Origin of the sequence: Microbulbifer harenosus (genome assembly GCF_005771435.1) — a bacterium.
Lineage (GTDB): Bacteria > Pseudomonadota > Gammaproteobacteria > Pseudomonadales > Cellvibrionaceae > Microbulbifer > Microbulbifer harenosus.
In genome coordinates this window covers 57,672-114,674 of record NZ_VANI01000004.1, presented here as the reverse complement: position 1 = coordinate 114,674, position 57,003 = coordinate 57,672, and the positions used below count along the sequence as shown (strand labels likewise).

55 protein-coding genes (2 of these 55 running past the window's edge) are annotated in these 57,003 nt (G+C 60.8%); 27 read left to right on the top strand and 28 right to left on the bottom strand.

Translation table 11 applies throughout. The annotated features are described in order from the left end of the window. From trmB to ftsY, 6 genes are all read right to left on the bottom strand, one after another. Positions 1-205, bottom strand: partial view of a tRNA (guanosine(46)-N7)-methyltransferase TrmB gene (gene trmB / locus FDY93_RS02775; protein WP_138234226.1) — the beginning only. 533 nt of this gene lie to the left of the window's left edge; the window shows 205 of its 738 coding nt (coding positions 1-205); the start codon lies at positions 203-205; its stop codon lies beyond the left edge, outside the window. A 220-nt stretch (positions 206-425) separates the two neighbouring features. Then, entirely contained in the window at positions 426-803 is a 378-nt protein-coding gene (locus FDY93_RS02770; RefSeq protein ID WP_138234225.1) for a DUF423 domain-containing protein, read from the bottom strand. 299 nt (positions 804-1,102) lie between these two features. Continuing rightward, complete coding sequence (gene rpoH, locus FDY93_RS02765; protein ID WP_138234224.1) at positions 1,103-1,957, bottom strand: RNA polymerase sigma factor RpoH; 855 nt, start codon at positions 1,955-1,957, stop codon at positions 1,103-1,105. Positions 1,958-2,344: 387 nt separating this feature from the next. Further along, the gene (gene ftsX, locus FDY93_RS02760; protein WP_246068433.1) at positions 2,345-3,355 is read right to left on the bottom strand and encodes a permease-like cell division protein FtsX; all 1,011 of its coding nucleotides are present in this window, start codon (positions 3,353-3,355) and stop codon (positions 2,345-2,347) included. Further along, positions 3,339-4,022: a cell division ATP-binding protein FtsE gene (gene ftsE / locus FDY93_RS02755; protein ID WP_138234223.1), complete on the bottom strand. Its 684-nt coding sequence runs from the start codon at positions 4,020-4,022 to the stop codon at positions 3,339-3,341. The genes ftsX and ftsE overlap by 17 nt, the downstream gene beginning before the upstream one ends. Before the next feature lie 254 nt (positions 4,023-4,276). Further along, entirely contained in the window at positions 4,277-5,521 is a 1,245-nt protein-coding gene (gene ftsY / locus FDY93_RS02750) for a signal recognition particle-docking protein FtsY (protein WP_138234222.1), read from the bottom strand. Positions 5,522-5,667: 146 nt separating this feature from the next. On the opposite strand from ftsY, the gene rsmD reads away from it, so the two are divergent. From rsmD to ggt, 3 genes are all read left to right on the top strand, one after another. Beyond that, complete coding sequence (gene rsmD, locus FDY93_RS02745; protein WP_138234221.1) at positions 5,668-6,258, top strand: 16S rRNA (guanine(966)-N(2))-methyltransferase RsmD; 591 nt, start codon at positions 5,668-5,670, stop codon at positions 6,256-6,258. Between the two features lie 86 nt (positions 6,259-6,344). After that, entirely contained in the window at positions 6,345-6,833 is a 489-nt protein-coding gene (gene coaD / locus FDY93_RS02740) for a pantetheine-phosphate adenylyltransferase (RefSeq protein ID WP_138234220.1), read from the top strand. A gap of 88 nt (positions 6,834-6,921) precedes the next feature. Continuing rightward, a complete protein-coding gene (ggt, locus tag FDY93_RS02735; RefSeq protein WP_246068432.1) occupies positions 6,922-8,658 on the top strand; it encodes a gamma-glutamyltransferase in 1,737 nt (578 codons plus the stop codon). Here ggt and mutM read toward each other — a convergent pair whose 3' ends face one another. From mutM to radC, 4 genes are all read right to left on the bottom strand, one after another. Beyond that, positions 8,659-9,474: a bifunctional DNA-formamidopyrimidine glycosylase/DNA-(apurinic or apyrimidinic site) lyase gene (mutM, locus tag FDY93_RS02730; RefSeq protein WP_138234219.1), complete on the bottom strand. Its 816-nt coding sequence runs from the start codon at positions 9,472-9,474 to the stop codon at positions 8,659-8,661. A gap of 231 nt (positions 9,475-9,705) precedes the next feature. Next, a complete protein-coding gene (gene rpmG / locus FDY93_RS02725) occupies positions 9,706-9,861 on the bottom strand; it encodes a 50S ribosomal protein L33 (RefSeq protein WP_105102496.1) in 156 nt (51 codons plus the stop codon). Between the two features lie 33 nt (positions 9,862-9,894). Beyond that, positions 9,895-10,131 (bottom strand): 50S ribosomal protein L28, encoded by a 237-nt coding sequence (gene rpmB / locus FDY93_RS02720; protein WP_105102497.1) that lies wholly within the window; start codon positions 10,129-10,131, stop codon positions 9,895-9,897. A gap of 253 nt (positions 10,132-10,384) precedes the next feature. Continuing rightward, on the bottom strand, positions 10,385-11,059 hold the full coding sequence (gene radC / locus FDY93_RS02715) for a RadC family protein (protein WP_138234218.1): 675 nt from the start codon (positions 11,057-11,059) through the stop codon (positions 10,385-10,387). 127 nt (positions 11,060-11,186) lie between these two features. Here radC and coaBC point away from each other — a divergent pair, with 127 nt between their 5' ends. The 4 genes from coaBC to slmA all read left to right on the top strand — a co-directional run bounded on the left by coaBC (position 11,187) and on the right by slmA (position 16,669). Continuing rightward, positions 11,187-12,401, top strand: coding sequence for a bifunctional phosphopantothenoylcysteine decarboxylase/phosphopantothenate--cysteine ligase CoaBC (coaBC, locus tag FDY93_RS02710; RefSeq protein WP_138234217.1), 1,215 nt, complete (start codon positions 11,187-11,189; stop codon positions 12,399-12,401). Between the two features lie 112 nt (positions 12,402-12,513). Further along, positions 12,514-14,877 carry a phosphomannomutase/phosphoglucomutase gene (locus FDY93_RS02705; RefSeq protein WP_246068431.1) on the top strand — a complete coding sequence of 788 codons (2,364 nt, stop codon included), beginning with the start codon at positions 12,514-12,516 and terminating at the stop codon, positions 14,875-14,877. 51 nt (positions 14,878-14,928) lie between these two features. After that, on the top strand, positions 14,929-15,843 hold the full coding sequence (gene argB, locus FDY93_RS02700) for an acetylglutamate kinase (RefSeq protein WP_138234216.1): 915 nt from the start codon (positions 14,929-14,931) through the stop codon (positions 15,841-15,843). A 214-nt stretch (positions 15,844-16,057) separates the two neighbouring features. Beyond that, positions 16,058-16,669 (top strand): nucleoid occlusion factor SlmA, encoded by a 612-nt coding sequence (gene slmA, locus FDY93_RS02695; protein ID WP_138234215.1) that lies wholly within the window; start codon positions 16,058-16,060, stop codon positions 16,667-16,669. 48 nt (positions 16,670-16,717) lie between these two features. Here slmA and FDY93_RS02690 read toward each other — a convergent pair whose 3' ends face one another. Both FDY93_RS02690 and pyrE read right to left on the bottom strand, forming a co-directional pair. Further along, the gene (locus FDY93_RS02690; RefSeq protein WP_138234214.1) at positions 16,718-17,314 is read right to left on the bottom strand and encodes a hypothetical protein; all 597 of its coding nucleotides are present in this window, start codon (positions 17,312-17,314) and stop codon (positions 16,718-16,720) included. Positions 17,315-17,405: 91 nt separating this feature from the next. Further along, complete coding sequence (pyrE, locus tag FDY93_RS02685) at positions 17,406-18,062, bottom strand: orotate phosphoribosyltransferase (protein WP_138234213.1); 657 nt, start codon at positions 18,060-18,062, stop codon at positions 17,406-17,408. A gap of 122 nt (positions 18,063-18,184) precedes the next feature. Here pyrE and FDY93_RS02680 point away from each other — a divergent pair, with 122 nt between their 5' ends. Next, a complete protein-coding gene (locus FDY93_RS02680) occupies positions 18,185-18,952 on the top strand; it encodes an exodeoxyribonuclease III (protein ID WP_138234212.1) in 768 nt (255 codons plus the stop codon). Positions 18,953-19,022: 70 nt separating this feature from the next. Here the strand turns inward: FDY93_RS02680 and FDY93_RS02675 are convergent, their stop codons facing one another. Continuing rightward, entirely contained in the window at positions 19,023-20,723 is a 1,701-nt protein-coding gene (locus tag FDY93_RS02675) for a tetratricopeptide repeat protein (RefSeq protein ID WP_181954056.1), read from the bottom strand. Between the two features lie 123 nt (positions 20,724-20,846). After that, a complete protein-coding gene (gene rph / locus FDY93_RS02670) occupies positions 20,847-21,566 on the bottom strand; it encodes a ribonuclease PH (RefSeq protein WP_138234211.1) in 720 nt (239 codons plus the stop codon). A 209-nt stretch (positions 21,567-21,775) separates the two neighbouring features. Between rph and FDY93_RS02665 the strand changes: the two genes are divergently transcribed. From FDY93_RS02665 to FDY93_RS02645, 5 genes are all read left to right on the top strand, one after another. After that, entirely contained in the window at positions 21,776-22,645 is an 870-nt protein-coding gene (locus FDY93_RS02665; protein ID WP_138234210.1) for a YicC/YloC family endoribonuclease, read from the top strand. 19 nt (positions 22,646-22,664) lie between these two features. Next, positions 22,665-23,888 (top strand): glycosyltransferase, encoded by a 1,224-nt coding sequence (locus tag FDY93_RS02660; RefSeq protein WP_138234209.1) that lies wholly within the window; start codon positions 22,665-22,667, stop codon positions 23,886-23,888. 146 nt (positions 23,889-24,034) lie between these two features. Continuing rightward, positions 24,035-25,366 carry a type II toxin-antitoxin system HipA family toxin gene (locus FDY93_RS02655; RefSeq protein WP_138234208.1) on the top strand — a complete coding sequence of 444 codons (1,332 nt, stop codon included), beginning with the start codon at positions 24,035-24,037 and terminating at the stop codon, positions 25,364-25,366. After that, on the top strand, positions 25,363-25,671 hold the full coding sequence (locus tag FDY93_RS02650; RefSeq protein WP_138234207.1) for a helix-turn-helix transcriptional regulator: 309 nt from the start codon (positions 25,363-25,365) through the stop codon (positions 25,669-25,671). Before FDY93_RS02655 ends, FDY93_RS02650 begins: the two co-directional genes overlap by 4 nt. 379 nt (positions 25,672-26,050) lie before the next feature. Next, positions 26,051-28,132 (top strand): S8 family peptidase, encoded by a 2,082-nt coding sequence (locus FDY93_RS02645; protein WP_138234206.1) that lies wholly within the window; start codon positions 26,051-26,053, stop codon positions 28,130-28,132. A gap of 76 nt (positions 28,133-28,208) precedes the next feature. On the opposite strand, the gene ahr is transcribed toward FDY93_RS02645, so the two are convergent. Next, positions 28,209-29,216, bottom strand: coding sequence for an NADPH-dependent aldehyde reductase Ahr (gene ahr, locus FDY93_RS02640; protein WP_138234205.1), 1,008 nt, complete (start codon positions 29,214-29,216; stop codon positions 28,209-28,211). A gap of 155 nt (positions 29,217-29,371) precedes the next feature. On the opposite strand from ahr, the gene FDY93_RS02635 reads away from it, so the two are divergent. From FDY93_RS02635 to FDY93_RS02615, 5 genes are all read left to right on the top strand, one after another. After that, positions 29,372-30,628 (top strand): sterol desaturase family protein, encoded by a 1,257-nt coding sequence (locus FDY93_RS02635; RefSeq protein WP_138234204.1) that lies wholly within the window; start codon positions 29,372-29,374, stop codon positions 30,626-30,628. A 215-nt stretch (positions 30,629-30,843) separates the two neighbouring features. After that, positions 30,844-31,464 carry a guanylate kinase gene (gene gmk, locus FDY93_RS02630; protein WP_138234203.1) on the top strand — a complete coding sequence of 207 codons (621 nt, stop codon included), beginning with the start codon at positions 30,844-30,846 and terminating at the stop codon, positions 31,462-31,464. Between the two features lie 307 nt (positions 31,465-31,771). Then, entirely contained in the window at positions 31,772-32,035 is a 264-nt protein-coding gene (rpoZ, locus tag FDY93_RS02625; protein WP_138234202.1) for a DNA-directed RNA polymerase subunit omega, read from the top strand. 58 nt (positions 32,036-32,093) lie between these two features. Beyond that, positions 32,094-34,211 carry a bifunctional GTP diphosphokinase/guanosine-3',5'-bis pyrophosphate 3'-pyrophosphohydrolase gene (gene spoT, locus FDY93_RS02620; RefSeq protein WP_138234201.1) on the top strand — a complete coding sequence of 706 codons (2,118 nt, stop codon included), beginning with the start codon at positions 32,094-32,096 and terminating at the stop codon, positions 34,209-34,211. A 557-nt stretch (positions 34,212-34,768) separates the two neighbouring features. Next, entirely contained in the window at positions 34,769-35,152 is a 384-nt protein-coding gene (locus FDY93_RS02615) for a RidA family protein (RefSeq protein WP_105102516.1), read from the top strand. Positions 35,153-35,226: 74 nt separating this feature from the next. Here FDY93_RS02615 and FDY93_RS02610 read toward each other — a convergent pair whose 3' ends face one another. Both FDY93_RS02610 and FDY93_RS02605 read right to left on the bottom strand, forming a co-directional pair. Beyond that, complete coding sequence (locus FDY93_RS02610; RefSeq protein ID WP_138234200.1) at positions 35,227-36,105, bottom strand: NAD-dependent epimerase/dehydratase family protein; 879 nt, start codon at positions 36,103-36,105, stop codon at positions 35,227-35,229. A 219-nt stretch (positions 36,106-36,324) separates the two neighbouring features. Continuing rightward, positions 36,325-36,582, bottom strand: coding sequence for a GlsB/YeaQ/YmgE family stress response membrane protein (locus tag FDY93_RS02605; protein ID WP_138234199.1), 258 nt, complete (start codon positions 36,580-36,582; stop codon positions 36,325-36,327). 233 nt (positions 36,583-36,815) lie between these two features. Here FDY93_RS02605 and FDY93_RS02600 point away from each other — a divergent pair, with 233 nt between their 5' ends. From FDY93_RS02600 to FDY93_RS02585, 4 genes are all read left to right on the top strand, one after another. Continuing rightward, positions 36,816-37,739, top strand: a complete 924-nt coding sequence (locus FDY93_RS02600; protein ID WP_138234198.1) for a hydrogen peroxide-inducible genes activator — start codon at positions 36,816-36,818, stop codon at positions 37,737-37,739. Further along, on the top strand, positions 37,736-39,874 hold the full coding sequence (gene recG / locus FDY93_RS02595; protein ID WP_138234197.1) for an ATP-dependent DNA helicase RecG: 2,139 nt from the start codon (positions 37,736-37,738) through the stop codon (positions 39,872-39,874). Before FDY93_RS02600 ends, recG begins: the two co-directional genes overlap by 4 nt. 251 nt (positions 39,875-40,125) lie before the next feature. Continuing rightward, on the top strand, positions 40,126-40,827 hold the full coding sequence (locus FDY93_RS02590) for a hypothetical protein (RefSeq protein ID WP_138234196.1): 702 nt from the start codon (positions 40,126-40,128) through the stop codon (positions 40,825-40,827). 267 nt (positions 40,828-41,094) lie between these two features. Continuing rightward, positions 41,095-41,775 carry a hypothetical protein gene (locus FDY93_RS02585; RefSeq protein ID WP_138234195.1) on the top strand — a complete coding sequence of 227 codons (681 nt, stop codon included), beginning with the start codon at positions 41,095-41,097 and terminating at the stop codon, positions 41,773-41,775. Between the two features lie 80 nt (positions 41,776-41,855). Here FDY93_RS02585 and FDY93_RS02580 read toward each other — a convergent pair whose 3' ends face one another. Then, positions 41,856-43,172: a dicarboxylate/amino acid:cation symporter gene (locus tag FDY93_RS02580; protein ID WP_138234194.1), complete on the bottom strand. Its 1,317-nt coding sequence runs from the start codon at positions 43,170-43,172 to the stop codon at positions 41,856-41,858. Between the two features lie 221 nt (positions 43,173-43,393). Between FDY93_RS02580 and FDY93_RS02575 the strand changes: the two genes are divergently transcribed. The 4 genes from FDY93_RS02575 to phoR all read left to right on the top strand — a co-directional run bounded on the left by FDY93_RS02575 (position 43,394) and on the right by phoR (position 47,270). Beyond that, positions 43,394-43,966 carry a chorismate--pyruvate lyase family protein gene (locus tag FDY93_RS02575; RefSeq protein WP_138234193.1) on the top strand — a complete coding sequence of 191 codons (573 nt, stop codon included), beginning with the start codon at positions 43,394-43,396 and terminating at the stop codon, positions 43,964-43,966. Between the two features lie 25 nt (positions 43,967-43,991). After that, the gene (gene ubiA / locus FDY93_RS02570; protein ID WP_138234192.1) at positions 43,992-44,879 is read left to right on the top strand and encodes a 4-hydroxybenzoate octaprenyltransferase; all 888 of its coding nucleotides are present in this window, start codon (positions 43,992-43,994) and stop codon (positions 44,877-44,879) included. Positions 44,880-45,010: 131 nt separating this feature from the next. After that, positions 45,011-45,715, top strand: a complete 705-nt coding sequence (phoB, locus tag FDY93_RS02565; RefSeq protein WP_138234191.1) for a phosphate regulon transcriptional regulator PhoB — start codon at positions 45,011-45,013, stop codon at positions 45,713-45,715. A gap of 241 nt (positions 45,716-45,956) precedes the next feature. After that, positions 45,957-47,270: a phosphate regulon sensor histidine kinase PhoR gene (gene phoR / locus FDY93_RS02560; protein WP_138234190.1), complete on the top strand. Its 1,314-nt coding sequence runs from the start codon at positions 45,957-45,959 to the stop codon at positions 47,268-47,270. A gap of 68 nt (positions 47,271-47,338) precedes the next feature. Here the strand turns inward: phoR and traF are convergent, their stop codons facing one another. The 5 genes from traF to FDY93_RS02535 all read right to left on the bottom strand — a co-directional run bounded on the left by traF (position 47,339) and on the right by FDY93_RS02535 (position 51,228). Further along, positions 47,339-48,499, bottom strand: coding sequence for a conjugal transfer protein TraF (gene traF / locus FDY93_RS02555; protein ID WP_138234189.1), 1,161 nt, complete (start codon positions 48,497-48,499; stop codon positions 47,339-47,341). Positions 48,500-48,769: 270 nt separating this feature from the next. Further along, positions 48,770-49,129 carry a hypothetical protein gene (locus FDY93_RS02550; RefSeq protein ID WP_138234188.1) on the bottom strand — a complete coding sequence of 120 codons (360 nt, stop codon included), beginning with the start codon at positions 49,127-49,129 and terminating at the stop codon, positions 48,770-48,772. A 110-nt stretch (positions 49,130-49,239) separates the two neighbouring features. Then, entirely contained in the window at positions 49,240-49,842 is a 603-nt protein-coding gene (locus tag FDY93_RS02545; protein ID WP_138234187.1) for a DUF938 domain-containing protein, read from the bottom strand. 2 nt (positions 49,843-49,844) lie between these two features. Further along, entirely contained in the window at positions 49,845-50,624 is a 780-nt protein-coding gene (gene yaaA / locus FDY93_RS02540) for a peroxide stress protein YaaA (protein ID WP_138234186.1), read from the bottom strand. Between the two features lie 112 nt (positions 50,625-50,736). Then, positions 50,737-51,228, bottom strand: coding sequence for a DUF4265 domain-containing protein (locus tag FDY93_RS02535; RefSeq protein ID WP_138234185.1), 492 nt, complete (start codon positions 51,226-51,228; stop codon positions 50,737-50,739). Positions 51,229-51,320: 92 nt separating this feature from the next. On the opposite strand from FDY93_RS02535, the gene FDY93_RS02530 reads away from it, so the two are divergent. Continuing rightward, positions 51,321-52,613: a M48 family metalloprotease gene (locus FDY93_RS02530; RefSeq protein ID WP_138234184.1), complete on the top strand. Its 1,293-nt coding sequence runs from the start codon at positions 51,321-51,323 to the stop codon at positions 52,611-52,613. A gap of 81 nt (positions 52,614-52,694) precedes the next feature. On the opposite strand, the gene FDY93_RS02525 is transcribed toward FDY93_RS02530, so the two are convergent. The 5 genes from FDY93_RS02525 to pstA form a co-directional block, all read right to left on the bottom strand. Then, positions 52,695-53,363, bottom strand: coding sequence for an outer membrane beta-barrel protein (locus FDY93_RS02525; RefSeq protein WP_138234183.1), 669 nt, complete (start codon positions 53,361-53,363; stop codon positions 52,695-52,697). A gap of 190 nt (positions 53,364-53,553) precedes the next feature. Next, the gene (locus tag FDY93_RS02520; protein ID WP_138234182.1) at positions 53,554-54,354 is read right to left on the bottom strand and encodes a putative porin; all 801 of its coding nucleotides are present in this window, start codon (positions 54,352-54,354) and stop codon (positions 53,554-53,556) included. Positions 54,355-54,780: 426 nt separating this feature from the next. Continuing rightward, entirely contained in the window at positions 54,781-55,476 is a 696-nt protein-coding gene (gene phoU / locus FDY93_RS02515; RefSeq protein WP_138234181.1) for a phosphate signaling complex protein PhoU, read from the bottom strand. Positions 55,477-55,500: 24 nt separating this feature from the next. After that, complete coding sequence (pstB, locus tag FDY93_RS02510; RefSeq protein ID WP_240914381.1) at positions 55,501-56,241, bottom strand: phosphate ABC transporter ATP-binding protein PstB; 741 nt, start codon at positions 56,239-56,241, stop codon at positions 55,501-55,503. 168 nt (positions 56,242-56,409) lie between these two features. After that, positions 56,410-57,003: the end of a phosphate ABC transporter permease PstA gene (gene pstA, locus FDY93_RS02505; RefSeq protein WP_371808108.1), read on the bottom strand. It continues 699 nt past the right edge of the window; 594 of the gene's 1,293 nt are visible here — the last part of the coding sequence; its start codon lies beyond the right edge, outside the window; it ends in the stop codon at positions 56,410-56,412.

Below are 57,003 nucleotides of genomic sequence, written 5' to 3'. Positions count from 1 at the left end.
GTCCGAACACTTCTTTGGGGTCGATGCTGCCGTTGAACAGCGACAGTCCATAGCTGCCCCAGTAGTTGTCGAACGCGCGACGTTGGCCTTCGGTCATGCGGCCGGCGCGGATCACGTAGCTGCGGATGGATTTCTTTTTGAATTCGGTGCGGTAAGGGAAGTCTTCTTCCTCGCCCGTTTGTTCGTTGATGGGTTCTTCTTGCATCGCTGTGTGGTTACCTCGTTGCTTCGGAGCACTGTTCATTGGGTTGGGTGCTTCGTAGCTGGTGCTGGGGCGGCCAAGCACCGGGTATGGGTTTTCGGAACCGCTGTGAACCCATCCCTGGGCGCTGCGGCGCAAACATCCTGTTTGCGACGCTTCCGAAAACCCATCCCCGGCACTTGGCCTTCAATTTGGTTTTTTTTACTTCGTTGCTTATTGGCGCTTACTTTGTGTAGCCGAGTGCGGCGATAAATAGGGCAATCCAGCCGCCGATCATCAGGGTGCCCCCCAGTGGGGTGATCGGGCCCAACCAACGCGGGCCACCAAATGTCAGCCCATAGAGGCTCCCCGAGAAAAACAGTATGCCGACAGCGAACAGTGCGCCGCTGACAATCAAGGAGGTTTTTGCACCGATCTGGTTGATCAGCAGCACAATACCGATCAGCGCCAGTGCGTGGATCATCTGGTAGTGCACTCCGGTTTTATAGGCTTCCAGCAGGTTTTCCGCGACTTTGTCGCGCAGACCGTGTGCGCCGAAAGCACCGAGGATTACACCCGTGCCGCCAAAAAATGCAGCCAACAGTAAATACAATTTAGCCATTAAAAATGTCCTTTCTCAGATGGCTCACGAAGTACAGAAATTGGAAGAGAAGGGGCGGTGCCGGGTATGGGTTTTCGGAAGCGTCGCAAACAGGGCCGCAGGCGCCGCGTTGAAGCGGCCGGACACTTTGCGCCGCAGCGCCCAGGGATGGGTTCACAGCGGTCCTGAAAACCCGCCCCCAGTGCTCACCCGCCACCGAGCCGGCTTCAGAGCACCCCACCAAAAATCACCATACCTCCAGATAAGAAAAAACCGCGCATAGAGCGCGGTTCTAGAATCCGGCTGAATCAGGAAACGAATCAGGCCTCCATCGCCACCCGGACTTTCTTCATGGCGTTCTTTTCCAGCTGGCGGATACGCTCGGCGGAAACACCGTATTTGTCGGCCAGCTCGTGCAGGGTGGCTTTGTTGTCGGTCAGCCAGCGGGCCTCGATGATATCGCGGCTGCGGTCGTCCAACTGCTCCATCGCCATCGCCAGATTGTTCACACTGGTTTCTTCCCAGTTGTCCTGCTCCAGCATCGCCGCCGGGTCGTAACGGCGGTCTTCCAGGTAATGGGCCGGCGCCTGCCATGCGGAATCGTCATCGTCGTCCACGCCGGCGTCGAACGCCGCATCGTGGGCCGCCAAGCGCCCTTCCATATCGTGCACGTGCGCCACGTCCACATTCAGCTCTTCCGCCACCCGCTTGGCTTCCTCATTCGTCAGCCACGCCAGCGACTTCTTGTGGCCGCGCAGGTTGAAGAACAGCTTGCGCTGCGCCTTGGTGGTCGCAATCTTCACAATGCGCCAGTTGCGCAGGATGAACTCGTGAATCTCCGCCTTGATCCAGTGCACCGCAAAGGACACCAGACGAACCCCCTTCTCGGGGTTGAAACGCTTCACCGCCTTCATCAGGCCAACGTTGCCCTCCTGAATCAAGTCGCCCTGGTTCAGGCCGTAACCGGAGTAGGACTTGGCAATGTGCACCACAAAGCGCAGGTGAGACATGACCAGCTGGCGGGCAGCTTCCAGGTCATTGTTGTAGTAGAGATCTTCCGCGAGCTTCTTTTCTTCCTCGGCGGACAGTACTTCAAAGCCGCTGACTGTCTGGATGTAGGCGTTCAGATTACCGCCTGGCGACAGGGTATGGATCGGCTGCAGACTGGTTCCCATTCAGGATTCTCCTCGTATCGCTCAGTTGCCCCGCTTGGCACTTGCTGCCCGGACTATTTTCATACCGGGACCAGTATTTTGCGGCGGCTTGCTCCCCCGGCCCTTGGCTGATTTAGCCTCAAAGCGGCACCGGACGTGCAAAGTTGGCCACAGTTTAGCACCCACAGACGGAAATGGAACCCCGTTTGCGGCGGCCCGGCAAACCGCGCCAGGCCTTGATTTTCGGTGGGTTAGAGGGTTATCCACAGGGGGAGTTCCGCGCGGAAAAGGGGACTTTACGAATCTTGACCGACCCTTGGGTCATACCGGCGCATGCCGGTATCCAGTGCAAGCTCGGAGCCCCGTAGAATCTAGATCCCGGCTCAATGCCGGGATGACGGGGATGTTTTAGCGCGGCTGGATCGCGGAAATATGCCGCGCCACCGCCAGCCAGGCCCCGGTCAGCCCCAGCAGCGCTGCACCGCCAGCCAGCCCGAGCAGGTAAGTGACTCCCGGGCCATCAAGCTCAAAGCCGCTGCCGTAGGAACCCGCCAGCCCACTCACCGGCCCCGCCAGCAGCCAGACGCCGACGCTCACCAGCAGCCAGGCGATCAGCCCGCCCACCAGGCCGTACACCAGTCCGGTATACAGAAAAGGCCGGCGCACAAACGCATCGGTGCCGCCCACCAGCTTCACCACCAGAATCTCCTCGCGTCGGTTCTCGATGTGCAGGCGGATACTGTTGACCACCACCAGCAGCACCCCCAGCGCCAGCAGGAACGCCAGCCCCAGGCTCATGCGCCGCCCGAGTTCTGTCAGCTGCGCCAGCCGCTGCACCCAAGCCATATCCAGCACCACCGAATCCGTCAGCGCACTCTCCCGCAACCGCTCCGCCAGCGCCTCCAGGGCCGCGCTGTCTGAACCGGATGGCCGCACCAGCAGCACGGCCGGCAGCGGATTGCTGTCCATCCCCACCAGCGCATCGCCGAGACCCGACGCCTGCTGGAACTCCGCCAGCGCCTGCTCCGGGGAAATGTAGGTCACCTCCGCCACCAGCGGGTCCGCGCGCAGCTTGTCGGTCCAGGCGGAAACCGCCTCCTGTTTGGCGCCCTTGTGCAGGAACACCGAAATCTGCGGCTGCCCGTCCCAGCCCGCCACCGCGCGCTGGAAGTTGGTGAGCCCCAGCTGCAGCGCCGCCGGCAGGGCGAGCGCGATGGCGATCACCAGCGCGGTCATACCGCTGGACATGGGCGAGGCAAAAAAGCGCACCCAGGACTCGTGCCACATCTCTCTGTGGTGGCCGAGCCAGCTGCGCAGGCGGTCGCCGCCGCTAGTGCGCGCGGTCACCGCGCCGGTGGAGCGCGGGCGCTCCGCTTGGGCCTGAGAGGCTCGTAAGGGAGAGTTAATACGCTGGTTCACGGCTCGGGTATCCGTCGTAAATCAGTTGCCCCTGCTGCAGGGTAAGGACGCGCTGCCTCATGCGCGCGATCAGTTCGAGATCGTGGCTCGCGATCAGCACCGTGGTGCCCACCGCATTGAAATCGCGGAACAGGCGCATGATCTCCTCCGACAGCTTCGGGTCCAGGTTACCGGTGGGCTCGTCCGCCACCAGTACCGCCGGCTTGTTCACCACCGCGCGCGCAATGCCGACACGCTGCTGCTCACCGCCGGAGAGCACGATGGGATTCTGGTTTTCCTTGTGCAGCAGCCCCACCTTGTCCAGCGCCGCGCGCACCCGCCGACCCACCTCGCGCTTGCTACAGCCGGAAACCGACAGCGGCAGGGCGACGTTGTCGAACACACTGCGGTCGAACAGCAACTGGTGGTTCTGGAACACGATGCCCAGATTGCGGCGGTAGTAGGGGATCTGGCTGTTGCGCAGCCGGTTGAGATTCTGCCCGCCGACAATGACATTGCCGCGGGTGGGACGCTCTATGGCGGTGAGAAGTTTCAACAGGGTACTTTTGCCGGCACCGGAGTGGCCGGTGAGGAACACCATCTCCGCGCGCTCGATCTCCAGGCTCACACGCCCCAGCGCGTCCTGCCCGGACTCGTAGCGTTTGTTGACGTTATCGAATTGGATCATGAGCGCGTTTTTGTTGTTCTTTGATTCTTCGGACTCTGATCGAAGTGATCAGCTCGACGCGAAGGCGCTGATACCGGGTTCGGCCTTGTGAGACCTTCCGCGAGAGGGGCCGGAGGCGCCGCGAATACATGCAGCGGCCGGGCCACCTCGCGGAAGAGCCCCCAGGGATGGGTTCACGGCGTGTCTCACAAGGCCGAACCCGGTAGCAGCGCCGCCACCCAACGTGTTCTGTGAAAATGTTCTGCTCGCTGCAATCAGCCTTGGGCCCGGTTAAACAGCGCGGCGACAAAATCTTTCGCCACAAACGGTTGCAGGTCTTCCGACTGCTCGCCAACGCCGATGAAGCGTACCGGAATCCCCAGCTTCTGCGCCAGCGCGAAAATCACCCCGCCCTTGGCGGTGCCATCCAGCTTGGTCAGCACCAGACCGGTGACACCGGTGGCACTCTTGAAGGTCTCGGCCTGGGAGATCGCGTTCTGGCCGGTGCCCGCGTCCAGTACCAGCAGTACCTCGTGGGGCGCAGACTCATCCAGCTTGCCCATCACCCGGCGCACCTTGGACAGCTCCTCCATCAGGTGCACCTTGTTGTGCAGGCGGCCGGCGGTATCCGCGATCACCACATCGACACCGCGGGACTTGGCGGACTGAATGGCATCGAAGATGACCGAAGCGCTATCCGCGCCGGTGTGCTGAGCCACCACCGGCACATTGTGGCGCTGCCCCCACACCTGCAGCTGCTCTACCGCCGCGGCGCGGAAGGTGTCGCCGGCGGCCAGCATCACCGACTTGCCCTCGTTCAGGTAGCGGTGGGCGAGCTTGCCGATGGTGGTGGTCTTGCCGACGCCGTTGACGCCCACCACCAGAATCACAAACGGCTGTTTGGCCATGTCTATGGCGAGCGGCGCCTCGACCTTGTCCAGCAGGCTCGCCAGTTCCTCTTGCAGCGCCTTGTACAGGGCTTCGCCATTGGATAGCTCGCGGCGGGATACGCGCTCGGTGAGGCGGTCGATGATCTCGGTGGTGGCGTCCACACCCACATCCGCCATCAGCAGCTGGGTTTCCAGCTCCTCCATCAGGTCTTCGTCGATTTCCTTCGCGCCCAGGAACAGGTTGCCCATACCCTCGGCGAACTGGCTGCTGGTACGGGACAGGCCGCGGCGGATGCGGGCAAAGAAGCCTTCCTTCTGCGGCTTTTCCTGGGTGACGGGCTGCGGCGGCGCGGTTTCTTCTTCCGCGACTGCGGGCGCCGGCGCTGCGGCCACTTCCGCCGCCGGGTCGAAGGCGGCTTCCGGCGCCTCTTCCACGGAGAGTTTTTCCTCCACTTCCGGCGCAGGCGCGGCCTCTGCGACCACCTCCGCTTCGGCGGGTGCCGCCTTCAGGTTGTCCGGAATCTCGAACGCCGGCTCTTCCACCAGCGGGTTGCTGGCTTCCACCTGGGTGGATTCGTTATCGCCGGATTCGCCCTCGGGCTTCTTCTTGCGCAGGAAATCAAAAATCATCGCGTGTGGATTCTTTGACAGGAAATCAATGACTGGCGGGTGCCGACTGGCGGCCGGCCGCGGAAAGGCGGTAATCTTAGCACCGCTGACCATTTAACACACAGTCATACCCCGCCCAATTTGCCTGCAGTCAAGATTCGAGCCCGATGCCCAGAAAGCCACCGCCCACAAAATCCCGCACCGCTGCCGGTGCCATATCGCAATTGCGCATCATCGGCGGGCGCTGGCGCGGTCGCAAAGTGGCGTTCGCGCCGATCGAAGGACTGCGCCCCACCGGCGATCGGTTGCGGGAGACGCTGTTCAACTGGCTGCAGTTCCATCTGCCCGGCGCCCGCTGCCTGGACCTGTTTGCCGGTTCCGGCGCTCTGGGGCTCGAGGCTCTGAGCCGGGGTGCGGCGGCGGTGGATTTTGTCGAGCTCGATAGGGGCGCGGCGCAGATGCTGCGCCAGCAGTTGGACCTGCTACAGGCAGAAGGGGCGCGGGTGCACAATTGCCCGGCGCAGGTCTTTCTGGAGCAGCCCGGAGAAGCCTGGGATGTGATTTTTGTCGATCCGCCGTTTGCCGGCGATCTGTGGGCCAACACCCTGCAGACTCTGGTCGCCGGTGATCGCATCCGGCCGGGCGCGTTCATTTATGTGGAATCCCCGCGCAGCACCCCCATCCCCACACCCGCGGACTGGCGGCTGGAGAAAGAAAAACACGCAGGACAGGTCTGTATGCGCCTGTTCCGCGCGTGATCGGCGCCCGTTCCGCGATTTTTTGAGGGATGCGGCTAAATTGTTTAAGATGCGCGTCCCCTCTGGCCGGCAAGGCGAAGTGACTTATGAAAAAAGTGGTTTATCCAGGTACTTTCGATCCCATCACCAACGGGCACATGGACCTGGTGGAGCGGGCCTGCCGCCTGTTCGATCACGTGGTGGTCGCCGTTGCCGCCAGCACCCGCAAGAACCCTCTGTTTACCCTTGAGGAGCGGGTGGAGCTGGCCCAGCAGGAACTGGCGCACCTCGACAATATCGAGGTGATCGGTTTCGACATTCTGCTCGCCGACCTGGTGCGGCAGCTGGATGCTTACGGCGTGGTGCGGGGCCTGCGCGCGGTGTCTGACTTCGAGTACGAATTCCAGCTCGCCAACATGAACCGCCAGCTGGCACCGCAGATGGAAAGTCTGTTCCTGACCCCGGCGGAACACCTCTCCTACATTTCCTCGTCGCTGGTGCGCGAGATCGCCTCCCTCGGCGGCGACGTCACCAAGTTTGTGCCTCCCGGTGTGCAAAAGGCCCTGCAGGAAAAGTTCAACCGCCAGGCGCCCTGATGGCGATATCCAGTATCAGACCTGAACCCCGCGGGATTCAGGTCTGATACACTCGGGCGATCCCGCGAGCGCAACACCGGATCGCCCTGTGAACAGAATTCTGCTTTCCTCCCTCTCCGCCTTACTATTCTCCGCCGCCGCCTACGCGTCACCGCCGCCTGAAGTACAGCCGGAGATCGCCACCGGGCGCACGGAAATCAAATCCGCAACGGCCAGCAAATATATGGCGGTCACCGCCAACCCGCACGCCTCCGCTGCCGCCGAGCAGATGCTAGCCAAGGGCGGCAGCGCGGTGGACGCGGCGATTGCCGCACAGCTGGTATTGGGATTGGTGGAGCCTCAGTCCTCCGGGATCGGCGGCGGCGCGTTCATGCTGAGCTACCGCGCCGATCAGAAAAAACTCTTCTCCTACGACGGTCGCGAAACGGCGCCGATGGCGGTGGATGAAAACTACTTTATCCGCGACGGTCAGCCGCGGGGTTTTCTCGACGCGGTGATCGGCGGCTACTCGGTGGGCGTGCCGGGCGTGATGCGCATGCTCGCGCTCGCGCATATGCGCGATGGCAAGCTGCCGTGGAAGGATCTGTTCCAGCCGGCCATTGCACTTGCCGAGCAGGGTTTTGAAATATCCCCGCGCCTGCACCAGTTGCTCGAACAGATGCCGAGGGTGGCGGTGCGCCCGGCGATCCGCGACTACTTTTTCGGTAAGGACGGCAAGCCGCTGCCGGTGGGCCACCGGCTGAAAAACCCGGAGTACGCCGCAACTCTGCAACTCCTGGCGGAAAAGGGTGTACAGCCGTTTTATGAGGGTGAAATCGCCGAAGCTATTGTGGATGCGGTGCGGAGCGACCCGCAAAACCCCGGGCTGATGACCCGCAAGGATTTGGCCAGCTACCGCGCCAGGGTGCGGGAGCCGGTGTGCGCGGACTTCCTCGTCTATGAAGTCTGTGGCGCAGCGGCGCCGTCTTCCGGCGGCACCACCGTCGGCGCGCTGCTGGGTATGTTGCAGCATTTTCCGTTGGAAACGGCCGATGTGGGCAGTGCCGAGCTCACGCACCTGTTTGTAGAAGCCTCCGAACTCGCTTTCGCGGATCGCAACGCCTACTCCGCCGACCCGGATTTCGTGGAAGTGCCGACGGCAGCGATGGTATCCGCGGACTATCTCGCTGCGCGCGCGAAGCTGATCGACCCGACGAAAGCCCAACCGGCGAGCGCCGGCGACCCGGCGGGCTTTGCCCGCAAGCGCCAGGTCGCCCAGTCCCCCGAGCTGCCAAACACCAGCCACCTGTCCATCGTCGACCAGTACGGCAACGGCGTGAGCATGACCACCAGTATCGAAACCGGCTTCGGGTCGCGCTTGCTGGTAAAGGGCTTCCTGCTCAACAACCAGCTTACGGACTTCTCCTTCGTGCCCACGAATGCGGACAAACGAAAAGTGGCCAACCGCATCGAACCCGGCAAGCGCCCGCGCTCGTCCATGTCGCCCACAATGGTGTTCAACCGGGACGGCAGCCTGCGACTGCTCGTGGGATCACCCGGCGGTTCGCGCATCATCGACTACACCGCGCGCACGATCCTGTATCACCTGGTCAAAGGAATGCCCATTGCCGAAGCCATCCACGCGGGCAACATCACCGCAATCGGTTACCAGGTGGAAGTGGAACCCGAAGCCCTTTCCGATACTGAACTGAAAAAGCTGGAGGAGATGGGCCACAAGGTCGTGCGCAAGGAACTGAACAGCGGCATTCACGCGATCGCGCTGATGCATGATCAACTCCACGGCGGTGCCGATACCCGTCGCGAGGGCAGCGCGGTCGGGCGTTAATCAGCGCTGGCAGCGCGGGCAGAAGAAGGTGTTGCGCTGGCCGATGATCTGTTCGCGGATGGTGCCGGGGCAGCGGGGGCAGGGCAGACCGGCGCGGCCGTAGGCATTTAATTGCTGAGCAAAGTAGCCCGGTTTCCCGTCGCCACCGACGAAGTCTTTTAGGGTGGTGCCGCCCTGTTCGATGGCCGCGGCGAGGACGGTTTTGATGGCTTCCACTAGCCGCTGGTAGCGCGGGCGGGAGATTTTGCCGGCGGGGGTCTGCGGGCGAATACCGGCCATAAACAGGGCTTCACTGGCGTAGATGTTGCCGACGCCGACGACGATGCGGCCGTCCATGATGAAGCTCTTTATCGGGGCTTTGCGGTTGCGGGAGGCGATGAACAGGTAGTCGCCGTGGAATTCTTCGCTCAGGGGCTCGGGACCGAGGTGGGCGATGAGTTCGTGACCGGTGATATCGTCGGTGGTCCACAGCAGGGCGCCGAAGCGGCGCGGGTCGTGGAAGCGCAGGCGCTGGCCGCTGTCGAGGAGCCAGTCGATATGGTCGTGTTTTTGCGGCGGCAGTTTACCGTCGACGATGCGCAGGCTGCCGGACATGCCCAGGTGCCAGATGGCGAGGCCTTTGTCGGTTTCCACCAGCAGGTATTTGGCGCGGCGATCCAGGCGCTGAATCCGGGCACCCTGAATCTTCTCGGCAAAGTCCGCATCCACCGGCCAGCGCAGGCTGTGCTGGCGGATCTCACACAGCTTTACCTTTCGGCCCTCAAGATGGGGAGCCAAGCCGCGTTTGGTGGTTTCTACTTCCGGTAGTTCGGGCATCGTTTGGGTTCCGGGTAGCCACTAGGTAGTTCAGTGGCGGCTCCGCTAGCGATGGCCCTTTGCCAGACACGCCGTAAACCCATCCATGGGGGCTCGGCTGCGGCCATCCAGGCCGCAGACGGTCTGGCAAAGGGCCATCCCTATCGAAGCCTTCGCATCGACGGTTGGGTTCTTTCAGGCACAAAAAAGCCCGGAAAACCGGGCTTTTTCGTGAACTAGCAAGGCAATCAATTACTTGATTTTGCCTTCCTTGTACACAACGTGCTTGCGAACAACGGGATCGTATTTTTTGATCTCCATTTTCTCAGGCATGTTGCGCTTGTTCTTGTCAGTGGTGTAGAAGTGGCCGGTGCCGGCGCTGGAATTCAGACGAATCTTGTCACGCATTGTTCTATCTCCAATCTGCTGTCAGAGCAGCAATTAAACTTTTTCGCCGCGCGCGCGCAGCTCGGCCAGTACGCTATCGATACCTTTCTTATCGATAATACGCATGCCTTTGGTGGATACACGCAGCTTAACGAAGCGCTTCTCTGCTTCCACCCAGAAACGGTGGGACTGTAGGTTCGGCACGAAGCGACGCTTGGTGCGGTTTTTGGCGTGAGAAACGTTGTTTCCGGTTACCGGGCGCTTACCGGTTACCTGACATACCTTGGACATCTGATTGGCCTCTTTAAAACTCTCGTGCCCTCAGCTCAAGGGCGGGGCAGGGACTAAATTCGTTATCCAGCGGACCGCGGGATCTGTACAGAATCTGGCCCGGCCGCAAAGAGCGGCGTTTTATACCAGAACACCCTATGGGGGGCAAGTTTTGATCAATGTTTTTGCTGTCTGATTGGCCACTGGGCGCCGAGATCCAATAACGGGCTAGCTTCGAAGCGCGTGACGTGACGCGAAGGTCGAGTGCCGGGGGTTAAATGAGACCTCGTTCTGCAAAGGAACAACCTCCCCCCTCACCGACAATCAGATGGTCCAGCACCCGGATATCCACCAGCGCCAAAGCATCCTTTAACCGCTGGGTAATATGAATATCCGCCTGACTGGGCTCACTCACCCCCGACGGGTGGTTGTGCGCCAGAATAACCGCCGCAGCTCCCTTGGCCAGTGCCGCCTGCACCACCTCGCGGGGATACACGCTCGCCGCATTCAACGTACCCTCAAACAACTCCTCATAGGCAATCACCCGGTGCTGGCTGTCCAGAAACAGACAGCAGAACACCTCCCGGGTGCGGTGGCGCAGCTGCGCAGCCAAATAGTCACGCACCGCCTGCGGACTCGTCAGCGCATCCGAGCGCTTCAGACGCTCTGCCAGATGGCGGCGCCCCATCTCCAGCACCGCCTGCAACTGCACAAACTTCGCATCCCCCAGACCCTTGCCGGCACAGAACGCCTTGCGATCCGCCTCCAACAAAGGTCTAAGCCCACCGAAATCCGACAACAACTGCCGCGCCAGATCCACCGCCGACACCCCCGGCAACCCCGTGCGCAGGAAAATGGCCAGTAGCTCCGCATCCGACAGCGCCTCCGCGCCTCGCGCCAGCAACTTCTCCCGCGGACGCTCCTCCGCCGGCCAATCCGTAATCGCCATAGTCCCTCCCTGGAAACAGTAAATGCCCACGTCCAATGTGAGCCCGAACGCGCACCCAATGGGCCATATGGCCCCGGACACTAAGATGGTAATCTTACGCGTTCTCAGAGTTCCGGAACCACCGAATATGCCCTCTCTGGCCGATAAACGGATACTGCTTGGCGTGACCGGCGGTATCGCCGCCTACAAAAGCGCCGACCTGGTACGCCGGCTCCAGGATCGCGGCGCCACCGTGCGCGTGGTCATGACCGCCGGTGCCCAGGAGTTCGTGCGCCCGCTCACCTTTCAGGCGCTTTCCGGCAACCCGGTGCACACCGACCTGCTGGACCCGGCCGCCGAGGCCGCCATGGGGCACATCGAACTGGCCAAGTGGGCCGATGTGATCCTGATTGCTCCGGCCAGCGCCAGCGTGATGGCGAAGCTCGCCGCCGGCATGGCCGACGACCTGCTCACCACCCTGTGCCTCGCCAGCGAAGCGCCCGTGGTGCTCGCGCCGGCGATGAATCAGGCCATGTGGCGTCATCCCGCCACCCAGGCCAATATGCAGACGCTGCAAAGCCGCGGCGTTACCCTGCTGGGACCGGATGCCGGCAGCCAGGCCTGCGGCGACGTGGGCCCCGGGCGTATGCTGGAGCCGCTGGCAATCGTCGACGGACTGATCCAGCAGCTAGCCCCGGAACAGGTCCTCGCCGGTAAAAAAGTCGCCATCACCGCCGGCCCCACCCGCGAGGCCCTGGACCCGGTGCGCTACCTCAGCAATCACAGCTCGGGCAAGATGGGTTTTGCCATCGCCGCCGCTGCCGCCCGCGCGGGCGCCGAGGTTACCCTGATAGCCGGGCCGGTGCGCCTCGCCACGCCCGCCGGGGTAAACCGCGTGGACGTCATCAGTACCGAGGAAATGCTCGCCGCCGCCGAGCGCGCGGCGGATGACTGCGACCTGTTTATCGCCGCCGCCGCAGTGGTGGACTTCCGCCCCGAAGTAGTCTCTTCACAGAAGATCAAAAAGAGCGAGGGCGACGACCACGACGTGCTGCAGTTGGTGAAAAATCCGGATATCGTCGCCACCATCGCCGCGCGCAGCGACAAGCGCCCGTTCGTGGTGGGCTTCGCCGCGGAGACGGAGAACGTCGTGGAGCACGCCGAGGGCAAACTCGCGCGCAAGAATCTCGACATGATCGTGGCCAACGATGTGAGTGACCCGGAAGGTGGATTCAACAGCGACCGCAACGAGGTGATCCTCATCGACCGCAGCGGCCGCCAGCCGCTGCCGCCGGCGCTCAAGACGGAGCTCGCCAGCCAACTGGTGACACTGATTGCAGACAGGGCCTTTGCGAAGAAATAAAAATAAATAAGAAAGAAATCAACGCTGTACAACACCACAACACACAAGATTCAGAAAATACTGGACCGGTCAGGGTACTGGCCTGGAAAGGCTGGGGAGACGTAAAACCGTCGTGGCTTCAAACAATCAATCTGCCAATCAATCCGCAAGAAAACCGCTGTGGCACAGTAGTCTGACGCTGCCCGCCCTGTTCGCCGCCGCAGTGTGGCTGGGCGGTAGCCACCTGCTGATGACCAAGGTAATCGAAGGGCGCAATACCGACAGTGTGCAGCGGGCCGCGCAACAGGTGGCCGATAACCACGCGCTGCAACTGCAGCAGTTTTTCGCCCAGCGCTTACAGCAGTTGCGCGGGCTGAAGCCGCTGCGGAAATCCAGCATTCGCTCTACGGCCGGCGAGCCCAGCCAGGCATCACTGCAGTTCTTTACCCCGGAGCAGTTGCATGTGGGCGCGGGCCAGCCGCCGCTCAACTTTGCCCTGGTGGATCTGCTGAAGCGCAGCCGCGAAGAGGGCAATCCAAAGCCGGAGTTCCTGCGCGACGGCCAGAACCAGTGGCAGCTCTACAGCGCTCGCGCCGAGGCCGATGGCGCACTGCTGGTGAGCCAGCCATTCGACGTGTTCGAGCGCGCGCTCCGCCAGTTGGACCTGAGTGCCGGTGCCATCCAGATCAATCAGCAGTTCCCCGACGGTCCGGCGCGGTCGCTGTGGAGCTCTCCAGCCGAGGGATCGGAAGTGCAGAGTGCTGCCGCCAGCGCCGCAGTGCCCGGCACCTATCTCAAAATCGTCTTTACGCCGTCGTCGGCGTTCGCCGCCAACCACAGCATTCCCGCCGGTCTGGTGTACGGCATCGCCCTGCTTGGTCTTCTGGGCAGCCTGTTCGGATTGTGGAAACTGATGCCCGCCGACGGCGGCGCGGCGCCCTGGGAGAAAGCCGCCCGCGGCAGCCGCGCTCCGACGAAAGCGGGGCTGCGCAAGGAAGACCTGCAAAAAACCCCTGCCGCGTCGGAAAACGTCAGCACCGCGGTGGCCACCGCACCGGCGCCAGCGGCGCCACAGGCAGAGGAGCCGGATCGCGGCGATTTGATGCGCACCCCGAGCACCGAAATCCCCGCCCACGTGTTCCGCGCCTACGATATCCGCGGCGTCGCCGGCGAGGAGATTAACGAGCCATTTGCCTACCAGCTGGGCCGCGCGCTGGGCAGTATCGCCAAACAGTCCGGGCAGGACGTATTGCTGGTGGGGCGCGACGGCCGCAACAGCAGCGAGCTGTTGCGCGACTGCCTGATTGAGGGGATTCTGGAAAGCGGTTGCGACACCGTGGATCTCGGCCTGGTGCCGTCGCCACTGCTGTACTTCGCCTGCGCCCGCAGCAAGAACGCGAACAGCGGCGTGATGGTCACCGCGAGTCACAACCCGGCGGAGTACAACGGCTTCAAGATTGTGATGAAGGGCCGCCCGCTAGCGGAGGAAAAACTGCAGAAACTGCGCGCCATGATGCAGACCATCCAGTTTGCCAGCGGCCAGGGCAGCCACAACTTCCAGGATGTGAGCGGCCTGTATATCGACGAGATATTCAACGACGTCGCGCTGGCGGGGCAGCCGCGCATCGTCATCGACGCCGGCAACGGCGCCACCTCGGAACTGGCGCCGGAGCTGTTTGAGCAACTGGGTTGTCAGGTGGAAACCCTCTACTGCGAAATAGACGGCAACTTCCCCAACCACGCGCCGGACCCATCGCGCCCGGAAAACCTGCAGGACCTGATCCAGAAGGTGAAGGCGGAAGGTGCCGATCTGGGGATTGCCCTCGACGGCGACGGCGACCGCGTCACCCTCATTACCGGCAGCGGCCGCATCGTGTGGGCGGACCAGCTTGTCATGCTGCTGGCGCGGGATATTCTCGCGCGCAATCCGGGCTCGGATATCGTGTTTGATGTGAAGAGCACCCGCGCACTGGCCAATCTGGTCACTCAGTACGGCGGCCGCCCCATCATGTGGAAAACCGGCCACTCGCCGATGAAAACCAAGATGCTGGAAACCGGCGCCGCGCTCGGCGGCGAACTCTCCGGGCATATTTTTATCAAGGATCGCTGGTACGGTTTCGACGACGGTATCTACGCCGCCGCGCGTATCCTGGAAATCATGGCGCTGCGCGAGCAGAGCCTGGACGAACTGCTCGACTCCCTGCCACACATGGTGAATACCCCGGAAATCCTGCTGCCGGTGCCGGAAAATGCTAAATTCGCACTCATCGACCGCCTGCGCAAAGAGGCTAAATTTGAGCATGCAGACCTCAATACCATCGATGGTCTGCGCATAGAATTCGCCGATGGCTGGGGCCTGGTGCGCGCGTCCAATACCAGTGCCGCGCTGACCCTGCGCTTTGAAGCCGACAACGAGGCCGCTCTCGCGCGCATCCGCGCGCTGGTGGCCGCACAGCTCCACAAACTCGATCCCGCCCTGGCGCTGCCTCAGGTCTGACCTGAGGTATTGCCGGGCCGGTCGTCTCGCTCATGCAGTAAGGAAAACGCTATGTCTCTGGATCAGAAATCCGCCCTGCGCGTCGCGCAGGTGCTCAACGAGGCGCTGCCCTACATCCAGCGCTTTATCGGCAAGACCGTGGTGGTCAAATTCGGCGGCAACGCCATGGTGGACGAGGAGTTGCAAAACAGTTTCGCGCGCGACGTGATCCTGATGAAGCTGGTGGGTATGAACCCGGTGGTGGTGCACGGCGGCGGCCCGCAGATCGGCGACCTGCTGAACAAGCTCAGTATCGAATCCCGCTTTGTGGACGGCATGCGCGTCACCGACAGCCAGACCATGGACGTGGTGGAAATGGTGCTCGGCGGAACCGTGAACAAGCAGATCGTCAACCTGATCAATAAAAACGGCGGCCGCGCGGTGGGTGTAACCGGTAAGGACGGCCTGCTGATCCGCGCCAGAAAGCTGCGCCGCCAGGAGGAAACCGCCGGTCTGCACGCCTCCGAAATCATTGATATCGGCCACGTGGGCGAAGTGGAGAGCGTCAACACCGACGTGATCGAGATGCTGATCAACAGCGACTTCATCCCGGTGATTGCCCCCATCGGCGTGGGTAAACAGGGCGAGTCCTACAACATCAACGCCGACCTGGTGGCGGGTAAGATCGCCGAGTACCTGAGGGCGGAGAAGCTCATGCTGCTCACCAACGTGGCAGGGCTGCAAAACAAGGACGGCAAGGTGCTCACCGGCCTGTCCACCCTGGAGGTGGACGGTCTGATCGCCGACGGCACCATCTACGGCGGCATGCTGCCAAAGATCGCCTGTGCCCTGGATGCGGTGAAGGGCGGTGTGACCTCCGCCCATATCATCGACGGTCGCGTGCCCCACGCGGTACTGCTGGAGATCTTCACCGACAGCGGCGTCGGCACCCTGATCACCAACAACAAACCTCAAGAAGAGACGTGAATCTGGTCACATTCCAGTTGTTAACGGTCACTAACAATTGATGCCGTGGCGCCGAATCGTTAGGATTCTGGCGCCGGTTAACGGGCTTTCGGCAAATTCCAGCGGGTTTCTGACGCTCCCCATCCCGGAATTGCCGCTGAGCCGACCAATGAGAACAATTCCGGCACAACAACAAAATCAGTTCCCGGCTGAATATTCCGGGTAAAGGCAGTTAATGAGCAGCGAAAAAATCAATCGGCGCCAGCAGATACTGCAGGCCCTGGCCCATATGCTGGAGGCCAGTCCCGGCGCCCGTATCACCACGGCGGCACTCGCCAAGGAAGTGGGATTCTCCGAAGCGGCGCTCTACCGCCACTTCCCCAGCAAATCCAAGATGTTTGAGGGGCTGATCGAATTTATCGAAGAGACCATCTTCAGCCGCATCAAGATCATCATGCAGGACGAGCCCACCGCGCTCGCCCGCTGCCAGAAAATCCTGCACCTGGTGCTGGCCTTCTGCGAACGCAACCCCGGTATCACCCGCCTGCTCACCGGCGACGCCCTCACCGGCGAGACCGAGCGCCTGCACAGCCGCATTCTGCAACTGTTCGACCGCCTGGAAACCCAGCTGAAGCAGATCCTGCGCGAAGCGGAGCTGCGCGAACAGCTGCGCCCCGCGATCCCACTGACCGCCGCCGCCAACCTGTTGCTGGCAAGCGCCGAGGGCCGCATCGTCCAGTATGTGCGCAGCGGCTTCAAACGCCGCCCGACGGAATTCTGGGCAGAGCAGTGGCCGGTACTGGTTGCTGGATTCTTCAGGGAGAGTGCGCTGGCTGCGCAGGGTTAAGCCAGTTCTGTTTAGGCTGCTGTGGCGGCACTGCTGCCGGCAAACCAATTATTTGCCGGCTATTTCCTGATAACGACTGGCGGCGAGGTCAAACTCGCTGTTGATCGCCTGGGCTTCTTTTTCCCGCAGAGAGAGACGCTCGCTGACCACTTCGACTTCCTTGCGCAGATTCGCGATCCGCTCCAGCAGTTCCGGTGCTACGGCACCGCCATTGCGCTGGGTGCGCGCGGCAGTGGACTCTTCGTGTTCGATCTGGCGGTTCAGGGAGGCAATGTTGGAACGCAGGATCGCCATGTCCTGCTGCACGATGGCGAGCTTGCGCTTGCGCGCGGACTCTATGTCGGCAACGCTGTTGTAGCGCTTGAGCAGTTGCAGGTCCGCCGCCTCCCGCGCCTCGCGGCGCTCCTTTTCCGCCAATTGCTCGCCGGTAAGCTCTGGCGCCACCACCTCCAGCACCCGCCCGGTTGAGGTCAAAATCTCATAACCACCGGCCACGTAACGGGGAGGTACCTGATCATCCAGCACCTGTACGCCGTGTTCGTTGGTGTAGCGGTACAGCTTCCTGCCATCCCACCCCTGAGTGGAAGCGCCGGCATCCAGTGTCAGAAGGACGCCGGCCATTGCCAGCGCAAATGCGGTTTTCACGCCTGCCTCGTCATTAATATATGCGCGCCAATTATTTTGGGGTCAGCAGAAGCCGTTTCACGCGCCTCATTCCTATGACGAGCTCTGAAGTTCAGCCCTCAGAACTTACGCCATAGCGCTGCCGATAGTCGATGATCCGCTGCAACAGCTCGTCGCTGGCGGCCTGCGACTTAAGATAGGAAATAATATCGTCCAGTTCCACAATGCCGATCACAGGAATGCCGTATTCCCTTTCTACTTGCTGGATCGCCGACAGCTCGGAATCCTCCCCAGCCTTCTCCTGACGGTTCAGGCCAATCACCACCCCGGCGGGCTCGGCTCCCTGGGAGTGGATGATCTGCATCACTTCGCGCACCGCGGTACCCGCAGTAATCACGTCGTCAATGATCAAAACCTTGCCTTTAAGCGGCGCACCCACTAAGGTTCCGCCCTCGCCGTGGTCCTTGGCCTCTTTTCGGTTGTAACAGAAGGGTTTGTCTACGCCTTTCTGCGCCAGTGCCACCGCGGTCACCGCACCCAGCGGGATGCCCTTGTAGGCCGGCCCGAAAATGACATCAAACTCCACACCTGAGGCAATAATCGCCTCCGCGTAGGCATTGCCCAGTGCGGCGAGCGCTGCGCCGCTGTGGAAACGGCCGGCGTTGAAGAAGTAGGGACTCTGGCGCCCGGATTTCAACGTAAAATCTCCGAAACAGAGCACATCGTGCTCCAGGGCCAGTTCAATAAAGTCGCGCTGGTACTGCTGCATGGCAATTTGATAACTATTGGCTAAGGTGAAGGATAACCCCCGGAAAATGGGGGCGACGATCATAGAATGTTCAGACGAATAACGACTGCAATTTTACACAGTCCGCTGGTAAGGGGCTAATAATGCGAATAGTGAGTTTGTCCGTGGATGGAGTGCACCAGGCGGCACAGCGCGGGCTCTACGACTGGCTGGCAGATCAGGACGCGGACATCATCTGTCTGCAGGATCTGCGCTCACTGGAACCGGAACTGGATCATCCCATTTTCCATCCGGACGGTTACTACAGCTATTTCTTCGATTCCGGCACTCCCCACGAGAATGGCGTCGCCATCTATACGCGCGCCCAGCCCAAGGCACTGATCTACGGCATGGGCTTTGCCAATGGCGTCGACATGTACGGCCGTTACCTACAGGCGGATTTCGAACGCCTGAGCGTCGGCTCACTGCTGGCTCCGGTGGCGACTGATGAGGCCTCGCTGGAAGTGAAAGTGCAGTTTTTCGACGATATGCAGGCACATCTGGCCAAGATCAGCCGCAAACGCCGCGACTTCATCTTCTGCGGCAACTGGGGCATGGCGCACCGCCGCGCCGATGTGGAGAACTGGCAGGACCACCAGGACACCCCCGGCTTCATGCGCCACGAGCAGCGCTGGCTCGACCAGCTGTTCAACGAGATCGGCTACGTGGACGCCTTCCGCCGCATCGTGAAAGACCCCGATGAGTTTACTTGGTGGCCGAGCGGCAAGGTGGGCGAGGGCGATGGCTGGCGCACCGACATGCAGATCGTCTCCCAGACGCTGAAAAACAAGATCGAGTACGGCGCCATTAACAAGAATGTGGCGTTCTCCAGCCACCTGCCGGTGATCATGGATTACGATCTGGAAGTCTGATGGTCGCCTGAGCCGGGCTGAATAGGGCACTAAAACGGGCGTATCGAGAACTCGATGCGCCCGTTTTTATTTACTGGATACGGGAAGCCGCAAGCTTGATATCAGCGTCGCGCCACGCGCGCTGGAAGCGGCCCTCAATCAATGCCGCCTCCTCCGTTTTTTCCTGGGCGCGCAGCGCCTGGGCAAGCCCGAACAGGCCCCAGCCATTGGCCGGGTACCGCGACAGGTTCTGCCAGTACACCGTTTCCGCCTCCGCCGGGCGCCCCGCGGCCAGCAAAATGGCCCCCAGCGCAAGCCGCGGCGGATAGTGCCACTCGTTCGGCTCGGTATACACAAGCCCCTCTTCAAGGCGCACCGCACGCTCAAGATGACCTATCGCGGTGGCGTAATCCTTTCTCGCCGCCGCCAGCTCCCCTGCCAGCACTTCCGGTGCGATGGCCAGAATCTGCTTGGCGCTGTTGGGCGAGAACATCGCGTAGTCCAGCGATGGACTGGCGGCAATGGTCTGCACCTGCTTCAGTTCCGCTTCCGCACGGTCCAGCTGCCCTTTGCCGATGAAGGCGAGACCGCGCACATAGTGCCAGGCACCGGTGAGGAACGGGTCCTGCGCCGGCTTCGGCAGCGCCAGCACCTGATCCCATTTGCCAAACCGCGCCAGCGACCAGTAGGGAATTACGCGGAAGCCCGCCAGCATCGGCATCTGCGCGAGGGATTCATCACTGACCTGCGCCGCGGTCTTTTCTGCGGCGTCGATCGCCGCGGCACTGCGCCCCTGGGCGGTGGTGGCGAACCACAGGAAGTGGAGGTTGTGCGGGTAATAGGCCATGGGGTAAAGGCCCTGGGCGCGGCACTGGCTGATGTAATCCTCGTCCGCGGCAATGGCGCGCTCATTGGCACTCGCGGAATCCGCGTAGCGGCCGACACGCTGGTAGATATGTGCCGGCATATGCACGATGTGGCCGGCGCCAGGCATCAGGCCGCGCAGGGTATCCGCGGCTTTTTCCGCGCGCTCCGGTGTGTCGGTGGGTTCGATCAGGTGGATATACAGGTGCAGGGCACCCGGGTGTTCGGGGTTCTGCGCCATCACCTTTTCCAGCAGCGCGACGATTTCCTCGGTGCCTGCATAGGGTGTGCCGTCCCGCATCCAGTAATTCCACGGCCGCAGGTCCATCATCGACTCCGCGTACAGGGTGGCGATATCCAGATCGTCGGGATACTTCTGCGCCACCTGGGCCATGGCTGCGGCATAGGCCACATCCGCCTTTTTGCGCTCCGTCGGGTCACCGGTATAGCGGTTACTCAGCGCCTCGATCAGCGCGCGCTCCCGTGCACTGGCACTGCTCGCCAGGGCCTGCGCCTTGCGTACCAGCTCGCGCGCCTGCGGCTCTGCCTCCGGATCCATCGGCGCATTGATGTTTGGCCCGAGCACCAGCGCCTGCCCCCAGTAGGCCATGGCGCAATCCGGGTCCAACCGCGCCGCTTCGCGGAACGAACGGCCGGCTTCCGCGTGGTTGAAACCGTAGGCGAGGTTCACGCCCTGATTGATGTACTGCTGCCCCTTCTCAGAGGCGCAGCTCACCGGGAAGGTGTGTTTGCCGAGATTCTGCAGGCGGGGGGCGAGGCTACCTGTGGGCGAGGGTTGATCGCCGACGTCAGGCTCGTGGTAGTGCTTGTGGCGGGCGCTCGGCTCCTCGCGGGTTTCCTGCGCAGCGATGGGCAGCGCACCGGTCACCAACGCGGCAAACACCGCAGCAAGGGACATTCTTGTCATCGGCTCTCTCGCTATTTTGGTTGAGGTTCCTGGAGCGAACCTGGAGAACAGCCTATGACAAAACGGGCGGCGGCCCGCCACTTGAAGTGGCAAAGTCCGCCTGTTTTTGAAGTGACGGCCTGACTACTCTGCCAGCGCCTTTTTCTGGATCTCGATCAGCTCGCGGATGCCCGCCTTGCCCAGCGCCAGCATTTCGGCAAACTGCTGCTCGGAGAACGGCGCGCCCTCCGCGGTGCCCTGCACCTCAATCATGCCGCCGTCTTCCGCCATCACCAGATTCATATCGGTGTCGGCGTTTGAATCTTCCGGGTAATCCAGATCCAGCACCGGTACACCGCCGTAGATGCCCACGGAAATCGCCGCCACCATATTTCTCAGCGGATCGGTGGCAATCATTTTCTCCCGCTGCATATAGCGAATGGCATCCACCAGCGCCACACAGGCGCCGGTGATGGATGCGGTGCGGGTGCCACCGTCTGCCTGGATCACATCGCAGTCGAGAGTGATCTGGTGTTCGCCCAACAGCGTCAAATCTACCGCTGCGCGCAGGGAGCGGCCGATAAGACGCTGGATCTCCACCGTGCGCCCGCCCTGCTTACCGCGCGCCGCCTCGCGCCCCATCCGGGAGCCGGTAGAGCGGGGCAGCATGCCGTACTCCGCGGTAAACCAGCCACTGCCCTTACCGCGCAAAAACCGCGGAACTTCCGCCTCAACCGACGCGTTGCAGAGCACCTTGGTATCGCCGAACTCCACCAGCACCGACCCCTCCGCGTGACGGGTGTAGTGGCGGGTGATGCGCACATCGCGCAGTTGCTCTGGTTTGCGGCCGCTCGGTCGCTGCATATAACACCTCATGTTCTATCAAATAAGATCCTTCAAGGCCGGCCATTATAGCCATCAAATCCGGCTATCACCCTGTGCTATGCTTTGCCGCTCTTTTTTCCACCCCGATTCCAGGGCACCTTTAAAAAACCGCTGCGAGCGGGCGCCGCCAGGCACATCCGCAGTAGATTTTCAGAGGTGCCTGCAAAGCTTTTCTGGAGCACGGCATTATGGCCAACGACAAAGTGCGCAGCATGACCGCCTTCGGGCGCGCGGAAGTGAACTACTCCACCGGCACCGCCGTGTGGGAAATGCGCTCCGTCAACCATCGCTACCTGGAGCCCCACTTCCGCCTGCCGGAAGCCGCCCGCGCACTGGAGCCCAAACTGCGCGAGCTGCTGCGCAAGAACCTGAACCGCGGCAAGGTAGAAATGACCCTGAACCTCAAGGCCAACAGCGGTGAAGTAACCGGCCTGCAGATCAATCAGGCGCTGGTCGAGGAACTGGTCAGGGCCGCAATGCAGGTGACCCCGGAAAGCCAGCCACTCAATCCGCTGGAAGTACTCAAGTGGCCGGGTGTCATCGCCGAGCCGGAAACCGACACCGCCGAACAGGCCCGCGCCATCCTCGACGGCTTCCAACAGGCGCTGACGCAGGTGGTGGACAACCGCGAGCGCGAGGGGGCGGAACTGGCTGGCTTTATCGAAGCGCGCATCAAGGGCATCGGCGAACAGGTCGCAAAGGTGCGCGCGCTGCTGCCGCAGATACTGCAGAACCAGCGCGAGAAGTTGAAAACCCGCCTGCAGGAGCTGCTGGAGGAAATCGACAAGGACCGCATTGAGCAGGAGATCGCCCTGCTGGCACAGAAGGCCGACGTCGACGAAGAACTCGACCGCCTGGACGCCCACATCACCGAGACCCGCCGGGTGCTTAAAAACGGTGGTCCCATCGGCCGGCGTCTGGATTTCCTGATGCAGGAGTTCAATCGCGAGGCGAATACGTTGTCGTCAAAAGCGGTGGTGACCGATACCACCCAGGCCGCGGTGGAGCTGAAAGTGCTGATCGAGCAGATGCGGGAGCAGGTGCAGAATATCGAATAGTTTTCAGGTGTCTTCCGGCATGCCGGGCAAAACCGCACTGCTGCTCGCCAAGCAGTGGCCCGAGCCAGCGTCTACCGCCGCCGGCCGGCGCACGCTGGATATTCTCGATCTACTGGCGGAGGCGGGCTACCGGATTGAAATCGCCAGCCCCGCACAGCCCACACCATTTCAGGCCAGCACAGGTTACGGCGAGCATCAGATCGCGGTCAACGACGACCGTTTTGATGCCTGGGTGCGCGCACTGGATCCCGCACTGGTGATTTACGATCGCTTTGTCATGGAGGAACAGTTTGGCTGGCGGGTACACGCGCAGTGCCCGAAAGCGGTCACCCTGCTCGACACCAGCGATTTCCACAGCCTGCGCGAGGCGCGCCACCAGGCACTGAAAAGCGGGCAACCACTGGACCTGTTTCACCCCATCGCCGAGCGCGAAGTGGCGGCCATGGCGCGCTGCGATCTCGCGGTAATGATTTCGCAAGTCGAGGTGGAGCTGCTGAAACAGCACTTCGCCCTGCCGGACTGGCAGCTGTACTACCTGCCCTTCCTGGTGCGGGAACTGCCCGATATGAATTCATTGCCGGGCTTTGACGCGCGCCGCCACTTGGTGATGATCGGTGGGTTCAAACACGCCCCCAACCGCGATGCCACCAATTGGTTTGCCGAGGCCATCTGGCCGCGACTGCACCCACTGCTGCCCGGTGTGGAGTGCCACGTATACGGCGCCTACTCGGATCACGCGATGCATCGACTCACCAGTCCCAAGACAGGCTTGCGCATTTACGGGCGCGCCGACGACGCCCTGACCACGCTTGCGCGCTACCGACTGAACCTGGCGCCACTGCGCTTCGGCGCCGGGCAGAAAGGCAAAATTCTGGACGGCTGGCTCTCCGGCACACCTACGGTTACCACACCTGTAGGCGCCGAATCCATGGCCGGTGAGGGCGATTGGGGATACCCGCTCAGTGACGATGCGGATCAGTTTGCGCAAACCACGGCGCGCCTCTATCAGGACAAAACCGCATGGCTCAGGGTGCGCGATGCCGGCTGCCGCGCACTTGCCGACAACTTTTGCTACACGCAGCATGCGGCGGCATTTATCGAGCGACTGGAAAATATCACCGCGAACCTGCAGGAGCATCGCAAGCGCAATATTTGGGGGCGCATCCTGAGGCGCACCGAGCATCGTGCCGAGGAATTCATGAGCCGCTGGATCGAAGCCAAGAACAAGGCTGCCGGCACATAAATCGGCGTTAACACTCGCGCCATCACCACGACCTGATGAGCAATATTTTGCTCATTTTTTTAGGGTTAGCGGTTTTATGTGCAAAAAAATTCCCAAAATATAAGCTTGGTGCTATTTTTGAGTGAATTTTTGCTCAAAATGCGTTTATGAAATCACTGACGGTGCAAATACTCGTGGACGGCCAGTGGCAGGACGCCGCCGAACTGACTCTGTCCCAGCCGGAGCGGGGTGCCGCCAGCCCCACAACCCTGGGCTACAACCTCGACTACGCCCTGCGGTGGATGGAGCGGGACGATGAACACGCCTGCAGCCTCAACCAGCCGGTGGCGATAATGATCGCCCACGAAGCACCGCAATGGCTTCGCTTTCTCGAAGACATTGTTCCCTCCGGTGCAGCCCGGCGCTACTGGGTGAACTATCTCGGACTGCAAAGTGCAACGGCGGCACAACAGGACACAGCGCTGCTGGAGAAGGGCACCATAGCACCGGTGGGTAATCTACGAATCAAGGAAGCACTGCCTCCACGGCAGGAAGACAGCACCCTGCACTTGCGGCGCTTTAACGTGACGGATGTTATCGAACGGCACACGGATTTTCTCGAATATGCACAGCAAATGGGGGCCATCAGCGGCGGCGCTACCGGCGCCGGTGGCGAAGCGCCGAAATTGCTGCTGCGCTGCTCAAAAGAAAATGCCATCTGGATCGACACTTACCAGGATGACTTCACCAATTCCGACGAACACTACCTGGTGAAATTCCCGCGGGGTAATAGAGGCGTCGACGATTGCGACATCCTCCGCGCCGAATATCACTTCTACCACGAGCTGGAAGCGATGGGTGTGGAAACCATCGCCACAAAGAATATGCGGCTAATGGAAGGGGAGCGCTATCCGTCGCTGTGGCTACCCCGGTTTGATGTGTGCTGGCATGACGGTAAGTGGCAGCGATACGGGCTGGAATCCGTGTTATCGATACTCGATAAACCGGCGGGCAGTTACCTCAACCATTTTGACACTCTCGACACGCTGTGCGAACTGCTCGGCAAAAGAGGTGAAGATTTTGACCAGGAAGCCTTCGTCTGCGAATGGATTAAACGCGACCTGCTCAATATTGCCTTCGCAAATTCAGACAACCACGGACGCAATACTGCTTTTATTAAAAACAACGGCTCGATACGACTGTCACCAATTTATGACTTTGCCCCCATGAAAGCAGACCCGGAAGGCATTACCCGAACCATGACCTGGGGAAGTCCCTACGAGGAGGGGGGAGAATATCACTGGGAGAAAATTGCGGAAAAACTGGGTTCACGATGCCCCCCACAAAAGATACTGCAAACACTGCGGCAAACGGCCGGACAACTGCAGGGGTTGAAAGGCCGGCTGCAACGGCGGGGGGTGCCCGAGCGGATTTTATCCATGCCCGCGGTTGGGTTCGATTTTCTGGATCAAAAACTGAAACGCTGGGACCTGATATGATCCTCAACGCAGAACAGAGACAAGCCCTTCTGATCGAATTGCTGACGAACTACATGTTGGGAAAACTTACCCAAGGACAACTACTGCAGTATTTACGCAAGGAAATACTCGGCCTCAACCAAACTCAGTACGCCGAACTCGTCAATATAAGCCGACGAACACTCTCGGACCTGGAGCGGGACAAGAGCAGCCCCGCGAATACGGTTATCAATAAAGTATTCAAGCCCTTCGGCTTGCGGGCGGGCCTGGTACCTATACACACCCACGTGGTGCAAAAACTTCTGACACAGCAAGTGAAGCAATAAATTCAACAACCCGCTGCTATCTTGCACAGGTCATCCTTGCGCCCACCACGCCCGCGCGGCTTTCCTGTTTTTACTCCGCTTTATCTCAGCCAGATGAAAACTCTTTGTGCGCCACCCGCGGAGACTTCCGTCACAGACCCAAACCCACCTAAAACGCGCGTACCAAGTAAATCCTGATTTTGGCGCAAATTCCAAAGAGTTGTCCCAATTTTCAATTGCGGGCGCAACCATCTTCCTCGTTAAACCATTACCTCGAAACGTTGATACAACAAAATTGTACTTGGCATTCGGGGCCTACTGCCCAGGAGTTCCGCAGTGTGGTTGACGACGGCTCTACCCAGCTCCGTCGATAAAAATAATTATGGAGAAATTCGCAACAATGAAATTTTCAGCATTATTGAAACAGCGACCCGGCGCCGTGCTCGGCGCAGCAACACTGTTGTTCAGTGCCACTTTCGGCATGAGTTTCACTGCGCAGGCGGTGGAACCGGAGCTGTCCGCTATGGCGGTGGCGCCGGACGAAGTGGTGACAGACCGCATCATCGTGAAATACAAGAGCACCATGGCGGGTGCCAATGCGATGTCCATGTCGCAGACCGCAATGGACCGTATTGCGCAAACCGCAGGGCACCGCGTCACACATATGCGCCGTCTCGCCACCGGGGCACAGTTGATGAAGCTGGAGCAGCGCACCAGTAAAGCGGAACTCGATGCCATTATCGCGCGCCTGCAGCAGGACCCGCAGGTGGAATACGCCGAACCCGACCGTTTGATGCAACCCATGGCTGTCCCCAACGACACCAACTACAACCAGCAGTGGCATTACTTTGAAGCCACCGGCGGCCTGAACCTGCCGACCGCCTGGGATGTGACTCAGGGAGAAGGCGTGGTAGTGGGAGTAATCGACACCGGTTACCGCCCGCACGCGGACCTGAACGCCAATATCCTGCCGGGTTACGACATGATCTCCGACACCACGGTAGCCCAGGATGGAAACGGTCGCGACTCCGATGCCAGTGATCCTGGCGACTGGTCTCCCGCCGGTGCTTGTGGCGCCGGGCAACCCGCGCGCAACAGCAGTTGGCACGGCACCCACGTGGCCGGCACCATTGCCGCTGTGACCAACAACGGCACCGGTGTGGCGGGTGTGGCGTATAAATCCAAGATTGTGCCTATTCGGGTGCTGGGCCGCTGCGGCGGTTACACTTCGGATATTGCCGACGGCATAATCTGGGGCGCTGGCGGTAGCGTCAGCGGTGTGCCGGCCAACCAGAATCCCGCGCAGGTTCTTAACCTGAGCCTCGGCGGCAGCGGCAGCTGTGACACCACCACCCAAAACGCCATCAATACTGCTCGCAGTCTAGGTACCACCGTGGTAGTAGCCGCGGGCAACTCCAACGCCAATGCCGGCAACTACAGTCCCGCCAGCTGTTCCGGTGTCATTTCCGTGGCGTCCACCAACCGCGCCGGCAGCCGCGCCTATTACTCCAACTACGGCAGCGTGGTGGATGTGGCGGCACCGGGCGGTGAAACCTCAGTGAGCTCCAACGGCGTGCTGTCCACCCTCAACAGTGGCAGTCAGGGCCCAGGTAGTGACAGCTATGCCTTCTACCAGGGCACCAGTATGGCCGCGCCGCATGTGGCCGGTGCCGCCGCACTGCTGTACGCAGTGGATAGCGGCATCACACCGAGCGACGTGGAGTCCATCCTGAAGAACACCGCGCGCAGCTTTCCCGGCACCTGCAACCAGTGCGGCTCCGGTATCGTGGATGCCTCCGCAGCGGTCGCGGCAGCCAACGGTGGCGGCGGCAGTGATCCGGAACCCGGCGACGGCGAACTCACCAACGGCGTCGCGGTGACCGGCCTTTCCGCCAGCAGTGGACAGGCCCTGTACTTCACGCTTGAAGTGCCGGCCGGCGCCAGCAACCTCAGCTTCTCTATCTCCGGTGGCAGCGGCGATGCGGACCTGTATGTGCGCTATGCCAGCCAGCCCACCACCGGCAGTTACGATTGCCGCCCCTATCTGAATGGCAACAACGAAACCTGCAATATCAGCAATGTGCAGGCGGGGACTTACCACGTGATGCTGCAGGCCTACAGCAGCTTCTCCGGCGTCAGCCTTACGGGCAGCTTTGACGAGGGCGGCAGTGGCGGTGGCGCCACAGGCTGGACCGAAAGCAACCTCTCGGGCGCTTCGGGGTCCTGGCAGCACTTCACTCTGGATGTGAACAGCGGCATGGCGGCGCTGGAAGTACTGATGAGCGGCGGCAGTGGCGACGGCGACCTGTACGTACGGTACGGCGCACAACCCACCACCAGCAGCTACAACTGCCGCCCCTACCGCAACGGCAATAACGAGAGCTGCAGTTTCAGCAATCCACAGGCCGGCACCTGGTATATCAGTATCCGCGGTTACAGCGCCTATTCAGGCGTCACACTGCAGGCGGAAGCCGCGCCCTGATCGCGAACCGATCCGCTCGATTCCAAACTAATTCACCTCTTCCTTTCTGGCCGGCATCCGCCGGCCTTTTTACTGCTTACTTTCCCGCTTCCAGAACGATGCGATAGCGCGCTTTGCCGCTCTCCAGCCGCTCGAACGCTTCGTTTACCGCACTCATGGGAAAGTGCTCCACTTTTGGCGCGATCCCGTGGCGGGCGGCAAATTCGAGCATATCCGCAATGGTGGCGGGGCTGCCCACGGGCGAACCCGAGACCTGGCGTTGGGTCATCAGCAGATTGAACACATTGAGATCCAGCGGCGCGGTGGTGGCACCGACAAAGTGCAGGCGACCGCGGGGCCTCAGCGTGGCGAGGTAAGTGTTCCAGTCCAGCTTCACGTTCACGGTGGAGATAATCAGGTCAAAACTGCCGGCGGCGGCCTTCAACGCTTTGGGATCGCGACTGTCCAGCGTGTGGTGCGCCCCCAGTGACAGCGCCTCGTCGCGTTTGCTGTCGCTTGAGGTAAACGCCGTCACTTCACAACCCCAGGCATTCAGGAACTGCAGGGCGAGATGGCCGAGGCCGCCAATGCCAATGACGCCGGCGCGGCTGTTGGGTTTGATGTCGAACTGCACCAACGGGTTGTACACGGTGATGCCCGCGCAGAAGAGCGGGCCGACCACTTTCGGGTCGAGCCCCTCGGGGATCGGCACCACACTGCTGGCACTGGCGCGCACCCTGTCAGCAAAGCCACCGTGGTGGCCGATGATGGTGGGCTGAGCCTGAGAGCAGAGATTTTGATTGCCGGTGTCGCACTCGCCACAGTGGCCGCAGAATCCAGCGTGCCAGCCGAGCCCGACACGCTGGTCTTTCTTCAGGTGGCTAACGCCGTCGCCCAGTGCCGCGATACGGCCCACCACCTCGTGCCCGGGCACAACAGGAAAGGCGGTCATGCCCCATTCGTCATTCACCACGCTCACATCACTGTGGCAGAGGCCGCAGTACTCCACCGCGATTTCCACCTGGCCGGGGGGAAGGCTGCCCGGGTCATAGCTGAAGGGCTTGAGCTCGGCACCGGCGCTGTCGGCGGCGTAGGCGTTGATCATGGTGACTCCCATTTGTGTTGGCGGTGAATAGGTGACAATAGCGTACGGATTTCGGAATCCGGTCTCCGCTGGACATTGTTCACGTCGCGGCCTGTGGCAACATTACCCGCGAGGTCAAAACAACGATAACGATATAGACAATTTCCGAGGTGTCCGTGGGACTCGTTACCGCCGCCATTCCATTTTTCCTGCTCGCCGTACTGATTGAACTGGCACTGGACCGCTGGCGCGGCTGGGGCCTGTACCGGCTGAACGACGCCATCGGCAGTCTCGGCGCCGGCATACTCAGCCGCATCCTCGGTCTGGTGCGGGCGGGCATCCTGGTGCTGTTCTACATTCCCCTGTACCAATGGCTGGAACCCGTCTACCGGCAGCTCGGTATCAGCTGGTCCCTCGACAACCCCTGGCACCTGCTGCTGGCCGTGATCGCGTACGACTTCTGTTACTACTGGAAGCACCGCGTCAGTCACGAAATCAATATCTTCTGGGCGGAGCATCTGGTGCACCACCAGAGTGAGGACTACAACCTCACCACCGCGCTGCGCCAGTCCAGCGACCTGGTGCCGCTGGGCTGGATCTTCTACCTGCCGCTGCTGTTGATCGGCCTGCCGTGGGAACTGCTGGTCACCGCCGGCGCCATCGACCTGATCTACCAGTTCTGGGTGCACACCCAGAAGATTCCCGCTTTTAAAAGAGGGATGCGCTGGATGGAATGGATCCTCGTCACCCCCTCCAACCACCGGGTGCACCACGCCCAGAACAAGGTGTATGTGGACCGCAATTACGGCGGCGTGCTGATTATTTGGGATCGCCTGTTCGGCACATACCAGGAGGAGCTGGACGAGGAACCCTGCATCTATGGCGTGCGCAAACCGCTGAACAGCTTTGATCCGCTCGCCGCCAACCTGCAGCACTTCAAGCGCATGTGGCTCGACGCGGTGTACACCAAAAGCTGGAAGGAAAAACTTACCCTGTGGTTCCGCGCCACCGGTTACCGCCCCGCGGATGCAGAGGCGGCGATGCCGGTGCCCAGTTGCGATCTGGCCAATTTCCAGCGCTACGACCCCAAGGTCGCCCGCGGCCTGCGCTGGTATGCGCTGGCGCAGCACCTGGTTTATTCCATCGCCACGCTCGCGCTGCTGCAGTACGGCAAAACCCTGGACTACGCCACCACCGCGCTGCTGGTGCTGATGCTGGTGGCGGGGCTGGTGGTGAACGGGCGTATTCTGGATGGCGAAGTGCGCACCCGCTTGTGGGAACCGGGCCGGCTGGGCGCGCTGCTGGCCGCGCTGCCGCTGTTGCCCCAGGCGACCTGGGCCGCGGTTGCCGGCTATTGTGTGGCCAGCGCCGCGCTCTGGTGGTGGTTGGTTTTTAATGGCAAAGGCGATACAGTCGCCTCCGTTAGTCATTAACGTTAGGAATCCGCTGTAGCCCGCACTTTTGCTGAGTCCGGGTTGAGTTTCCGCAGGCACTCCCGGCCGGCTTCAGCCACCTGTCTCCCCGTGACAGGTGGCTGAAAAAGCCCAACACTTTTGCCCCCAGCACCGGTCGGGGGACTGCCTGTCTCGCATCCGTTATACTCCCCGCCAATCTGTTCCCACTCACTACCACTGCAGCAAGGTTCGCCGTGTCCACAGGTACTCTTTATACGGTCTCTGCGCCCTCCGGCGCCGGTAAAACCAGCCTCGTGAAAGCGCTGATCGAGGCCGACACCCAGGTCACCGTATCCGTGTCCCACACCACCCGGCCCATGCGTCCGGGTGAGATCGAGGGCATCAACTATCATTTCGTGAGTCGCGACGAGTTCGTGCACATGCTCGGTGAAAGCGCGTTTCTGGAACACGCCCAGGTATTCGAGAATTTCTACGGCACCTCCAGGGCCTGGGTGGATGAAACCCTGGCCAGCGGTCGCGATGTGATCCTGGAAATCGACTGGCAGGGCGCGGCGCAGGTGCGCCGGCTGATGCCGGAGACGGTAGGCATATTCATTCTGCCGCCGTCGCAGCAGGCACTGCTGGAGCGCCTGACCGGGCGCGGCCAGGACGATCAGGCGGTGATCGACAAGCGCATGGCGCAGGCGATCAACGAAATGTCCCACTATGTGGAGACGGATTACTTGGTCATCAACGACGACTTCACCACCGCGCTGGCCGAACTGCGCGCCATCATGGTGGCGGAGCGCCAGCGGCTGGTGCGGCAGCAGGAGCGGCACAGTGCGTTGCTGCAGTCGCTGTTACGGACGCAGTAAGCCACCCGTTCTAAACGTATTCCGTGGCGGCGGCGCTACCGGGTATAGGTTTGTGAGACACGGGCTAGGCGCCCCCCCTCAACCCATCCATGGGGGCTCTTCCGCGAGGTCCCTCTCGCGGAAGGTCTCACAAACCTATACCCGGCATCGCCACCTTCGCATCTTGATCCGTGCACTGTTCGATTTGCGTACACCGCGCGGTCCGGTAGAATAGCTACCCCCAATCCATCCGGGTCTAAACCCGGCGGACGACAGAATTCGCTCTTTCTCGCCCACCCGGGCGTACCCACACTGGAACAGAAGATTTATGGCACGTATTACCGTTGAAGATTGCCTCGACCACGTAGACAACCGCTTTGAACTGGTGATTGTCGGCAGCAAGCGCGCCCGCCAGATCGCCACCGGCGGCCGCGACCCGTTTGTACCGGAAGAAAACGACAAGCCCACCGTGATCGCCCTGCGCGAAATCGAAGAGGGCTTCGTGGACGCCAGCATCCTCGACGAGCCGGAAGAAGAGCCAGTCCGCCGAGCCGCGCCGGCACCTGTATTCCTGTCCGAGCAGGACCTGTAATCCGGTTACCGACGTATTGATGCAGGATTTGCAGGAAATCTAAGAGGCGAGCGCGGCTTTGCATACTATCGACAGTCTGGCCCATCGCCTCTCGTCCTATCTTCCGCCCGATCAGATCCAGTTCGTCCGCCGCGCGTACTTCTATGCGGAACAGGCCCACGACGGCCAGACGCGGCGCTCTGGTGAACCCTACATTACCCATCCCCTCGCCGTCGCCACCATCCTGGCGGGCATGCACATGGACGCCCAGAGTCTGGCCGCGGCCATGCTGCACGACGTGATCGAAGACACCGGCATCCCCAAGGCGGCACTGGCGGAACAGTTCGGCGACGAGGTGGCGGACCTGGTGGACGGGGTCTCCAAGCTCACCCAGTTCGAAACCGACAGCCCGGCGGAAAAACAGGCGGAGAACTTCCAGAAAATGGCGCTGGCCATGGCGCGGGATATCCGCGTAATTCTGGTCAAGCTCGCCGACCGTTTGCACAACATGCGCACCCTCGGCTCGCTGAAACCGGAAAAGCGCGCGCGCATCGCCCGCGAAACCCTGGAAATCTACGCGCCCATCGCCAATCGCCTGGGTATGAACGATGTGCGCATCGAGTTCGAGGACCGCGCCTTTTTCGCCATCTACCCGCTGCGCGCCAGCCGCCTGCGCGCCGCGCTGGTGGCCGCACGCGGCAACCGCAAGGAACTGCTGGAAAAGATCCAGAACGCCATCGAGCTGCGCCTGGAGCGGGAAAATATCGATGCGCTGGTAATCGGGCGCGAGAAGCACCTGTTCAGCATTTATCAAAAGATGCGCTCGAAGAAGAAGTCGTTCAAGGAAATCATGGACGTCTACGCCTTCCGCATCATCGTCGACAGCGTGGATACCTGTTATCGCACCTTCGGCGTTATCCACAACTTGTACAAGCCGGTGATCAGCGAGTTCAAGGACTATATCGCCATCCCCAAATCCAATGGTTATCAGTCCTTGCACACGGTGTTGCTGGGCATGCACGGGGTGCCGATCGAGGTGCAGATCCGCACCAAGGAAATGGACGAGATGGCCAACAGCGGCATCGCCGCCCACTGGCTGTACAAGTCCTCCGGGGATGAGGTGTTGAACACCGGCGGCACCAGCCAGGTGCGCGCGCGCCGCTGGGTACAGGGCCTGCTGGAGATGCAGCAGCGCGCCGGCGACTCGCTGGAGTTTATCGAAAACGTGAAGATCGACCTCTTCCCGGACGAGGTCTATGTATTCACGCCCAAAGGCAAAATCATCGACCTGCCCGCCGGCGCCACCGCGGTGGACTTTGCCTACTCGGTGCACACCGATATCGGCAACTCCTGTGTCGCGGTGCGCATCAACCAGCGCCTGGCACCGCTGTCGCAGCCGCTGGAGAGCGGCCAAAAGGTGGAAATTCTCACCAGCAAGAATGTGCAGCCAAACCCCAACTGGCTCAACTTTGTGGTCACCGCCAAGGCGCGCAGCGCCATCCGTCATTTCCTCAAACACCAGCGCCACCACGACTCCATCGCTCTGGGACGGCGGTTGCTGGAAAAGGCGCTGGTGAAGTTCCACTTCAAAATCACCGATCTTACGGAAGAGCAGATCCAGCGCGGAGTAAAAGAGGCGCGCTGCGAGAGCTTTGACAACCTGCTGGAAGAAATCGGCCTCGGCAACCGCGCCGCCTTCTCCGCCGCCAAGCTACTGGTACCGCCGGGCACCACGGAAACCGAAGCCAGCCATATCTCGTCGCCGCTGACCATCGACGCCCAGGAGGGCATGATGATCAGTTTCGCCCGCTGCTGCCGGCCGATTCCAGGCGATACCATCATGGGCCATATCAGTTCCGGCAAGGGTGTGGTGGTGCACCGCGATACCTGCCGCAATGCGGCGGAGTTGCGCGAGCACCCGGAAAATATTATGGCGGTGAACTGGTCGCCGGATGTGAAGGGGGATTTCCTCGGTGATGTGCGGGTGGAAGTCGAATCCGAGCGCGGCATCATCGCGCGCCTGGCGACGCGTATCACGGAGGAGGGCGCCAGCATCGAACAGATCCATGTGGACGAGAAGGATGCTCAGCACAGCGTGATCTCCCTCACTCTGGAGGTCACCAACCGGGTGCACCTGGCGCGGGTGATGAAACGTCTGCGCAACCTGCCCGCGGTTCTGAAGATCGCTCGTCCGTAAATACGCATTTACCCGGTGACGGTTTGACGGGCCAGTTAATACTAAAATCTCAGAATCGAAGGCACTGATGCCGGGGACTGCTCGCGGGACCGTCTGCGGCCTGGATGGCCGCAGCCGAGCCCCCATGGATGGGTTGAGGGGGGGCGCCTAGCTCGTGTCCCGCGAGCAGTCACCGGTAGCAGTGCCGCCACAGATATCACTACGAAGCGCCCGCGCTCAGCTACGGAGCACCCGGAGCCTGCGGTCACACAAGTGGTCGGATAGCCCGGCCCGCCACCGGTGCCCACCCGCCAAACAACCTGTCGGCAATCGTTTGTCGGGTGGGCACCGGTGACGGGCCTCATTTGTGGCTTCTGAATTGTGGTTGCTGGCGGATGGTGGTTGCGGAGGTTTTGTTAAATTCGGAAGGGATTTGCACAATTTTTTCTGGATTGTGGATGGGTTCGCATATCGTTTCCGACTGCCTCACATTTCTCCCCAATCGGCTTAAACCGCGCTATATTCTCCCGCTTTCTTTTTCAGCAAGCAGGCCCCGCAGGGCCCGGAGAAGTAACCCCATGCCCAATCGCGCCGTGATAAAGACCGATAAGGCACCGGCCGCCATCGGCAGCTACTCGCAAGCCGTCAAAGTCGACAACACCATCTACTTGTCCGGCCAGATTCCACTGGTGCCGGAAACCATGGAGCTCGTCTCCGAGGACTTCCGCGAGCAGGCCCTGCAGGTGTTCAAGAACCTGCGGGCGGTATGCGAAGCGGCCAACGGCTCGCTGGACCACATCGTCAAACTGAACCTGTACCTCACCGATCTGAGCAACTTCGCCACCGTCAATGAAGTGATGGACGAGCTGTTCACCAAGCCCTTCCCGGCGCGCGCTGCGGTAGGTGTCAGCCAGCTGCCGCGGGGGGCGCAGTTTGAAGCCGAAGCGGTGATGGTGATCTGAGCAGGAGGTCGCGCGCGCTTTGAACAAGCGGCGCGCTGCGTGGATTTCGGGGAAGATGGCTCCGCGGAAGCCTGTCAGTCGTTTTCCAGCAGGGTGCTATAGCCCGCGCGATAATCGGGATACAGCATTTCATAACCACTTTCCAGCATGCGCTTGTTGCTCAGCTTCTTCGAGCGGCGTTCGCTGGTGGGCACTTCTTCGCGTAGATGTGCGCTGGTATATCCCATGGATTTGGCCAGCCAGCTCTGGAGTTCGTACATGGGCACCGGCGTGCAGTCGGCACCGATATACAGTTTTTCAATGGCGCGGCCGCTTTTCTGATTCTCGATCAGATGGGCCAGAAAACCCACCGCATCATCCACATGAATCCGGTTGCTGTATTGCGGCGGCGAGGGCGGTGCGCAGCGGCCGGCGCGCACTTGCGAAAGCAGGCGATCGCGGCCGGGGCCGTATATGCCGGCGAAACGCACGACACAGGTTTCCACCACACTCTGTTGAATGATCTTTTCCGCCGCCAGCAATGCTTCGCCCTGGTAACTGCTGGGCAGCGGTTGTGAGCGCTCGTCCAGCCACTGATCGCCGCTCTGGCCGTAAACACGGGACGAGGAAATCCACAGCAGCAGACGCGGTGGCTTTTGCATATCCGCAAGGGCCTGGCGCATGGCGCTGGCGGTTTCCACATAGGCGCGTTGATATGCCTGCGGCGTGCTGGCGCCGGGGGTAAAGGTTGCGATGACCACATCCGCACCCCCATCGAGATGCCTGTGGATGTCTTCCGCCCGGGTAGCGTCGCCGCGGCGCCAGTTGACGACGTCTGCCCGGCGCTTGCGTGCCAGCGCCTGCAGCGGATTGCGTCGCACGCCAAATACGTCGTACGCCTTGCGATCCAGCTTCAATGCCAGACGAGTCCCCAGATCGCCGCAGCCGAAGATCCAGACTTTTTCCTTTGCCATAACCGCTTGAATAAACCCCCAGGTCCGAACGTCGGCCCCAATATGTCCGGTGCCGCAATCGCTCCGGCACCCTTTTCTAAGTTGAATGTGAGAACAATTTGTGAATTATTGCGAATACTCAGTCAGCAAACCCATTTATAACCTGTTTGCTCATCGCAATCTGTGAACGAGGCCCACAGCGCGCCGTGGGCCTCTGCACTCGGTATTCCGATTCCGCAGTCAGCTGCGCGACTTCACCATCCTGTAGATAAACAGCAGGATGACGGCACCGATCACTGCAGTGATGATATCGCCAAGCGCAAAGCCGGTGACAGGTCCGCCGATACCAACCAGCGAGCCGAGCCAACCGCCGATGATCGCACCGACAATGCCGATGATGATCGTGACAATCCAGCCGCCCGGGTCCGGACCCGGCATGATCCACTTGGCCAGCGCGCCCGCGATCAGGCCGAGAATTATCCAAGACAAGATTCCCATAGCGATTCTCCGCTTTGTGTGTATTGAACACTTGCCCTTTAACGTATAGCAAATAAAGCGCCACACCACTGCGAAGAGCGAAAGTTAATAGCAAAAATTACTAACTATAAAGCTGATTAATAGCATTTTTTTCTGGTTTGAGACATTTACACATCCGGGTGGCAGTTTTGCTGGCCGCCTGGGGGCGTTTATGAATAAACTCTATCGCCAAGTTTTCCTTGATTGCGTTTGCCATGACATTAAACGAGTTGCGCTACATCGTTACCCTCGCTCAGGAGCAGCATTTCGGCCGCGCCGCCGAGCGCTGTTTTGTGAGCCAACCCACACTTTCCATCGCCGTCAAAAAGCTGGAGAAAGAGCTGGGGGTCGCCCTGTTCGAACGCTCCAAGACCCGGGTGCAAGCCACCCCATTGGGCGAGCGTATCGTCGCCCAGGCACAGCTGGTACTGGAACAGTCGGCGGCCATCAAGGACATCGCCAGCGCCGGCAAGGACCAACTGAGCAGCCCGCTGTCCGTCGGGGCCATCTTTACCATTGGGCCCTACTTATTCCCGCATTTCATTCCACAGCTGCAACACCTGGCACCACAGATGCCGCTGTATGTAGAGGAGGGCTACACCTCCACTTTGCGGGCGCGCCTGCGCAAAGGCGAGTTGGACGCGGTAATCATTGCGCTGCCATTTACCGAACCGGATGTGGTCACCCAACCGCTGTACGATGAACCCTTCGTGGTGCTGATGCCCTCGGATCACCCACTCGCCAAGTTTGAAGCGCTGAGCCCGGAGCAGCTGTGCGAAGACAATGTCCTGCTGCTTGGGGAAGGCCACTGCTTCCGCGACCAGGTGCTGGAGGCCTGCCCGCAGCTGCAGCAGTCGATTGAAAAAGAGGCCGCCAGTGGTCATATCCGCACCGCGGCCGACGGCAGCTCACTGGAAACCCTGCGCCATATGGTGGCCTCCCGCCTGGGCATTACCGTGCTGCCACTTTCGGCGGCGGCGGCCTCCCAGTACGCCACCGGTGTGCTGGTAACCCGCCCATTTGTGGCACCGGCGCCTCGGCGCACCGTGGCCCTGGCCTGGCGGGCGAGTTTCCCGCGACACCGCGCCATCGACATGCTGCGCGACGCCATCAACCAGTGCCAGCTCAAGAGTCCGTGAGCCAGAGACAAGACCAAAGCCAACGCCAGGGCCAGAAACCGCTGGCGGAAATCCCCGTTACCGCCCTCAAAGGCGTCGGCGCCAAGCTCGCGGAGACCCTCGCCAAACTGCATATCAGCTCACTGCAGGACCTGCTGTTCCACCTGCCGGCCCGCTACCAGGATCGCACCCGCGTAGTCCCGCTGGCGGGCCTGCGCCCGGGCATGGATGCGGTCATCGAGGGTGAAGTGCGCGCCGCGGACGTGGTGCTCGGCCGTCGCCGCAGCCTGGCGGTGCGCCTGCAGGACAGCAGCGGCAGTGTCACGCTGCGCTTTTTCCATTTCACCGCCGCGCAGAAAAACCGCCTGGCCCCCGGCACCCGCATACGCTGCTACGGCGAAGCCCGCCGCGGCAGTGCGGGTATCGAACTTTATCACCCGGAAACCGAGATTCTCGGCGAGGAAATTTCCCCCACTGCCGACACCCTCACGCCCGTATACCCGCTGACCGAGGGCCTCGGGCAGGGGCGGCTGCGCGCGTTGATCGGGCAGGGGCTCGACTGGCTCGCCGGCAACAATGTCACCGAACTGCTGCCGGCGGAACTGCTGCCGCGCTCCCTGCAGATTCCACTGGCAGGCGCGCTGATGTATCTGCACCAGCCGCCGGCAGACGCGGACCTGCCGCAAATGGCGGAAGGCCAGCATCCTTCACAGCAACGGCTGGCGCTGGAAGAATTGCTGGCGCACCACCTGAGCCTGCTGGAACTGCGCCGCAGCACCTCCAGGGTCTCCGCACCCGCACTCACCCCCAACGCGGCGCTGGAGCGGGATTTTCTCGCGCGCCTGCCGTTTGCGCCCACCAATGCCCAGAAGCGCGTGGGAAAAGAGATTGCCGACGATCTCACGCGCTCGGTGCCAATGATGCGCCTGCTGCAGGGCGACGTGGGCTCCGGGAAAACCCTGGTGGCCGCGCGCGCCGCTCTGCAGGCCATCGGCGCCGGCTATCAATGCGCGGTGATGGCGCCCACGGAGATTCTCGCCGAGCAGCACCGGATCAACTTCTGCGGCTGGCTGGAACCCCTGGGCATCACCGTGGCCTGGCTCACCGGCAGTATGAAAGTATCGGAGCGTCGCGCGCAGCTGGCGGCCATCGCCACCGGCGACGCACAGTTGGTGGTAGGCACTCACGCACTGTTTCAGGATGGCGTGGAGTTCCACCGCCTGGCGCTGGTGATCATCGACGAACAACACCGCTTTGGCGTGCGCCAACGGCTGCAGCTGCGGGAAAAGGGCGCCGCCAGCGGAGAAAATGACTCTGTCGAGGGCGCGGCCCGCACCCAACCGCACCAGCTGATCATGACCGCCACCCCGATTCCACGCACTCTGGCGATGTCGGCATTCGCGGATCTGGACTGTTCGGTGATCGATGAACTACCCCCCGGCCGCCAGCCGATCAACACCGTGGCCATCTCCAGCGAGCGCCGTTACGAGGTGATGGAGCGGGTACAGAACGCGGTGCGCGAGGGTCGCCAGGCCTACTGGGTGTGCACCCTGATTGAAGAGTCGGAAACGCTGCAGGCGCAGGCCGCCGAATCCACCGCCGAGGAGCTGGCGGATACCCTCGACGGCGTGCGCGTGGCCCTGGTGCACGGGCGCATGAAGCCCGACGCCAAGGAGCTGGTAATGAAGGCCTTCAAGGCCGGCGACGTGGATTTATTGGTCGCAACTACCGTGATCGAGGTGGGCGTGGATGTGCCCAATGCCAGCCTGATGATCATCGAGAACCCTGAACGCCTGGGTCTCGCACAGCTGCATCAGCTGAGAGGGCGCGTCGGCAGGGGCAGCATCGCCAGTCACTGTGTGCTGATGTACACCACGCCGCTGTCTGCCAACGGCCGCGCGCGCCTGCAGGCCCTGCGCAGCCACGCCGACGGTTTCGCCATCGCCGAGGAAGATCTGCGCCTGCGCGGCCCCGGCGAAATCCTCGGCACCCGCCAGACCGGCGAGATCCAGCACCGCATCGCGGACCTGCAGCGGGATGCGCACCTGTTGCCACTGGTGCAGAAAATCGCCGCCGACCCCCGCCTGGACCACAGGGCACGCGCGGCACTGGTGCGACGCTGGCTGCACAACAAGCCGCGCTTCGCGGAGGCCTGATGGGGGCGGTGCGCAACGCTACACGGTCCTTAGCTATACAGTTTCCCTCCAGCTTTTCCCGGCTTTGTGAAGCGCTGCGCCTTTTTCGAAGCCGCCACCCCTTGCAGAGACCAACTGGTCAAGAACAGTCACCAATATTTTTGCACTCGCACCGTGGCAGTGGCAGCCTCCGCTGGAGAGTTGCTCACGCACGTACAACAACCCTCGGCGCCGACATGGCGTAACCTCGCGAAAACCACAGGAAGACTCACTTGAACCGCTCATTCAGGCACAATCTTGTGTCCGCCGGCAGCCGCCTTGTCGTCTGTGCCATGTTGACGCTGCCCTCCGCACCCTCTCTGGCCCTCGGCCTGTTTGGCAGCAGCGATGAACCGCCACTCCCCCAGATCACCCTGGCGCGCACCCAAGTGGCCGCGGAAATCCCCACGCCGCTGCAAGGAAACGACATGCAGGCGCTGCTCGCCCAGGCCGCCTCCGGCGAGGGTCTGGCAGCCGCGCGGGACGCAGCCACCCGCGCCTTCAGCGAACAATTGCGCAGCAAGCTCGAACACGCGCTGCGGGATTTTTTTGCGGAGGAACAGGTGGAGCTCGCTGCCAGCGACCATTCGCTGACCCTGCACAACTTCATCGACATTTCCATCGTCAAGCAGTTGAGCGGACTCAAAAGCGGTGACGACTATGAGCTGGAGAAGGGCAATCTGAGCGCCAGTGGCGATTTCAACTTCCGCCTGCAGAAGCCGGGCGGCGAGGTGCTGAAAGAGCGGCGCCTGGATATCGCCGACCTGCGTATCAAGGCCAGCTACCAGATCAAGACCTACAGCAACGGCCAGGCCGCCGAAGACAGTACGCCAGCAGAACTGGAAAAGCTGACCGACAACCTGGTGGCGCGGATACTCGACCGCATCGAGGACGACCTGGAAGCAGACAGCCTGCGGAATATCGCCGGCGGCTGACCCACTCCCGCCGCGCGCCCTGGGGCGCGCCTCCCACCGATCACGCAGCCGCCAGCTATCCCCAAGGGCTGTAGCCGAACTTGCAAATTCCCGCCGAGATCCCGCGCACAAAACGAACGACTACTGACGTATAGGTCACGGAAAAATTTTGCTCTCTGTCCCAATAACTGGCAGCCTGTCACTTGTTATACAGTAATTACAGAGCGAATTGATTCGCCAGAGCTTTACCAGACATCCCGGCATAAAAAAGAAAACAGGGAGCGATGAATGAGAACCCCCACCTTGCGCAAGCTGGCGCTCGCCGGCCTGCTGAGCATTGGATTTACTGTCCAGAGCCATGCCCAGGGCGGCTTCTGGGGCGGCGATGATGTCACCCCCAGTCTTGTGGTCGCCGCCACACAAATCGAGATTGATGTGCCCATGCCCGTTTCCGCTGGCAATCTGGAGCTTATGCTGGCCCAGGCCGGCAACGGCGGCGCACTTTCGGATCTGAAACAGCAGGCGATACGCACCTACACCCAGCATCTGCACAGCGAGCTGGCAACGGAGCTGCACGAGTATCTGGACGATGAGAAAGTACCGCTGGTACAGGCAGACGGCGCTCTAACCCTGCAAAACAACCTCAACCTCAAGGTCATCAAGCACTTGGCCGGCATCAAGCCCAAGGCCGATTATGACCTGGAGCAGGGCAACGTCACCCTGAACGGCGAGTTCCGTTACGTCCTCAGCAATCGCAGCGGTACCGCGCTGCGCGAGCAGAGGATCAATATCGACGAACTCAGGATCAGCGAAAAATACCTGGCCCGCGTCTACCACGACGGCCGCACCGGTGACGACAACACCGAAGAGGCGATCAAGAAAGCGCTCAGCGAGCTGGTGGAACAGCTGGTGGAGTCCATGGAGGAAAACCTCGAGGCGGACCGGCTGCGGGAGCTGGCCGCGCTGTAGCGGCTTCCCGCTGGAGACGTAAGGCGCACAAACAACAGGGGCTGCAAACGCAGCCCTGTTGTTTGTGATTTTCTGCAGTGTCAGGAGGTGGCGCTGCTCGCACTCCGTTCGTTGCCGTCTGCCACGCTGTTGTAGTTGTCATCGTTGAAGGTCTGGAGATTGAGCGCGCCTTCGCTTTTGGCCACAATCGTACTCACCACCGCGTCCCCGGTGATATTCACCGCCGTTCGCACCATATCCAGCAGGCGATCCACACCCATCACAATGGCGATCCCCTCCAGCGGCAAGCCCACCTGCTGCAGCACCATCGCCAGCATGATCAAGCCGACACCAGGCACGCCAGCGGTGCCAACAGAAGCCAGCGTCGCCGTCAGGATCACGGTCAGGTAGCCCATCAGGCCGATCTCGATCCCGTAAAGCTGGGAAATGAATACCGTCGCCACCCCCTGCATGATCGCGGTGCCGTCCATGTTGATGGTCGCACCCAGCGGGATGGTGAAAGAGGCCACCTTGTTATCCACGCCCAGGCGCTTCTCCACCGTCTGCAATGTGACCGGTATCGTGGCCGCGGAAGAGGCGGTACTGAAGGCAAACACCATCGCCGGGCGCATCTTCTTTATCAGCTTCACCGGGTTCAGGCCGGACAGCAGCTTAAGCAGCAGCGAGTAGACCCCGAAGGCATGCAGCAGCAGCGTGCCGAGCACCACAAGGAAGTACTTCAGCAACTGCAGGATCGCATCCAGCCCCAGTTGCGCAATCTTGTTCGCCAACAGCGCGAATACCCCATAGGGTGCAAACACCATCAGCACCGAAACCATGCGCATGATCACTTCGTTGAGATCATTAAAGAAGCCCGCAATGCGCTGCCCCGGCTTGCCGCTGCGGGAAATTGCAAAACCCATCAGCAGAGCAAATACAATGATCTGCAGCATGTTGCCTTTGGCCATCGCTTCCACCGGGTTGGTGGGGAAGATGTTCACCAGCATTTCCGACAGCGGCGGTGCCGGCTTGGGATCAAACACCGCATCACCGGCCATTCCTTCCATACCCGCACCCGGTTGGAACACCAACGCCAGCACCAGTGCCAGCGAAATCGCCAGTGCCGTGGTCATCAGGTACAGCAGCAGCGTCTTGCCCGCCAGCACCCCAACCCGGCTGCCGTCCGACAGCGCACAGGCTCCGCAGATCAGGGAAACCAGTACCAGCGGCACAACCATCAGCTGAAGGGACGCGATAAAGATCCGCCCGACAACATCGAACAGGCCATTGGTCAGGTAGTTATTGATAAACCCGGTTACGCCTCCGCCAAGGATCTGGCTGACATTGAGAAAATTGAACAGCAGGCCGACCGCGATGCCCGCGATCATGGCCAGTACGATTTGTTTGGTGAGCCCCATGGTCCGTCCTGTTTATGTTTTCACCACGAGTGCGGCAAAAAATTATATGCGGATGGCAAGAACCAAGAATTTCCGGGCGAAGGCGCCGCCACCGAACTTAGTTCAGGCCTCTAGTTATAGATTGCGCCACTATATCGGCAGCAAGCACGAGGGGCAAAGCGCGTTCCCCGAATGGCTTGCTCAGGTACAATGCGGTCATTTGAACCCGCGCGGAGTCAGCGTTGTACCACTCCCCTTTTGAACCCGTCGGCGACTGGCACCCCCACCCGCTGGACACCCTCCACGGATCAACGCCACCGGAGCCACTGCTGCCCTGGCTGCTGCACCCCGGCTCCCTCACCGCCGCTCTCAAACACCACAGCAGCGGCGAGTTTCACGTTCAGATACTCAACCAGGGCTGGCAGCAACCGCGCCTCGAAGAGCGTCGCGCCCTCGGCCTGCGCGACAAATCCCTCGCCCTCGTGCGCGAAGTTTTGCTCTGCGGTCGCGGCCAACCCTGGGTCTACGCCCGCAGTATCCTGCCTGAGCGCTCCCTGGCCGGCAAACACCGCCACCTGCGCAGTCTCGACAACCGCCCCCTGGGGGAACTCCTGTTCAGCCGATCCGATATGCGGCGCGGCCCCATCGTCCTCAATCAGCTTGCGCGCAATCCCCAATGCCAGCTCGAACAGTTCGCCGACATGGCCACCCGCGCCTGGGGCCGCCGCTCCACCTTCTGGCTCGGCGACAAGCCCCTGTTGGTTGCGGAAACCTTCCTCAGCAGTTTCAATCCCCACAGTCCACCCTCCGCCTGAGGGCTACGCGTTCCGGGAGACACCTATGCAAGTGATCAGCCAACAGATACAACAGCGCTGGCCGCAACTGCTTCCCTACTGGCAGCTGGCGCGCCTCGACCGCCCCATCGGCTCGCTGCTGCTGCTCTGGCCCACCTGGTGGGCCCTGTGGATTGCCGCTGAGGGCTGGCCGGGTCTGCATCTGTTTGCGGTGTTCACCCTCGGTGTGGTCCTCACTCGCGCCGCCGGCTGTGCCGTCAACGACTTCGCCGACCGCAACATCGATGGCCACGTGAAGCGCACCAACCAGCGCCCCCTGGCCACCGGTGCGGCCACGCCGAAGGGCGCTCTGCTGCTGTTCGCGGGCCTGATGCTGGCGGCCTTCCTACTGGTGCTGACGACCAACCGGCTCACTGTACTGTTGTCGCTGCCGGCACTGGCGCTGGCCTTTTGCTACCCCTTTGCCAAGCGCTATACCCACCTGCCACAGGTGGTGCTGGGCGCCGCCTTCAGCATGGGTATTCCCATGGCGTTCGCGGCGGTGCAGGGAGAAGTGCCGGCGGTGGCCTGGCTGATTTTCACCGCGAATCTGCTGTGGACCGTGGCCTACGACACCTTTTACGCGATGGTGGACCGGGACGACGACTTGCGGATCGGGGTCAAGTCCACCGCCATCCTGTTTGGCGATATGGACCGGGTGATGACCGGCAGTTTGCAGGCGATGGTCGTTTTGGCGCTGCTGATGCTGGGCAGCCGGGAGGCGCTGGGTGCTCTGTTTTACTGCGGCGTGGCCGCGGCGACCGGGCTGTTCATCTATCAACAGCGGCTGGTGCGGAATCGGCAACGGGCACTCTGCTTTCAGGCGTTTCTCAACAATAATTGGGCTGGCGCGGCGATTTTTGCAGGTATTTTTTTCCATTTTCTAGCCAACTGAACCTACCTTTTGGCGGCGAGGTCGTGATCGCCGCACAGCTGTCATATATTTGTCATTAAAGTGACGTTAAATGGCCACTCTAAGAAAAGTCAGTTAAGTGACAAATTCACCAGCTAGGGTATGGCAGGCAAATGCACAGCAAGACGATCCTTATAGTCGACGACGAAGCCCCGGTCCGGGATATGCTGCGAATTGCGCTGGAGATGGCGGATTATCGCTGCCTTGAGGCGGAGAATGCGCAGGCGGCGCACGCACTGGTGATCGACGAGAAGCCGGATCTTGTGCTGCTGGACTGGATGCTGCCGGATGTTTCCGGGGTTGAGCTGGCCCGCCGCCTGAAGCGGGATGAGCTGACGTCTTCGCTGCCGATCATCATGCTGACGGCGAAGGGCGAGGAAGATCACAAGATCAAGGGGCTGGAAACTGGCGCCGACGATTACATTACCAAGCCGTTTTCTCCGCGCGAGCTGGTAGCCCGTCTGAAGGCGGTTCTGCGCCGCGCGGGGCCGACGACGCCGGAGGAGCCGCTGACGGCGGGTGGCCTGGTGCTGGATCCGATCAGCCACCGGGTGACGATCAATGGCCAGCCGGTGGAGATGGGGCCGACGGAGTTCCGTTTGCTGACGTTTTTCCTGTCGCACCAGGAGCGGGCCTATACCCGTACGCAGTTGCTGGACCATGTGTGGGGCGGCAATGTGTATGTGGAGGAGCGCACGGTGGACGTGCATATCCGTCGCCTGCGCAAAGCGCTGACCATCGACGGCCATGAGCGCTATATCCAGACCGTGCGCGGCACCGGCTACCGCTTTTCTGTACAGACTGTGGAAAGAGTGTAAGCTCTTTTTCCAGCTTTATGTGGCTCCGTAGCGAGCCCGGTGGCGGCCGGCCACCGGGTATGTGTTTTTGAAACCGGACTGGGCGTCCCCCTGTGAATACATCCCTGTACGCTGCGTCGGCGACTTCCCTGTCGCCGACGCTTTCAAAAACACATACCCGGCACCCGGCCTTCGCTTAGAATCCTGCGCACTGTTCATCAAATCGCAGAATTCACTCACCTATCCAGATGGCCCAACCATCATGCTCGATCGCAGTATTGGCGAGTTCTCGCGCTTTATCGTCATCGCCCTCGGCACCACCATTCTCGGTTTTTCGACCGACAACTGGTGGCTGGCGCTGTGTGCCGGCCTCGCCGTGTATCTCGGTTGGTTGCTGTGGCAGCAGAACCAGTTCGACCGCTGGCTCGCCAACGGTCGCCGCGGTCCCGCGCCGACGAGCTTCGGAGTATGGGGCGATATTTCCGACGATTTCTATCGACTGCAGCGCCGCCACCGCAAGGAAAAACAGAAGCTCCATTCCATGCTGCGCCGGGTGCAGGACAGTACCAGTGCGCTGCGCGAGGGGATTGTGGCACTGGAGGATGAGGGCAATCTGGCGTGGTGGAATCCGGCGGCGGGGCAGATGTTGCGCCTGCAGGCGGATGATGCGGGGCAGCCGCTGGTCAACTTCGTTCGCGATCCGCGGTTTGTGGAGCATATGCACAACCGTATGTTCGGGCGCGGTCGCGCGTCGCTGGAGCCGATTACGCTTCCGGCGCCGGGGGACGATTCGCGTATTCTGACCATGGAGGTGACGCGCTTCGGTCAGGATGAGGCGTTGGTGATCGTGCGGGATGTGACGCGACTGCATAACCTCGAGCAGATGCGGCGGGATTTTGTGGCGAATGTGTCTCATGAGTTGCGCACTCCGCTGACGGTGATTGCGGGTTATCTGGAGACGCTGCAGATGAGCGGCCAGGCGCCGCGCAACTGGGAGCGGCCGCTGACGCAGATGAGCGAGCAGACGGTGCGGATGACCGGGCTGGTGAACGATCTGCTATTGCTGGCGCGGCTGGAAACGTCGGAGCGCGACACTGGCCGCGACAGGGTGTCGGTCCGGCAGTTGATGGAGCAGGTGGCCGGTGAGGCGCGCTCACTGAGTGGCGGGCGCCACGAGATCACCGTGGAGTGTATCGAGGACTGCACTATTACCGGCACCGCCGGCGAGCTGCACAGTGCGTTTGCAAACCTCGCCTTCAACGCGGTGAAGTACAGCCCTGATGGCGGGCCGATTGAACTGCGCTGGCGCCTGGATGCGGCGGGCGGGCATTTTTCCGTGAAGGACTGTGGTATCGGTATAGATCCGGTGCATATCCCCCGTCTCACCGAGCGTTTCTACCGAGTGGATGCGGGCCGCTCGCGGGAGAGTGGCGGTACCGGTCTCGGCCTCGCCATCGTCAAACATGTGCTGCTGCGCCACGGTGCCAACCTCACGGTCAGCAGTGTGCCTGGCCGCGGCAGTACCTTCACGCTCAATTTCCCAACGCACAAACTGACCCTGGCCAGCTCGGCCTGAGTGTCTGACCTGAGAGCCGGAAATGCAAAAGGGGCCCGCAGGCCCCTTGCACAGGCTACCGGCGAATCTTACAGATCCAGACCAAACTGCAGAGCTGCGCCGTAGGTGTCGTCGGAGGATTTGATCGCGGACAGGTGGAACTGCACCACGTCAAACGGCGAGAAGCCGATACCCGCTGTCAGCGCGCCATCGTAGGTGTCTTTCAGGTCGTGGCGGTAACCAACACGCAGCTGGGCCCAGTCAAACAGGTCCGCTTCCATACCCACACGCGCGATCTGTACTTCACCGGCACTTTCGAACGCCTCGATGGAATTCAGGTCCAGATCCGCCAACAGGGTAAATACTTCACCGGTATAACCAAGGCCCGCGGTCAGTTGCGGTTCCAGCTGGATTTTTACCCCACCCTGTATGGTGTCGTAGTCCTGGGCAATGGCATTGCGCAGGGATACACCGCCCTGCAATTCGCCCCAGTTGATGGTCGCGCCGAAGTCGATATTGAAATTGCTGTGCTCAAGCATGTAGTCATCGGCGTCGAAGTCGTCGCTGTCAAAGTCCGCGATCGTTTCGAGGTACTCGATGGTTTCAACCCGCTGGTATTTCGGCGTTGCGCCGAGAGAAACCTGATAACCCCCGAAAGTGAATTGGCGGGCGGCGGCAAAGCCGATTTCCTGCAGGGAGTAACCAAACGCGCCGGCTGCGGTTTGCAGGTCACTTTCGTCGAAAATCTGCTCACCGAAGTTTTCCAGCAGCTCCACGTCAGAATCCGCCAGCCGGATCTCCGTCGCCACGAAGGCGGACTGGCGAACAAACAGCAGGCCGGATGCCAGGCTGTTGGGAACGGCAATGGTCAGCTGGGCACCGGCATCCACGGTCAGCCGCCCCTGATCCAGCATTTCCAGTTGCGCGAGAATGTAATTCGCATCGTCCTGGGTGGCGGTCAAACCGTCAATGTCGTCGAGAAAATCGCTCAGATCCTCGCTGGTATCGAAGAACTCATTCTCGTCGTTGGCGACTGCCCCCACATCTATATTGAGCGCGAAATCGTCATTTTCTTTGAAATTGGTCAGGGTCGCCGGGTTGATCAGCGCACTGTAGGTGTAGTCGCCACCGGCGACGCCGGCGCCAGCCATGGCGCTACCGCGACCGGAAAATACTTCTGCGGCTACCGGTGCCGCCCCCAGAATAGCCCCTGCCGCAACAATGCCGGCAATTTGGTTCTTGGCCCACATAAACAACCAGATCCTTTGTTCGTATCAGTCAGAATAATTTTTGTACACGCCATTAGTCAGAATTATTGGCGGCGCCAAAATAGCCCTAACCACTTGGCGCGACAATAGCTCTTCCGGGTTATTTTGTGACAAACTTCTCATTGAGACTGAGAACTTTATTCATTTTGAGTCTGGGGACACCGGAGGGTATGGGGCGCCGGGCGTGGGCTCGCACCCGGCGGGAAGCAGGCAAGCTCGATAGTGTGGGAAGCCGTGGGAAGGAGCGCTGGATTAATCCAACTCCTGCAAACTCCGCTCTTCGCCGTCGATGCGATAGTGCGCGGTACCGTCTGCCGAAAGCCGGGTGGCGGACTTTGTGAGAGCTATGTGTACCAGCTTGCGCTCACTGTCGCGGATCAGCAGATGCTCGCGCCCCTCGTCATCCACTGGCAGGCTGCGCCCGCCGGTGAGGCTGTCGCGCAGGGCGCGCAGTTGCGGTACATCGCGGTAGCGGTCCAGGTCTTTGGACAGTTTGTGCTTCATGCGCTCGGATTCGTGCAGGGCCGCGGCGGTCTCGCGGTATTTGGCAAAGAAGAATACTGCGGCAATGCCGGCGAAGATGGCGAGGGTGGTTTCAAACCATGGGGGCATAGTAAAGGGTCCTTGTACTTGTCGATGACTCTGCCTGTAGGAGCCTGCTTGCAGGCGAATAGTCCGGAGCCCGGAAATTTTCGCCTGCAAGCAGGCTCCTACAAAGCGCGTTATCTGATCAACCGCCACACCAGCAGCTGGTTGTTGGCGGGCAGGAAATTGTTTTCGGTTCTGCTGAGCCCCTGTGCTTCAGCGAGCCGGTCCAGCCACTCGAGATCGCGAATCCCCCGCAGCGGGTCCTGCTCTTGCAACTGTTCATCGAAGCCGGCGTTGCCAGGGCCGATATATTCTCCGGCGATTTTCACCGGGCCGTAGACGACCAGCTGGCCGCCGGGCTGCAGAACCTGCGGCAGACGCGCGAAGAAGGTCTCCACCGCACTGGCCGGCATGATGTGCAGGGTATTCGCGGTGAATACCGCATCCACACGCAGCTCCGGCCATTCACCAGTGACATCCAGCGGCAGCGGCGGCGGCAAGTTGTCTGCGGGGCTATTGGCGAGCCACGCCTGCACCTCGTGCAGGTTCTGCGCGCGCTCCGAGGTTTGCCATACCAGGTGCGGCAGTCGCGGGGCAAAGTACACCGCATGCTGACCGGTGCCGCTGCCAATTTCCAGCACCCGGCGGCTGCGCTTTAGCAGGCGCTGCAACTGTTCGAAGATCGGCTCGCGGTTGCGCCCGGTGGAGGGCGCATCTGGCAGTTGCTTGTCCGTCATTGTCACACTGGCTGCTCGTCGCGCAGGAACACCCAGTCGTTACCTCTGGAGTGCTCCGCACTGAAATAGTAGCCGGCAACGTCGAAGTCTTTGAGTTGCTCGGCTTTCTTTACCCGGTTGTCGATGGCCCAGCGGCTCATCATGCCGCGGGCTTTCTTGGCAAAGAAGCTGATCATCTTGTATTGCCCGTTTTTCCAATCCCTGAAATGCGGGGTGACGATGTCTGCCTGCAGGTTTTTCGGCTGTATGGATTTGAAGTATTCCGTGGACGCGAGATTCACCAGCTCACGGCTCTTCAGCGCCTTGAGCTGTTCGTTGAGTGCGGCAGTGATCTTGTCATCCCAGAATTCGTACAGGTTTTTGCCGCGGCTGTTCGCGAACTTTGTGCCCATCTCCAGGCGATAGGGCTGCATCAGGTCCAGTGGGCGCAGCAGACCGTAGAGGCCGGAGAGCATACGCAGGTGTTTCTGCGCAAAGTCGAAATCGCGCTTGTTCATGGTCTCGGCTCCGAGCCCGGTGTACACATCGCCTTTGAACGCCAGCAGTGCCGGGCGCGCATTGGCATCGGTGAACGGGCGCTTCCAGCTGTGGAAGCGGTCGTAGTTGAGCAGCCCCAGCTTGTCGGAGATTTTCATCAGCGCGGAGATGTCCTGCGGACTCAGAGACTTGAGTTCTTTGATCAGCAGGGCGGAGTCCTTGAGGAAATCCGGCTGGGTGGTGTCCAGTGCGGGAATCTCACTCTCGTAATCCAGGGTTTTTGCGGGGGAGATGACGATCAGCATAACGGTTCAACTACTTGTGGACTTCGTCATCCCGGCGCAGGCCGAGATCCAGGGGTCGGAGTCCTGGATTCCGGCCTACGCCGGAATGACGGTATTGGTATGGGGGTCGGTTTTATTCCGGTTTTAGGATGTCTTGCCACCAATTGAGCGGCGTCTGCCCATCCACCGGATCGTAGACATTGCCGTAATACCAGACACTGTTGGCGCCGTCGCACACGCTGTTGAGGATTTTCTCGATTTCCTCGAAACCGCAGCTCACGTGAATGCTGAACACCAGCAGGCGCGGGCTCTCAAGATCCAACTCGCCGCCGAGCTTTTCGATCTGCGGGCTCAGCTGATCCGAGAGCTTGGCGCTGTCCTCGCGGCAAAAGACCCGTATCGCCAGGTTGCCGGAGCGTTTTACCAGGTCGAATCCCGGTTTTTCCGGGTCCTGGCGGTTGATCTTGATGGTGTCGCCGCTGGCGATGCCCTTGATGAACGCGGGGGAGCGTACCAGCTGCACGCTGTCGTCGTCGTTGACCCGCACCTGCAGCCGCTCCACTACCGGCTCGCCATCGGGATTGGTACCGGCAAATAATTCGATAATCTGCAGTGCGCTCGACATAACCTCGCTCCCCGGACTGTGTACAATATTCAACCTTGAACCCGGCCCGCAGGGCCATATTAAAAGACCGAGCATTATACAGGGAGTGATCCATGATTCGTCGCTCAATCGCAAAACGGCTGCTGGCCACCGCTGTCGCGGCCTCCGTAACTGCCGGAATCGTTGGCTGCGCGGTCAACCCGGTGACTGGCAAGAAGGAACTGTCGCTGATGTCCCAGAGCCAGGAGGTGGCGCTGGGGGTTGAACAGTACCCCAAGGCCCAGCAGACCCAGGGCGGTGAATACCTGGTCGACCCGGCGCTGCAGGCCTATGTCAGCAGCGTAGGCCACAAGCTGGCCAAGGTCTCCGACCAGCCGCAGCTACCCTACGAATTCGTAGTACTGAACAACTCCGTGCCAAACGCCTGGGCGCTGCCGGGCGGCAAGATCGCGGTAAACCGCGGCCTGCTGGTGCTGCTGGAGGATGAGGCGGAGCTCGCCGCGGTGCTCGGCCACGAAATCGTGCACGCCGCCGCGCGTCACTCCGCCGCCGCCATGTCGCAGCAGCAGATTCTCGGCGCCGGCATTGCCATCCTCGGCGCTACTACCCAGAACACCGGTTACGGCGATCTGGTTTCGCTCGGCAGCCAGTTCGGCGGTTCCGCCTATATCGCCAAGTATGGACGCGACAACGAGCTGGAGTCAGACCGTTACGGCATGAAGTACATGGCCGCCGCCGGCTACGATCCGCAGGGCGCGGTGCGCCTGCAGCAGAAGTTCGTCGAGCTGTCCAAGGGCAGCCAGTCCGGCGGCCTGGATGCATTGTTCGCAAGCCACCCACCGTCGCAGTCGCGAGTGAATGCCAACGTCGAGCACGCCAAGAAACTGGCGACCGGCACCACTAACCGCAGCCAATACCAGAAGGCCATAGCACAACTCAAGAAAGACGCGGCTGCGTACAAGCACTACGACGACGCCGTGGCCGCGGTGCAGAAAAAGGAGTACGACCGCGCACTGACTCTTACCCGCCAGGCGCAGAAACTGCAGCCGAAAGAGGCGTCTTTCTACGCGCTGGAAGGGGATCTGCTGGCGCAGAAAAAACAATATCAGGACGCGCTTGCCTCCTACGAAACCGCCGTACAGAAAAATCCGACGCTGTTTTCCAACTGGCTGATGCGCGGCATGCTCAACGCACAGCTGAAAAACTACACGGCTGCGGAACGCGACCTGCAGCGCTCAACCCAGTATCTCGCCACACCGCACGCACACTATTACCTGGGGCAGGTGTACGAGCAACAGGGCAATACCAAGAGCGCCCTGAGCCAGTACCAGATTGCCGCCCAGGACAGCGGTGATATCGGCACCAAGGCACAGGCGCGGGTGCAGGCGCTGGGCAGTAACGGCTAAAGCGGAAACAAAAAACGCCACCAGAACGGTGGCGTTTTTGCTAAGCCCGCTACGGAATATAAGCGGGTAACGAACGGCAAATCAGAACTGGATGCCAAGTGACAGGGTAGTAGTGCTGGGATCGACATCCTCGGATTTGTAAATGGTGTGGTCCAGACTGACCATCCAGCCAGCTGTCCGATAGGTACCAATGATTCCGTAGTAACCATCGTCGCCGTCAACACTCGCGGACTCGTCTGCCGAGAATTCCTCTGCCAATATATTGCCGTAGGAATCATAGAACCTGAAGGTTTCGTCCAACTGGATTCGCGCTTCATTTTCCCAAAAGTGGATACCACCTTTCACGCCGAAAGAAAACGGGCGATTGACATCGGTAGACAGCACAGCGCCTAGCGATTTCGTTGATCCGGAAAGCGTTGTTGTACCAGACAGCTGCACTTCAATGCCGTCATAATACAAATCCCCGTAGGAACCGCTATCTCGCAGCTTGGAATCACCCCAATCAAGATAGCTGCCTTCTACGGCGATAAACGGCGTCAGTTGATACCCCAAGGTGAAATTAAACCCGGTGGCATTATCAAATTTTTTGGTGGTTCCGAATTCGTCTTCGAGAAGCTCTTCTACTTCACCAGCATCTGGATCTGTTGATGCAACACCAAACTTCAAATACCAGGTGTTCTCCTGCGCTGCACTATTACTGGCCGCGAAGATGGATAACGCAAATAGTGTTCCCAGACCCAAGCCTTTCATTCAAATCCCCTTTGATTGTTTCGTTGTTGGATAAGGCGGCGGGATTCTATGCAAGTGTGTCGCAGCGCACAATAGTTGCGAAATTACACGCTATTACAGGAAGGGTTTGAGAGGTGGGAGGAAACGAATGTCAAAGCGACAACCTTCGGCGATAGCCAATAGCAGCCAGCACCGAAGGTTTTAGGGAAAATTACAGCTGAACGGTTACACCGATGCTGAAAATATCCAACTCGTCAAAATCGCGGTTGGAGGCGTAGCCCACCTTAGCCGCAACATTGCGGTTGAAGAAGTGGGTAGCATCCACGAAATAGGAGTCGTTTTCTGCGTAGCCACCACCGATGGAGGTGTTTTCGTTGAAGTAGAACTCTACTTCACCACCCCAGAACAGGTCTTCACCCGCATTGTCTGTCAGGGTAACACCTGCAGTCAGGTACTGACCGCCGGACAGAGCGGTGAAGTACTTGGAAGACACACTGCGGTAATCGAACTCATCATCCACTTCGGCGGTAAAACCAATGTAGTCGGTGCCGCTCAGCTGGTGGTTGTATTTGGCGCGGGCGAACAGGACGGTGTCTTCATCTTCCGGTTTCACCGCTTCTACTTCCGCGAGGAAATTCGGAGTGAACAGGAAGCCCACACCGGCGCTGTAGTTGGTGGAGAAATCATTGTCCTCAAGCTCACCAAACAGTTTCCACTGACCGGTATAGTATTCGCCACCAATGTTCAGTGTGTCGGTGTCATTGCCTTCTGCATCGATGTAGCTGAAACCACCGTAGATGTTGCTCACCGGCAGAATGTAATTGAATTCTTTGCGCGGACCCAGGGTATTCAGGGCACCGAAGTAGTACTGCGACTGAACGCGCAGGGTATCGACATCGAAATTGCCGTAATCTGCTGACGTGTAATCAGCGTCGGTGAAGGAGTTGTACTGTTCTGCGGAAGCAATGGCAGAAACCAGCATGAGAGGAAGTGCTGCAAACTTGAACTTCATGGAAGTGTTCCCTGTTTAAATTACATCTGTACGTTTGAATCAGTACTTTCGTACCCGTACCCGCTGTTTGCCCTTCCGGGCAAATGCGGCGCGGATTCTAAGCAAAGGAAAAACTCAGCGCAACGATAAACGTTAAATGTGACTAACGTCTCAACTGTCACGTGTATCCCGTAATCTGGCTACAAGCGAAATTACAGAAGCCCGCGCATTTTGCGAGGTGGCATCTGAACCGATGCTGAATACGCTGAAGGGGTTTTGGTTATACCAATTCCGGAAAAACGGGGGTAGGCAATTCTCGATTAGGATTGTTACGAATACAAAAGGCCGCAGTAGCGGCCTTTTGTAAAATTATTTCCGATGCGATTGTGCAGATTCCGATTTCTCGATCCGGAAAGCGGAAAAGCCGATGCCCGGTTCAACGCACTCTCAGCGCAGATTTTTCTTGTTGCCGTGGCGGATATCCGCGCCCTTTACCAGATACACCACCTGCTCACAAATATTCTTGGCGTGATCACCGATTCGCTCCAGTGAGCGCAGGGTCCACAACACGTTCATCACCCGCGAAATACTGCGCGGGTCCTCCATCATATAGGTGACCAGCTCGCGGATCGCGCTGCGGTAATCCATGTCCACCTGCTCGTCTTCCGCCAGCGTCTTCAGCGCGGACTCCACATCGAAGCGGGTGTAGGCGTCGAGGGCGTCGTTCATCATCTTGCGCACGGCGTTGGCGATGTGACGGATCTCGGTGTAGCCGCGCGGCGCGGTGCCCTCGTCGGTGAGCGCAATGGCCATTTTCGCGATCTTGCTGGCTTCATCGCCCATGCGCTCCAGGTCGCGGGCGATGCGGATCACCGACATCACCATGCGCAGGTCGGACGCCGCCGGCTGGCGTTTGGCGATGATCAGGGTGGCGTGCTCGTCCAGCTCCATTTCGCAGCGGTCGATTTCCTCTTCCACCTGCAGCACCTTTTCCGCCAGCTCGCTGTCGGCGTTGGCGAGAGCATCTACCGCGTCCGCCACCTGGCGGGCGACAAGGCCACCCATTTCCAGCATTTCCGTCTTGAGGCTCTCGAGATCCTCGTTGAACTGGCGGGAGATGTGTTGATCGAAATGCATGTCCATATTCTCTGTGGGCTCCCCCCAACCTTAGCCGAAACGGCCGGTGATGTAGGCTTCGGTGAGTTCGTGCTCGGGATTGGTGAACACGGTCTCGGTATCGTTCACTTCCACCAGCTTGCCGAGGTGGAAGTAGGCAGTGCGCTGACTTACCCGTGCGGCCTGCTGCATGGAGTGGGTGACGATGGCGATGGTGTAGTTCTCGCGCAGCTCGTCAATCAGCTCCTCGATACGCGCGGTGGCGATCGGGTCGAGTGCGGAGCAGGGCTCGTCCATCAGAATCACTTCCGGGCTCACCGCAATCGCGCGGGCGATACACAGGCGCTGCTGCTGACCGCCGGAGAGGCCGGTGCCGGGTTTGTCCAGGCGGTCTTTCACCTCGTTCCACAGACCCGCGCGGCGCAGGCTGTTCTCGACGATTTCATCCAGTTCCGCGCGGCGGCTGGCGATGCCGTGGATCTTAGGACCGTAGGCGACATTGTCGTAAATGGACTTGGGAAAGGGGTTCGGCTTCTGGAACACCATGCCGACGCGCGCGCGCAGCGGTACCACGTCCACCTTCGCGCCGTAAATGGGGTCGCCGTCGAGGCTCAGCTCGCCCTCCACACGACAGCCCTCAATGGTGTCGTTCATGCGGTTCAGGCAGCGCAGAAAGGTGGATTTGCCACAGCCGGACGGGCCGATCATCGCCACCACCTGGTTGCGACCGATATCCAGGCTCACATCGTGAATCGCCTGGGTCTCGCCGTAAAACACATTGACGTTGCGCATACGCAGCTTGGCGTCGTCACAGAAGGGGCTGCCGACGGTTTTGATGTCCGCTTTGGTGTTCACTAAATTCTGCTCCGCGGTTGAGTCGCCCACGGCTGCTGCCGGGCCCGCATTCAGGGTCATGGTACTCATGGCTTGTTCTCGCTCGCTATCTTACGCGCTTTCGCTTCACCAGCGGCGCTCAAGTTTCTTGCGCAGCCACACTGCGCAGGTGTTCATGGTGATCAGCACCGCCAGCAACACCATGATGGCGGCGGAGGTGCGCTCCACAAATGCGCGCTCCGGGCTGTCGGCCCACAGGAAAATCTGCACCGGCAAAACCGTGGACGGGTCGGTTATGCCGTGGGGCACATCGACAATAAACGCCACCATACCGATCATCAGCAGCGGCGCGGTTTCACCCAGCGCCTGCGCCATACCGATGATGGCGCCGGTCAGCATGCCGGGCATCGCCAGCGGCAGTACGTGGTGCAATACCACCTGCATGCGCGAGGCGCCCATACCCATGGCCGCCTCGCGGATCGACGGGGGCACCGATTTGAGCGATGCGCGGCTGGAAATGATGATGGTGGGCAGCGTCATCAGCGTCAGCACCAGGCCGCCCACCAGCGGCGCCGAGCGCGGCAGTTCGAAGAAGTTGATGAAGATGGCGAGACCCAACAGACCGAACACGATGGACGGTACCGCGGCGAGGTTGTTGATGTTCACCTCGATCAGGTCGGTCCAGCGGTTTTTCGGGGCAAACTCCTCGAGATAGATCGC

Bases quoted from the DNA above. Each gene is read 5' to 3' on its own strand.
- FDY93_RS02770 (WP_138234225.1), bottom strand. From the start codon at position 803: ATGGCTAAATTGTATTTACTGTTGGCTGCATTTTTTGGCGGCACGGGT.
- rpoH (WP_138234224.1), bottom strand. From the start codon at position 1,957: ATGGGAACCAGTCTGCAGCCGATCCATACCCTGTCGCCAGGCGGTAAT.
- ftsE (WP_138234223.1), bottom strand. From the start codon at position 4,022: ATGATCCAATTCGATAACGTCAACAAACGCTACGAGTCCGGGCAGGAC.
- ftsY (WP_138234222.1), bottom strand. From the start codon at position 5,521: ATGATTTTTGATTTCCTGCGCAAGAAGAAGCCCGAGGGCGAATCCGGC.
- rsmD (WP_138234221.1), top strand. From the start codon at position 5,668: ATGCCCAGAAAGCCACCGCCCACAAAATCCCGCACCGCTGCCGGTGCC.
- coaD (WP_138234220.1), top strand. From the start codon at position 6,345: ATGAAAAAAGTGGTTTATCCAGGTACTTTCGATCCCATCACCAACGGG.
- mutM (WP_138234219.1), bottom strand. From the start codon at position 9,474: ATGCCCGAACTACCGGAAGTAGAAACCACCAAACGCGGCTTGGCTCCC.
- rpmG (WP_105102496.1), bottom strand. From the start codon at position 9,861: ATGCGTGACAAGATTCGTCTGAATTCCAGCGCCGGCACCGGCCACTTC.
- rpmB (WP_105102497.1), bottom strand. From the start codon at position 10,131: ATGTCCAAGGTATGTCAGGTAACCGGTAAGCGCCCGGTAACCGGAAAC.
- radC (WP_138234218.1), bottom strand. From the start codon at position 11,059: ATGGCGATTACGGATTGGCCGGCGGAGGAGCGTCCGCGGGAGAAGTTG.
- coaBC (WP_138234217.1), top strand. From the start codon at position 11,187: ATGCCCTCTCTGGCCGATAAACGGATACTGCTTGGCGTGACCGGCGGT.
- argB (WP_138234216.1), top strand. From the start codon at position 14,929: ATGTCTCTGGATCAGAAATCCGCCCTGCGCGTCGCGCAGGTGCTCAAC.
- slmA (WP_138234215.1), top strand. From the start codon at position 16,058: ATGAGCAGCGAAAAAATCAATCGGCGCCAGCAGATACTGCAGGCCCTG.
- pyrE (WP_138234213.1), bottom strand. From the start codon at position 18,062: ATGCAGCAGTACCAGCGCGACTTTATTGAACTGGCCCTGGAGCACGAT.
- FDY93_RS02680 (WP_138234212.1), top strand. From the start codon at position 18,185: ATGCGAATAGTGAGTTTGTCCGTGGATGGAGTGCACCAGGCGGCACAG.
- FDY93_RS02675 (WP_181954056.1), bottom strand. From the start codon at position 20,723: ATGACAAGAATGTCCCTTGCTGCGGTGTTTGCCGCGTTGGTGACCGGT.
- rph (WP_138234211.1), bottom strand. From the start codon at position 21,566: ATGCAGCGACCGAGCGGCCGCAAACCAGAGCAACTGCGCGATGTGCGC.
- FDY93_RS02665 (WP_138234210.1), top strand. From the start codon at position 21,776: ATGGCCAACGACAAAGTGCGCAGCATGACCGCCTTCGGGCGCGCGGAA.
- FDY93_RS02660 (WP_138234209.1), top strand. From the start codon at position 22,665: ATGCCGGGCAAAACCGCACTGCTGCTCGCCAAGCAGTGGCCCGAGCCA.
- FDY93_RS02655 (WP_138234208.1), top strand. From the start codon at position 24,035: ATGAAATCACTGACGGTGCAAATACTCGTGGACGGCCAGTGGCAGGAC.
- FDY93_RS02650 (WP_138234207.1), top strand. From the start codon at position 25,363: ATGATCCTCAACGCAGAACAGAGACAAGCCCTTCTGATCGAATTGCTG.
- FDY93_RS02645 (WP_138234206.1), top strand. From the start codon at position 26,051: ATGAAATTTTCAGCATTATTGAAACAGCGACCCGGCGCCGTGCTCGGC.
- ahr (WP_138234205.1), bottom strand. From the start codon at position 29,216: ATGATCAACGCCTACGCCGCCGACAGCGCCGGTGCCGAGCTCAAGCCC.
- rpoZ (WP_138234202.1), top strand. From the start codon at position 31,772: ATGGCACGTATTACCGTTGAAGATTGCCTCGACCACGTAGACAACCGC.
- FDY93_RS02615 (WP_105102516.1), top strand. From the start codon at position 34,769: ATGCCCAATCGCGCCGTGATAAAGACCGATAAGGCACCGGCCGCCATC.
- FDY93_RS02610 (WP_138234200.1), bottom strand. From the start codon at position 36,105: ATGGCAAAGGAAAAAGTCTGGATCTTCGGCTGCGGCGATCTGGGGACT.
- FDY93_RS02605 (WP_138234199.1), bottom strand. From the start codon at position 36,582: ATGGGAATCTTGTCTTGGATAATTCTCGGCCTGATCGCGGGCGCGCTG.
- FDY93_RS02600 (WP_138234198.1), top strand. From the start codon at position 36,816: ATGACATTAAACGAGTTGCGCTACATCGTTACCCTCGCTCAGGAGCAG.
- FDY93_RS02585 (WP_138234195.1), top strand. From the start codon at position 41,095: ATGAGAACCCCCACCTTGCGCAAGCTGGCGCTCGCCGGCCTGCTGAGC.
- FDY93_RS02580 (WP_138234194.1), bottom strand. From the start codon at position 43,172: ATGGGGCTCACCAAACAAATCGTACTGGCCATGATCGCGGGCATCGCG.
- ubiA (WP_138234192.1), top strand. From the start codon at position 43,992: ATGCAAGTGATCAGCCAACAGATACAACAGCGCTGGCCGCAACTGCTT.
- phoB (WP_138234191.1), top strand. From the start codon at position 45,011: ATGCACAGCAAGACGATCCTTATAGTCGACGACGAAGCCCCGGTCCGG.
- phoR (WP_138234190.1), top strand. From the start codon at position 45,957: ATGCTCGATCGCAGTATTGGCGAGTTCTCGCGCTTTATCGTCATCGCC.
- traF (WP_138234189.1), bottom strand. From the start codon at position 48,499: ATGTGGGCCAAGAACCAAATTGCCGGCATTGTTGCGGCAGGGGCTATT.
- FDY93_RS02550 (WP_138234188.1), bottom strand. From the start codon at position 49,129: ATGCCCCCATGGTTTGAAACCACCCTCGCCATCTTCGCCGGCATTGCC.
- FDY93_RS02545 (WP_138234187.1), bottom strand. From the start codon at position 49,842: ATGACGGACAAGCAACTGCCAGATGCGCCCTCCACCGGGCGCAACCGC.
- yaaA (WP_138234186.1), bottom strand. From the start codon at position 50,624: ATGCTGATCGTCATCTCCCCCGCAAAAACCCTGGATTACGAGAGTGAG.
- FDY93_RS02535 (WP_138234185.1), bottom strand. From the start codon at position 51,228: ATGTCGAGCGCACTGCAGATTATCGAATTATTTGCCGGTACCAATCCC.
- FDY93_RS02530 (WP_138234184.1), top strand. From the start codon at position 51,321: ATGATTCGTCGCTCAATCGCAAAACGGCTGCTGGCCACCGCTGTCGCG.
- FDY93_RS02525 (WP_138234183.1), bottom strand. From the start codon at position 53,363: ATGAAAGGCTTGGGTCTGGGAACACTATTTGCGTTATCCATCTTCGCG.
- FDY93_RS02520 (WP_138234182.1), bottom strand. From the start codon at position 54,354: ATGAAGTTCAAGTTTGCAGCACTTCCTCTCATGCTGGTTTCTGCCATT.
- phoU (WP_138234181.1), bottom strand. From the start codon at position 55,476: ATGGACATGCATTTCGATCAACACATCTCCCGCCAGTTCAACGAGGAT.
- pstB (WP_240914381.1), bottom strand. From the start codon at position 56,241: ATGCGCAACGTCAATGTGTTTTACGGCGAGACCCAGGCGATTCACGAT.